Annotated in this window: 46 protein-coding genes and 2 pseudogenes; 31 read left to right on the top strand and 17 right to left on the bottom strand. The window is 69.4% G+C overall.

Features of this window, described 5'->3' with window-relative positions:
* The 4 genes and pseudogenes from ACTWQA_RS49165 to ACTWQA_RS49150 all read right to left on the bottom strand — a co-directional run.
* Positions 1–1,763 (bottom strand): annotated as a pseudogene (locus ACTWQA_RS49165) (hypothetical protein); the annotation flags it as partial.
* The gene (locus ACTWQA_RS49160; RefSeq protein WP_327581363.1) at positions 1,760–2,572 is read right to left on the bottom strand and encodes a carbohydrate ABC transporter permease; all 813 of its coding nucleotides are present in this window, start codon (positions 2,570–2,572) and stop codon (positions 1,760–1,762) included. The gene ACTWQA_RS49160 and the pseudogene ACTWQA_RS49165, both read right to left, overlap by 4 nt.
* Complete coding sequence (locus ACTWQA_RS49155) at positions 2,569–3,477, bottom strand: carbohydrate ABC transporter permease (protein WP_443165739.1); 909 nt, start codon at positions 3,475–3,477, stop codon at positions 2,569–2,571. Before ACTWQA_RS49155 ends, ACTWQA_RS49160 begins: the two co-directional genes overlap by 4 nt.
* 5 nt (positions 3,478–3,482) lie before the next feature.
* Positions 3,483–4,787: an extracellular solute-binding protein gene (locus ACTWQA_RS49150; protein WP_443165738.1), complete on the bottom strand. Its 1,305-nt coding sequence runs from the start codon at positions 4,785–4,787 to the stop codon at positions 3,483–3,485.
* 324 nt (positions 4,788–5,111) lie between these two features.
* Here ACTWQA_RS49150 and ACTWQA_RS49145 point away from each other — a divergent pair, with 324 nt between their 5' ends.
* The 6 genes from ACTWQA_RS49145 to ACTWQA_RS49120 all read left to right on the top strand — a co-directional run bounded on the left by ACTWQA_RS49145 (position 5,112) and on the right by ACTWQA_RS49120 (position 12,913).
* On the top strand, positions 5,112–5,849 hold the full coding sequence (locus tag ACTWQA_RS49145; protein WP_443165737.1) for a DeoR/GlpR family DNA-binding transcription regulator: 738 nt from the start codon (positions 5,112–5,114) through the stop codon (positions 5,847–5,849).
* A 102-nt stretch (positions 5,850–5,951) separates the two neighbouring features.
* Positions 5,952–7,520 carry an alkaline phosphatase D family protein gene (locus ACTWQA_RS49140; protein WP_443165736.1) on the top strand — a complete coding sequence of 523 codons (1,569 nt, stop codon included), beginning with the start codon at positions 5,952–5,954 and terminating at the stop codon, positions 7,518–7,520.
* A 15-nt stretch (positions 7,521–7,535) separates the two neighbouring features.
* Entirely contained in the window at positions 7,536–8,462 is a 927-nt protein-coding gene (locus ACTWQA_RS49135) for a discoidin domain-containing protein (protein ID WP_443165735.1), read from the top strand.
* Positions 8,463–8,478: 16 nt separating this feature from the next.
* Positions 8,479–9,903 carry an arabinose isomerase gene (locus ACTWQA_RS49130; protein ID WP_443165734.1) on the top strand — a complete coding sequence of 475 codons (1,425 nt, stop codon included), beginning with the start codon at positions 8,479–8,481 and terminating at the stop codon, positions 9,901–9,903.
* A 176-nt stretch (positions 9,904–10,079) separates the two neighbouring features.
* Positions 10,080–11,675, top strand: a complete 1,596-nt coding sequence (locus tag ACTWQA_RS49125; protein ID WP_443165733.1) for an FAD-dependent oxidoreductase — start codon at positions 10,080–10,082, stop codon at positions 11,673–11,675.
* Positions 11,676–11,701: 26 nt separating this feature from the next.
* On the top strand, positions 11,702–12,913 hold the full coding sequence (locus tag ACTWQA_RS49120; protein ID WP_443165732.1) for a cytochrome P450: 1,212 nt from the start codon (positions 11,702–11,704) through the stop codon (positions 12,911–12,913).
* A gap of 55 nt (positions 12,914–12,968) precedes the next feature.
* Here the strand turns inward: ACTWQA_RS49120 and ACTWQA_RS49115 are convergent, their stop codons facing one another.
* The gene (locus ACTWQA_RS49115) at positions 12,969–13,730 is read right to left on the bottom strand and encodes a FadR/GntR family transcriptional regulator (protein ID WP_443165731.1); all 762 of its coding nucleotides are present in this window, start codon (positions 13,728–13,730) and stop codon (positions 12,969–12,971) included.
* Positions 13,731–13,867: 137 nt separating this feature from the next.
* Between ACTWQA_RS49115 and ACTWQA_RS49110 the strand changes: the two genes are divergently transcribed.
* The 7 genes from ACTWQA_RS49110 to ACTWQA_RS49080 all read left to right on the top strand — a co-directional run bounded on the left by ACTWQA_RS49110 (position 13,868) and on the right by ACTWQA_RS49080 (position 20,573).
* Positions 13,868–15,154: an ABC transporter substrate-binding protein gene (locus ACTWQA_RS49110; protein ID WP_443165730.1), complete on the top strand. Its 1,287-nt coding sequence runs from the start codon at positions 13,868–13,870 to the stop codon at positions 15,152–15,154.
* Positions 15,155–15,161: 7 nt separating this feature from the next.
* The gene (locus tag ACTWQA_RS49105) at positions 15,162–16,106 is read left to right on the top strand and encodes a carbohydrate ABC transporter permease (protein ID WP_327581373.1); all 945 of its coding nucleotides are present in this window, start codon (positions 15,162–15,164) and stop codon (positions 16,104–16,106) included.
* A complete protein-coding gene (locus tag ACTWQA_RS49100; RefSeq protein WP_443165729.1) occupies positions 16,103–16,918 on the top strand; it encodes a carbohydrate ABC transporter permease in 816 nt (271 codons plus the stop codon). The genes ACTWQA_RS49105 and ACTWQA_RS49100 overlap by 4 nt, the downstream gene beginning before the upstream one ends.
* A gap of 5 nt (positions 16,919–16,923) precedes the next feature.
* Complete coding sequence (gene dgoD, locus ACTWQA_RS49095) at positions 16,924–18,072, top strand: galactonate dehydratase (protein ID WP_443165728.1); 1,149 nt, start codon at positions 16,924–16,926, stop codon at positions 18,070–18,072.
* Between the two features lie 54 nt (positions 18,073–18,126).
* Entirely contained in the window at positions 18,127–19,356 is a 1,230-nt protein-coding gene (manD, locus tag ACTWQA_RS49090; RefSeq protein ID WP_443165727.1) for a D-mannonate dehydratase ManD, read from the top strand.
* A complete protein-coding gene (locus ACTWQA_RS49085) occupies positions 19,346–19,888 on the top strand; it encodes a gluconokinase (protein WP_443165726.1) in 543 nt (180 codons plus the stop codon). The genes manD and ACTWQA_RS49085 overlap by 11 nt, the downstream gene beginning before the upstream one ends.
* Before the next feature lie 70 nt (positions 19,889–19,958).
* Positions 19,959–20,573: a hypothetical protein gene (locus ACTWQA_RS49080; RefSeq protein WP_443165725.1), complete on the top strand. Its 615-nt coding sequence runs from the start codon at positions 19,959–19,961 to the stop codon at positions 20,571–20,573.
* A 200-nt stretch (positions 20,574–20,773) separates the two neighbouring features.
* On the opposite strand, the gene ACTWQA_RS49075 is transcribed toward ACTWQA_RS49080, so the two are convergent.
* A complete protein-coding gene (locus tag ACTWQA_RS49075; RefSeq protein ID WP_443165724.1) occupies positions 20,774–21,040 on the bottom strand; it encodes a dsRBD fold-containing protein in 267 nt (88 codons plus the stop codon).
* A gap of 218 nt (positions 21,041–21,258) precedes the next feature.
* On the opposite strand from ACTWQA_RS49075, the gene ACTWQA_RS49070 reads away from it, so the two are divergent.
* Positions 21,259–21,903 (top strand): SDR family oxidoreductase, encoded by a 645-nt coding sequence (locus ACTWQA_RS49070; protein ID WP_443165723.1) that lies wholly within the window; start codon positions 21,259–21,261, stop codon positions 21,901–21,903.
* Between the two features lie 392 nt (positions 21,904–22,295).
* On the top strand, positions 22,296–23,222 hold the full coding sequence (locus tag ACTWQA_RS49065) for a D-ribose ABC transporter substrate-binding protein (RefSeq protein WP_443165722.1): 927 nt from the start codon (positions 22,296–22,298) through the stop codon (positions 23,220–23,222).
* Positions 23,223–23,436: 214 nt separating this feature from the next.
* Here ACTWQA_RS49065 and ACTWQA_RS49060 read toward each other — a convergent pair whose 3' ends face one another.
* A complete protein-coding gene (locus ACTWQA_RS49060) occupies positions 23,437–24,318 on the bottom strand; it encodes an AraC family transcriptional regulator (RefSeq protein WP_443165721.1) in 882 nt (293 codons plus the stop codon).
* Between the two features lie 65 nt (positions 24,319–24,383).
* Here ACTWQA_RS49060 and ACTWQA_RS49055 point away from each other — a divergent pair, with 65 nt between their 5' ends.
* From ACTWQA_RS49055 to ACTWQA_RS49005, 11 genes are all read left to right on the top strand, one after another.
* Positions 24,384–24,779 (top strand): SDR family NAD(P)-dependent oxidoreductase, encoded by a 396-nt coding sequence (locus tag ACTWQA_RS49055; protein WP_443165720.1) that lies wholly within the window; start codon positions 24,384–24,386, stop codon positions 24,777–24,779.
* A 509-nt stretch (positions 24,780–25,288) separates the two neighbouring features.
* Positions 25,289–25,714, top strand: a complete 426-nt coding sequence (locus tag ACTWQA_RS49050; protein ID WP_327581384.1) for a hypothetical protein — start codon at positions 25,289–25,291, stop codon at positions 25,712–25,714.
* Between the two features lie 205 nt (positions 25,715–25,919).
* A complete protein-coding gene (locus ACTWQA_RS49045) occupies positions 25,920–26,744 on the top strand; it encodes an ABC transporter ATP-binding protein (RefSeq protein ID WP_371825775.1) in 825 nt (274 codons plus the stop codon).
* Between the two features lie 16 nt (positions 26,745–26,760).
* Positions 26,761–27,639, top strand: coding sequence for an ABC transporter permease (locus ACTWQA_RS49040; RefSeq protein ID WP_443165719.1), 879 nt, complete (start codon positions 26,761–26,763; stop codon positions 27,637–27,639).
* A 128-nt stretch (positions 27,640–27,767) separates the two neighbouring features.
* On the top strand, positions 27,768–28,895 hold the full coding sequence (locus tag ACTWQA_RS49035) for an ABC transporter substrate-binding protein (RefSeq protein ID WP_443165718.1): 1,128 nt from the start codon (positions 27,768–27,770) through the stop codon (positions 28,893–28,895).
* Positions 28,896–28,924: 29 nt separating this feature from the next.
* Entirely contained in the window at positions 28,925–29,986 is a 1,062-nt protein-coding gene (locus ACTWQA_RS49030) for an LLM class flavin-dependent oxidoreductase (protein ID WP_443165717.1), read from the top strand.
* Positions 29,986–30,669 (top strand): cysteine hydrolase family protein, encoded by a 684-nt coding sequence (locus ACTWQA_RS49025; protein WP_443165716.1) that lies wholly within the window; start codon positions 29,986–29,988, stop codon positions 30,667–30,669. Before ACTWQA_RS49030 ends, ACTWQA_RS49025 begins: the two co-directional genes overlap by 1 nt.
* Positions 30,666–32,000 (top strand): NtaA/DmoA family FMN-dependent monooxygenase, encoded by a 1,335-nt coding sequence (locus ACTWQA_RS49020; protein WP_443165715.1) that lies wholly within the window; start codon positions 30,666–30,668, stop codon positions 31,998–32,000. The genes ACTWQA_RS49025 and ACTWQA_RS49020 overlap by 4 nt, the downstream gene beginning before the upstream one ends.
* Positions 31,997–33,895 (top strand): MDR family MFS transporter, encoded by a 1,899-nt coding sequence (locus ACTWQA_RS49015; protein WP_443165714.1) that lies wholly within the window; start codon positions 31,997–31,999, stop codon positions 33,893–33,895. The genes ACTWQA_RS49020 and ACTWQA_RS49015 overlap by 4 nt, the downstream gene beginning before the upstream one ends.
* The gene (locus tag ACTWQA_RS49010; protein ID WP_443165713.1) at positions 33,888–34,397 is read left to right on the top strand and encodes an NADPH-dependent FMN reductase; all 510 of its coding nucleotides are present in this window, start codon (positions 33,888–33,890) and stop codon (positions 34,395–34,397) included. The genes ACTWQA_RS49015 and ACTWQA_RS49010 overlap by 8 nt, the downstream gene beginning before the upstream one ends.
* Complete coding sequence (locus tag ACTWQA_RS49005; protein WP_327581391.1) at positions 34,394–34,894, top strand: flavin reductase family protein; 501 nt, start codon at positions 34,394–34,396, stop codon at positions 34,892–34,894. Before ACTWQA_RS49010 ends, ACTWQA_RS49005 begins: the two co-directional genes overlap by 4 nt.
* Before the next feature lie 274 nt (positions 34,895–35,168).
* Here the strand turns inward: ACTWQA_RS49005 and ACTWQA_RS49000 are convergent.
* From ACTWQA_RS49000 to ACTWQA_RS48970, 7 genes and pseudogenes are all read right to left on the bottom strand, one after another.
* Positions 35,169–35,318, bottom strand: a pseudogene (locus tag ACTWQA_RS49000) (hypothetical protein); the annotation flags it as partial.
* 775 nt (positions 35,319–36,093) lie between these two features.
* Positions 36,094–36,753 carry a cupin domain-containing protein gene (locus ACTWQA_RS48995; RefSeq protein WP_443165712.1) on the bottom strand — a complete coding sequence of 220 codons (660 nt, stop codon included), beginning with the start codon at positions 36,751–36,753 and terminating at the stop codon, positions 36,094–36,096.
* A 304-nt stretch (positions 36,754–37,057) separates the two neighbouring features.
* Positions 37,058–37,429 (bottom strand): DoxX family protein, encoded by a 372-nt coding sequence (locus ACTWQA_RS48990; protein ID WP_443165711.1) that lies wholly within the window; start codon positions 37,427–37,429, stop codon positions 37,058–37,060.
* 32 nt (positions 37,430–37,461) lie between these two features.
* Positions 37,462–38,259: an ABC transporter permease gene (locus ACTWQA_RS48985; protein ID WP_443165710.1), complete on the bottom strand. Its 798-nt coding sequence runs from the start codon at positions 38,257–38,259 to the stop codon at positions 37,462–37,464.
* The gene (locus tag ACTWQA_RS48980) at positions 38,256–39,020 is read right to left on the bottom strand and encodes an ABC transporter permease (protein WP_443165709.1); all 765 of its coding nucleotides are present in this window, start codon (positions 39,018–39,020) and stop codon (positions 38,256–38,258) included. Before ACTWQA_RS48980 ends, ACTWQA_RS48985 begins: the two co-directional genes overlap by 4 nt.
* Positions 39,013–39,927 carry an ATP-binding cassette domain-containing protein gene (locus ACTWQA_RS48975; RefSeq protein ID WP_443165708.1) on the bottom strand — a complete coding sequence of 305 codons (915 nt, stop codon included), beginning with the start codon at positions 39,925–39,927 and terminating at the stop codon, positions 39,013–39,015. Before ACTWQA_RS48975 ends, ACTWQA_RS48980 begins: the two co-directional genes overlap by 8 nt.
* A gap of 53 nt (positions 39,928–39,980) precedes the next feature.
* The gene (locus ACTWQA_RS48970) at positions 39,981–40,271 is read right to left on the bottom strand and encodes an antibiotic biosynthesis monooxygenase (protein WP_443165707.1); all 291 of its coding nucleotides are present in this window, start codon (positions 40,269–40,271) and stop codon (positions 39,981–39,983) included.
* A gap of 60 nt (positions 40,272–40,331) precedes the next feature.
* On the opposite strand from ACTWQA_RS48970, the gene ACTWQA_RS48965 reads away from it, so the two are divergent.
* Positions 40,332–40,964: a TetR/AcrR family transcriptional regulator gene (locus tag ACTWQA_RS48965; RefSeq protein ID WP_443165706.1), complete on the top strand. Its 633-nt coding sequence runs from the start codon at positions 40,332–40,334 to the stop codon at positions 40,962–40,964.
* Positions 40,965–41,482: 518 nt separating this feature from the next.
* On the opposite strand, the gene pdxR is transcribed toward ACTWQA_RS48965, so the two are convergent.
* Positions 41,483–42,907 carry a MocR-like pyridoxine biosynthesis transcription factor PdxR gene (gene pdxR / locus ACTWQA_RS48960; RefSeq protein WP_443165705.1) on the bottom strand — a complete coding sequence of 475 codons (1,425 nt, stop codon included), beginning with the start codon at positions 42,905–42,907 and terminating at the stop codon, positions 41,483–41,485.
* 75 nt (positions 42,908–42,982) lie between these two features.
* Between pdxR and ACTWQA_RS48955 the strand changes: the two genes are divergently transcribed.
* The 4 genes from ACTWQA_RS48955 to ACTWQA_RS48940 all read left to right on the top strand — a co-directional run bounded on the left by ACTWQA_RS48955 (position 42,983) and on the right by ACTWQA_RS48940 (position 46,250).
* Positions 42,983–44,155, top strand: coding sequence for an MFS transporter (locus ACTWQA_RS48955; protein WP_443165704.1), 1,173 nt, complete (start codon positions 42,983–42,985; stop codon positions 44,153–44,155).
* Positions 44,152–44,808, top strand: a complete 657-nt coding sequence (locus ACTWQA_RS48950) for an HAD family hydrolase (RefSeq protein WP_443165703.1) — start codon at positions 44,152–44,154, stop codon at positions 44,806–44,808. The genes ACTWQA_RS48955 and ACTWQA_RS48950 overlap by 4 nt, the downstream gene beginning before the upstream one ends.
* A gap of 415 nt (positions 44,809–45,223) precedes the next feature.
* The gene (locus ACTWQA_RS48945; protein WP_443165702.1) at positions 45,224–45,955 is read left to right on the top strand and encodes an HAD family hydrolase; all 732 of its coding nucleotides are present in this window, start codon (positions 45,224–45,226) and stop codon (positions 45,953–45,955) included.
* A 22-nt stretch (positions 45,956–45,977) separates the two neighbouring features.
* Positions 45,978–46,250 (top strand): DNA glycosylase AlkZ-like family protein, encoded by a 273-nt coding sequence (locus ACTWQA_RS48940; protein ID WP_443165701.1) that lies wholly within the window; start codon positions 45,978–45,980, stop codon positions 46,248–46,250.
* Positions 46,251–46,867: 617 nt separating this feature from the next.
* On the opposite strand, the gene ACTWQA_RS48935 is transcribed toward ACTWQA_RS48940, so the two are convergent.
* A complete protein-coding gene (locus tag ACTWQA_RS48935; protein WP_443165700.1) occupies positions 46,868–47,857 on the bottom strand; it encodes a tyrosine-type recombinase/integrase in 990 nt (329 codons plus the stop codon).
* Positions 47,854–48,170 (bottom strand): tyrosine-type recombinase/integrase (locus tag ACTWQA_RS48930; protein ID WP_443165699.1); only part of this gene is annotated, 317 nt, incomplete at its 5' end. The genes ACTWQA_RS48935 and ACTWQA_RS48930, both read right to left, overlap by 4 nt.

Below are 48,170 nucleotides of genomic sequence, written 5' to 3'. Positions count from 1 at the left end.
ACGCCCCGCACCGTGATCCGCATCTCGCGTGCGTACCTGCCGGGTTCGAAGTCGATGGCGGCATCCAGCCAGCCCAGGTCGACGCCGCGCGCCTCGGGCCGGCCGACGCCGATCCTGCTGGCCATGGGGAACGCGGCGGTCAGGAACACCACCGTGGTGCCGCCGATCTCGCGGACCAGCGGCGGGACCGGCGCCTCCACCCGCCGCTCGAGCCCCGCCAGCGCCTGCCCGAGCTGCTCGCTCGACGGCGCGAACACCGCGCCGCCGCTCGCGAAGCGGGCGCGCAGCCGCGGCGAGTCCGGCAGCGCGGCCACGGCGACCAGCAGCCCGCCGGCCGCGGCGAACGCGTCGAGCCGGGCGGCGACGTCCTCGTCGATGGCCGTGACGGCGGGCAGGACGATGGCCCGGTAGGCCTCGGTGGAGACGGCCAGCCGCCCGCCGGCCACGTCCGCGCGCCGCACCGAGTCCTCGTCGATCACGTCGGCGTCGAGACAGAGCCGGTCCAGGGCGCCGGGTGCGGCCGCGAACCAGGCCATGTCGCCCACGATCTCCCGGTAGACGCGCTGGGCGCGCGCCGCCTCGCCGTCCGGTTCGGCGGGCCGGTCCGCGGGCGTGCCCGCCCGCGCGGTCGTGGCGGGCAGCAGGACGGCGACGTCGCAGGCGTGCCGCCCCAGCGACAAGGCGGCACACAGGCGGGTGACCGCGTCGGCGAAGACCCGGTGGTGCCGCCAGTACGGCTGGCGCCAGTCGGTGGCCGGCGGCGCCCACTCCCACCAGCCGCGCCTGGTGGTGTAGTAGACGGCATGCGGGTTGTACAGGGTGGCGCCGGCCCGCAGCCAGGGCAGCAGCCAGTCGAAGGTCTCCTCCAGCGTGCCGCCCCACCCGCTGGAGTGGAACGCCTCGATCCAGGTGCGCGGCCTGCCGTAGAGGTGGGCGAGGGAAGAGTGCAGGCGCGCGTCGCCGTGGTGGTCGGAGCCCGGCGCGCTGAACCAGCGGTGGGTCCGCGCGTAGTCGGCGTAGAGCCGCACCCCGTCGACCGGATGGCCGGCCCGGGCCGGATCCTGCTGGTCGCAGCCGTGGAGCAGGCCGTGGCGCCGGTGCCAGTCGGCCAGCGGCCGGAAGAACGCCTCCTCGGCCAGCTCGGCGCGGGTGAGCTGGTACGCCTCCCAGTCGGGGTCGCCGATCGAGAACGGCCTGCCGCGCCTGGCCGCGTACTCCTCGGCGAACGTGGCCGACCAGGTGGGCAGGGTCGGCAGCTCGTCCTGGAACGACCCCGCGATCACCCGGCCGAACCAGTGCCCGAGGCGGCGCTCGAACTCCCCGTGCACCCGGTCGAGCAGCACGGCGCAGGCGGCGGGGGACAGGTAGTCGAAACCGCGGCTGGAGACCGACCCGTCGGCTGCCAGCCACTGCCCGGCGAACTCCGGACGCTCCTGGACGAGGCGGGCCTGCAGGTCGGCGCCGGAGAAGCCGAGCTGGTCGTAGAACCACAGGAAGGCGCCCAGCTCGAAGGCGTCGCCGCAGACCCCGTCCAGCAGCTCCCACCACGCCTCGGACAGGAATGGCGGGTCGTCGGCGTCCGAGCCGAACAGCGGCCCCGACGGCGCGAGGTTGAGGATGACGAGATTACGCACGCCCCCTTCGACCAGGCGCTCCATCTGCCAGCGCAGCCGGTCGCGGCGCAGCGGCTCACCGCTCCACCACCAGATGGCCGCCGGCGAGTGCGAGGCGGGCGGCTCGCGGAGCACATCCCGGAGCTTCATCCTTTCAGCCCGCTCGAGAACCCCTTGATCACGTAGCGCTGCAGCGCCAGGAACACCACCACGATGGGCAGCGCGCCCAGCACGAGCCCCGCGAAGACCAGGCCGTGGTCGGAGACGTACTGGCCGACGAAGGCGAAGACGCTGACCGGGACCGTCTCGAAACCGGAGCCGCCGAGGTACAGGAGCGGGGTGAAGAAGTCGTTCCAGATGAACACCGCGTTGAGGATCAGCACGGTGCCGGTGATCGGCCGCAGCAGCGGGAAGACCACCCGGGTGAACGCCGTCAGGTGCGAGGCGCCGTCGATCTGGGCGGCGCTGGCGTACTCGCCGGGCAGCGCGCGGATGAAGCCGGTGTAGAGGAAGACGGTGAAGGGGAGCTGGATGCCGGTGTAGAAGAGGATCATCCCCGCGTGCGTGCCGATCAGCCCGAGGTCGGTGACCAGCTGGTAGAGCGGGATCATGCCGAGCTGGAAGGGCAGCACGATGCCGAGCAGGAACAGGATGTACAGGCCGTAGCCGAGCCGGGTCTGCACCCGGGCCAGGAAGTAGGCGGCGAACGAGCCGAGCGCGATCAGCGCGATGAGGCTGACCACGGTGATCACCGTGCTGTTCACCAGGGACGGGCCGAGCGCCGCCGCCGTCCAGGCCTTGCCGAAATTGTCGAGCGTGGGCGGGCTGGGCAGGGCCAGCGGCGCCTGCGCGATCTGCGCGGGATCCTTCAGCGACAACGAGATCAGGCTGTAGACGGGGAAGAGGAACGCCACCGCCACCGCGATCATGACGATCTCCAGCAGGAACGTCCTTCTCACGCGGTCACCTCCCGGCGCCGCAGGTGGTAGACCTGCACCAGGGAGACGGCCGCCACGAACAGGCCCAGCACCAGCGCGATCGCGGTGCTGTAGCCGAACTTGCCGAACACGAACGCCTGCTTGTACAGCACCGTGGACAGCGTCTCGGTGGCGTAGCCGGGGCCGCCGTTCGTGGCCGCGAAGACCTGGTCGAACAGCTTGAGCCCGCCGATCGTGGAGAGCATCAGGTTGATCGTCACGGCGGGGGCGAGCAGTGGCCAGGTGACGTAGCGGAAGCGCTGGAAGGCGCCGGCGCCGTCGATCATCGCCGCCTCGTGCAGCTCCTTGGGCACGCCCTCCAGCCCGGCCAGGAAGATGACCATGGAATAACCGGCGTACTGCCACACCACCATGCCCGCGATCGACCACAGCGCCACCGACGGGTCGCCGAGCCAGTCGACCTCCAGGCCGAGCAGCCCGTTGAGGCCGGCCGACGGGTCGGGGTTGTAGACGTACTTCCACAGGAAGGCCACCATCACGGGGCTGACGACCACGGGGGCGAAGAAGATCACCCGCAGCAGCGCCCGGCTCTTCAGCTTCGCGTGCACGCCGAGCGCCAGCAGCAGCCCGACGCCGTTCTGCACGATCACGATGGCCACGGTCAGCAGCAGCGTGTTGCCGATCGAGCCCATGGCCTGCTCGTCGCCGAGGAGCGTGCCGAAGTTGGCGAGCCCGACGAAGGACATGTCCTGGCCGATCCCGCTCCAGTCGGTGAAGGCGTACACGATGCCGCCGGCCGAGGGGTAGAGCACCACCAGCGCGTACACGACGAGAGCGGGCGCGGCGAACAGCCACGACGGCGAGGTGAGGCGGGAGCGCCGCCCGGCCGCGGCCGGGCGGGTGCGGGCTGGTTTGGTCGCGGTCACCAGGGTCACTTCCGGTAGGCCTCGTCCATCTTCGTCAGCGCCTCGTCGATCGTGGACTTGCCCGCGAGCAGCTCCTGGACGACCGCGAAGTGCACCGGCTGCACCTCGGCGTTGGGCCAGCGCTGATCCATGAACGGCACCGCCCTGTCCTTGGTGAACGGCAGGAACGACTCCACAGCCGGATCGATCGTGGACGAGGCGTCCTGGGTGAGCGGGATCGCGGAGATCGCCTTGGCCCAGGCGTTGATGTTCTCCTGCTTGCCGAGGAAGTCGATGAACGCCTTCGCCTCCTCGACGTTCTTGCCCTTGGCGGCGGCGCCGAGCCCGACGACGACCCCGGCCGGGATCCACACCGAGGCGGCGTCGTCGGCACCCGGCACCGGGAACATCGACAGGTCATCGGGCGCGGAGGCGGCCTTGCGGAAGTCGGGCAGCACCGCCGAGACCTGCACGGCCATGCCCGCCTTGCCGGTGGCCACCATGGAGATCTGCTGTTCGAACGTGGTGCCGTTCGGCTTGTCGTTGAAGAAGCCGCGCTTCTGCAACTCCAGGTACATCTCCATGGCCTGGCGCCAGCCCGACTCGGCGAAGGTGGTCTGCCCCGCGAGCTGCTTGTCGTCGAACGTGGGGTCCTTGGCGTAGACCGTCGAGGGCACCAGCGCGTACGTGATGAGCTGGGTGACCCACGGCGTCTGCGCGCCGAGCGCGATCGGCGCGACGCCCGACTTCTTCAGCTTGTCGCAGACCGCCAGGAACTCGGTCCACGTCGTCGGCGGGGCGTCCACGCCCGCCTGCTCGAAGACCTTCTTGTTGTAGATCGCGCCGATCACCGACGACCCGGCGGAGAAGATGTAGGTCTTGCCGCCGAGCTGGAAGGCCGGTTTGAACCCGGCGGGGATCGTCTGGGTCCACGGCTGGGCCGACAGGTCCGCCAGCAGCCCGGCCTCGGCGATCTGGGTCATCGACATCGCGCTGCCGTTGCCGGGGTAGACCACGTGCAGATCGGGCGCGTTGCCGGCGCCGAGCTGGGTGCGCACGGAGGTCTGCACCTGGTCGGTGGGGGCGTAGGAGGCGGTGACCCGCACCGCGGGCTTGACCTTCTGGTAGGCGGCCAGCAGCTCGTCCATGGCGGACTTCTGATCGGCCACGCCGATGAACTTCAGCTCTGTCGCCGTGGCCCCGCCGCCGGTCGTGGCGGTGGTCTCCGGCTTGGTGGAGCACGCGGTGGCGGCCGCCGCGACCGCCAGGCCGCCCATCATGCGGAAGAACTGGCCGCGGCTCACGCGGGCGTCGCGCAGCAGGTCGGTCATGTGATGACTCCTCGGTCGTGCGGAAGAAGCGGTCCCCCGAGGCACCCGGCGGGTCTGCCCGCCGGGCAGGCGGATGGCGGCGGCCCTCCCGCCTGCCCAGGCCGATGCGAACGTTTTAATGACGGTCATGCGAAAGCGTTCCGAGCATGCCAGGCGACGGATTGTTAAATTAACAACAAGTTCTGTTAAATCGATGGATGGGGGGAGAGTATGAGTCGCCCAAGCGGAGTGTCAAGGGTAGGATTCGCGACCGTCCAGGCGAGGGTGGGAGCTCAGGTGAATTCGCGGCAGCACACCTCAAGCAGGTCCGCGCGGTGGCGGGACATGGCGGAGCTGATCGTGCGGCAGGGCTCGGCGACGGTGACGGAGCTCGCGGAGGGCTTCGCCGTGAGTGTGATGACCGTCCACCGCGACCTCGACGAGCTGGAGCGCCAGGGCATGGTGCGCAAGGTCCGCGGCGGTGCCACCGCTCAGGCGTCCAACATCTGGGAGAGCAACATCGCCTACCGCCTCCAGGCGCACACCGCGGCGAAGGACGCGATCGCGCAGGTGGTGGCGGGCATGATCGAGCCGGGCAGCTCCGTCATGCTCGACGACTCCACCACGGCGCTGGCCGTGGCCAGGCGGTTGAGCGAGATGGCGCCCCTGACCGTGGTGACGAACTTTCTGGAGGCGATCAGGCTGCTCGCCGGCACTCCTGACATCCGGCTCATCGCGCTCGGCGGCGAATATCACGCCACCCACGACTCCTTCCTCGGCCTCGGCTGCGTCGACGCGGCCGAGGCGGTGAGCACTGACGTGGTCGTGGTCTCCACCTCGGCGATCTCCGACCAGTACGCCTTCCATCAGGAGCAGGAGATCGTCCTGGTCAAGCGGGCGATGCTGCGCTCGGGCACGCGCCGCATCCTGGCCGTCGACGGCTCCAAGCTGGCACGTATGGCCCTGCACCGGGTCGCGCCCCTCGACGATTTCGACGTCATCGTGGTCGACTCCGACGCCCCCGCCGAGATGCTGCAGCGGCTGCGTGACCGGCACCGGCACGTCGAGGTGGCACAGATGTAACACCGTGGCTCGTTATTTGTAACTTGACTCTTGTTAAGACTTTGGCTGCTTGCTAGAAAGTGAGGGCTTTCGCCCCCTGCCCCCGCATTGTGAGGAAGCAGCATGCCCGACCTCGCCCGCCGTTCCTTCTTCGGGCTCGGCGGCTCCGCACTGGCCCTCGCCTTCACCACCAACCTGGCCGATCCCTGGACGGCGCCGGCCACCGTCAAAGGCGACTACCCCTTCCACCTGGGCGTCGCATCCGGGGACCCGCTGCCGGACCGGGTCATGTTATGGACCCGCCTGGCCGTCAAGCCGCTCGAACCCCTCGGCGGCATGCCGTACAACAAGATCGCGGTCGACTGGGAGATCGCGGAGGACGAGGCGTTCACCCGGCGCGCCCGGCACGGCACCGCCTGGGCCACCCCCGAGTACGGCCACTCGGTCCACGTGGACGCCAAGGGACTGCGTCCCGGCCGGGAGTACTTCTACCGCTTCCGCACCGGCGGCCAGATCAGCCCGGTCGGCAGGACCAGGACGGCGCCCGCGCCGGGCAGCAGCCCCGAGAGCCTGAAGCTGGCCTTCGCCTCCTGCGCCCTGTGGCAGGACGGCTACTACACCGCCTACCGGCATCTCGCCGAAGAAGAGCCTGACGTGGTCTTCCACCTGGGCGACTACATCTACGAATACGGCATCGTGCCCTCCGGCGGACTGCGGCAGACGCCGGTGCCCGAGCAGTTCAGGGTGCAGTGCGACACCCTCGACCGCTTCCGCGTCCAGTACGGCCTCTACAAGAGCGACCCCGACCTCCAGGCCGCGCACCAGCGGGCGCCGTGGATCGTCACCTGGGACGACCACGAGGTGCTCGACAACTGGGCGGGCCCGCACGGGCCGGGCGGCGAGGTGAGCGAGCAGGACTACCTGGTCATCCGCGCCAACGCCTTCCGGGCCTACTGGGAGAACCTGCCCATCCGGGTGCCTGCCGTGCAGGGCCCCGACGCGCGGATCTACCGCAGGTTCACCTACGGCGATCTCGCCGAGTTCAACATGCTCGACACCCGCCAGTACCGCGACGACCAGGTGTGCGGCGACGGGCAGCAGGTCGGCTGCGCCGAGCGCCTCGACCCCGCCCGGCAGATGCTCGGCGCCGAGCAGGAGCGATGGCTGCTCGACGGCCTCGGCGCCTCGCGCGCCACGTGGAACGTGCTGGCCCAGCAGATCGCCATGATCCAGCTCGACTTCGACGCCTCACCCGCCCAGCGGCTCAGCATGGACCTCTGGGACGGATACAAGGCCGCCAAGGACCGCGTGCTGACCGGCATGGCCGAGCGCCGGGTCGGCAACCCCGTCGTGCTCACCGGGGACATCCACTACAACCTGGCGGGCGAGCTCAAGACGAACTTCGACGATCCCGCCTCGCCCACGGTCGGCGTGGAGTTCGTCGGCACCTCCGTCAGCAGCGGCGGCAACGGCAACGCCGCCGCCGGCCTGCCACCCGGCGGCCGCGACGCCGTCAACCCGCATCTGCGTTTCTCCAGCTACCAGCGCGGCTACGTGTCCTGCCAGGTCACCAGGAGCCAGTGGCAGGCCGACTTCAAGGTCGTCCCCTACGTCGACCGGCCGGGCGCGCCGGTCTCCACCAGGGCCAGCCTCGTGACGCTCGACGGCGTTCCCGGCCTGAACGCGCTCTGACAGGAAGGAACGATCATGCGTCACCTCACCGCCGCGCTCGCCGTCGCCGGCGTCGCCGCCCTGCTGGCCGCGCCGGCCGCGGGAGCCACCCCCCGGCGGCAGGACCCCTCTCCCGCCGCCGAGCAGCCCGCGACGGTCCCTTCGGTACGGGTCAAGCCCGGCACCTCCAAGGGCACCGGCGAGCTGACCCCCATCGCGGGCGCCGACCGGCTGCTCGCCCCGCTCGGTGTGGACGCCGCCTGCCCGGCCAAGATCGAGATCGGCCTGCGCAGCGACGCGAAGAAACCCGTCTACGCCGACCTGTTCGTGGAGATCGACCAGCCGCTGTCGGCCTCCCGCTCCATGCTGTCCAGCTACCTGCCGCCCGGCTACGAGCTCGGCGCCAAGCTGCTGGTCGCCGTCCCGCCCACCACCCCCGAGGGCGAGTACGGCCTGCGCCTGCGCGCCGGTGAACGCACGCTGGCCGTGCCCGTCGAGGTCGTCACCCTGAACCGGCTCGACAACGGCGGCAACCTGGCGCTGCTGCGGCCGGTCACGGCCTCCTCCCAGCACACCAACGCCAACTACCCGCCGTGCAGCGTCGCCGACGGCGACACGAGCTCCAACGGCTGGGCCGGCGGCAACGGCTGGAACGACGCCACGGGCCGGACCTGGCCCGACACCGTGTCCGTCGCGCTCGGCGGCGCCAAGCAGGTCTCCCGCGTGGACCTGTACACCCTGAACACCGAACGCTACCCGGCCGCGACCTTCGGGCTGCGCGACTGGGACGTCCAGACCGGACTGAACGGCCAGTGGCAGACGGTCGCGCAGGTGCGCGGCAACGTCGCGTGCAGCGTGCGCTCCGACTTCGCGCCCGTCACGGCCGACGCCGTCCGCATCGTCGCACTGGCCTCGAACGGCGCCAACGACTACACCCGCATCATCGAGGTCGAAGTCCGCTGACCGAAGGGAGACTCTCATGAGCACACTCACCCGCGGCACACCGCCCCGCACCAAGGTGGGCCTGGTGGCAGGCGGGCTCGGAGCCTACTGGCCGCAGTTCCCCGACCTGCTGCCGCAGCTTGAGCGCTCCTCCGCCCGGGTCTCCGAGCGGATGACGGCACTGGACTGCGAGGTGGTGGACGTCGGCTTCATCTCCGACGCCCAGGAGGGCGCCGCGGCGGCCGAACGGCTGCGCGCGGCGGGCTGCGACCTCATCGTCGGGTTCCTCACCACCTACATGACCGCCACCATGCTCGTGCCGATCGCCCAGCGCAGCGGCGCGCCGGTGCTGCTGATCAACCTGCAGCCGACCGAGTCCATGGACCACGCCGCCTTCGACACCGGCCAGTGGCTGGCCTACTGCGGCGCCTGCCCGCTGCCGGAGATGGCCAACGCCTTCATGCGCTGCGGCGTCCCGTTCCGCTCGGTGTCCGGCTACCTCGAGGACGAGCGGGCCTGGGAGAAGATCGGCCGGTGGGTGCGCGCGGCAGGGGTCAGGGCGGCGCTGCGACGGGGCCGGCACGGCCTCATGGGCCACCTGTATCCGGGGATGCTGGACGTGGCCACCGACCTCACCCTGGTCAGCGCCAACTTCGGCGGGCACGTCGAGGTGCTCGAGTTCGACGACCTGCGGGTACGCGTGGAGAAGGTCACCGACGCCGAGACCGACGAGCGGACGAAGCTGGCCCGCGAGGTCTTCGAGCTGGCCGACACCGTCAACGAGGACGACCTGTCGTGGGCGGCCCGCGTCTCGGTCGGGCTCGACCGGCTCGTGGCCGACTTCGAGCTGGACAGCCTGGCCTACTACCACCGCGGGCTGGACGGGGAGATCCACGAGCGCCTCGGCGCCGGCATGATCCTCGGCGCGTCCCTGCTCACCGCCCGCGGGATCCCGGCGGCAGGCGAGTACGAGCTCCGCACCTCGCTCGCCATGCTGATCATGGACCGGCTCGGCGGCGGCGGCTCCTTCACCGAACTGCAGGCGCTCGACTTCGCCCGCGGCCACGTGGAGATGGGCCACGACGGGCCCGCCCATCTGGCGATCAGTTCGCGCCGGCCGCTCCTGCGCGGCCTCGGCGTCTACCACGGCAAGCGGGGCTGGGGCGTCTCGGTCGAGTTCGACGTGGCACGCGGGCCTGTCACCGCGTTCGGCCTGCGGCAGCGTCACGACGGGGCCTTCGGCTTCGTCGTCTCGCAGGGGGAGGTGGTGGGCGGCCCGCTGCTGCAGATCGGCAACACCACGTCGCGGGTGGACTTCGGATGCGACCCCGGCGAGTGGACCGACGCCTGGAGCGCCAGCGGCATCTCCCACCATTGGGCACTCGGCACCGGACACCGCGTCGCCGACCTGCGGGCGGTCGCTGACCTGCTCGGGGCCGAGCTCGTACACGTCCAGCCCTGACGCGCTGCGGTCAGCGCCGGACCACGCTCCCGCCGGGCCGGGCTCCCCGCTCGGCAAAGACCAGGAAATGATCATTGTCGCCGGGCTACACGGGGCAGCGGCCGGGGTAGGCCCACACGGGCAGGGCCCGTCACCGACGAGCGGGCGCGCATGCTTGCTCGACGGGGGAGTCGCCGGTGAAAGTCGTCGTCGATCTGACGCGCTGCCAGGGCTACGGGCAGTGCGCCTTCCTCGCGCCGGACGTCTTCACCATGCGAGAAGAGGCGCTGCTGTACGACCTGGACCCCGGCGACGAGCGGCGCGAGCACGTGCTGCGGGCGGCCGCCGCCTGCCCGGTCCAGGCCATCCATCTCGACTGGGCGGCGACCCGGCACGCCGCCGAGCAGGCCGGCCCGCCCGCCCCGGGGCAGGGCGACGGCCGCATCGTCATCGTCGGGGCCTCGCTGGCCGGGGCCCGGGCCGCCGGTGTGCTCAGGAGGGAGGGCTTCGCCGGATCGCTGACCGTGATCGGCGACGAACCCGACCAGCCCTATGACCGGCCTCCCCTGTCCAAACAGGTCCTCACCGGGCAGGTGCCGCCCGACCACACCATGCTGCCCCGCCTGCGCGAGGTCGAGGCCGAGTGGCTGTGGGGGACCCCGGCGACCGGGCTGGACGTGGCCGGCAAGCGGGTGCGGCTGGCCGACGGCCGCGAGATCGGTTTCGACCGGGTCCTGCTGGCCACCGGCACCCGCGCCCGGTCCTGGCCGAACGAGGCCGAGGCCGCGCTGGAGGGCGTGCACACGCTGCGCACCGTCGCCGACGCCGCCCGGCTGCGGCAGGCGCTGGCCGCCGGCCCGCGCCGTGTGCTCATCCTCGGCGCCGGGTTCACCGGCTCGGAGATCGCCTCCGTGTGCCGCGAACTGGACCTGCCGGTGACGGTCGTCGAACGCGGTCCCGCCCCGCTCGTCGGCGCGCTGGGCGGCGTGCTCGGCGACGTGGCGGCGCAGCTGCACCGCGAACACGGCGTGGACCTGCGGTGCCACACGACGGTCACGGCCCTGGAGGGCGACGCGGACGGGCGGCTACGCGGCGCACGCCTGTCGGACGGCAGCACGGTGGAGGCCGACGTGGCCGTCGTCGCACTCGGCTCCATCCGCAACGTCGAATGGCTGCGGGACTCGGGCCTGGCCGCCGGCGTGTGGGGCGTGGCCTGCGACGCGGGCTGCCGCGCCGTGGACAGCAACGGCCTGGTCACCGATGACGTCTTCGTCGCCGGCGACATCGCGCGCTTCCCGCACCCGCTCTACCAGTACCAGTTCATGACGCTGGAGCACTGGGGCAACGCGGTCGCCCAGGCCGAGATCGCCGCCCACAACATGATCAGCGACCAGGCGCACCGCTGGCCGCACCTGTCCGTGCCGGTGTTCTGGTCCAGCCAGTTCGGGGTCAACATCAAGTCGGTCGGCGTGCCCACCTTCGCCGACGAGGTCGTCATCACCCAGGGCTCGGTGGCCGAGCGCCGCTTCGTCGCCGTCTACGGATACCACGGCCGCGTCACGGCGGCGGTCACCTTCGATCAAGGGCTGTGGCTGGAGTTCTACCAGCGGCTGATCGAGCAGGCGGCGCCGTTTCCGCCCCGGTTCCGCCACGTCGACCAGCGCGAGGCGGCCGAGCCCGTGCCCGCGCGGGTCCCCGAGCGGCTGGTCGCCACGGCGGGGGCGACGGTCGTGGTGACCGGTCACGACCCGGCCGAACGCCGCGCCTCGCTGGTGCAGGCGCCACAGAGCTGAACGCCCGGCAGGAGAGAGCGCAGACCATGACCTCGCACAGTGTCTTCGAGCGGATCCTGGACCCGTCCGGCCGCGCGGACCCGTACCCGCTCTTCGGCGAGCTTCGCCACACCCCTGTGGCGCGGCAGGAGGACGGCACGTATGTCGTCAGCACGTACCGCGAGATCGTCGCGCTGCTGCACGACCCGCGTGTCAGCTCCGACCGCCGCAATCTCCGCTCCGCGGCCGAGGCGCCGGACCTGGCACTGTCGTTCATCGGGCTCGACCCGCCCGAACACGACCGGCTGCGCCGCCTGACCATGCGCCACTTCGGACCGCCGCACTCACCCGGCACCGTCGACGGGCTGCGCCCCGCCATGGTGTCCCTCACCACCGCGCTGATCGACGGTATCGCCGGCAAACGCCGGGCGGACCTCGTAGACGAGGTCGCCTACCCGCTGCCGGTCGCGGTGATCTGCCGGCTGCTCGGCGTACCGGTGGAGGACGAGCCACGGTTCCACGCCTGGGCGGACCAGATCATCGAGACGCTCGGCCCGGGCGAGGAGGACCGAGCCGAGCGAGAGCGGGAACGCCAGGCCGTGGCGCACGAGCTGAAAAGCTACCTCGCCGGACTCGCCGAGGACCGCCGGCGGCAGCCAGGGGAGGATCTGCTGTCGGGGTTCGTCACCTACCGCGGTCCCGAGGGCGGCATGACGCCGCAGGAGGTCGTCGCCACCGCGGTGCTGCTGCTGATCGCGGGCCACGAGACCACCATCAACCTCATAGCCAACGGCATGCTCACCTTGCTGCGCCACCCGGACCAGCTGGAACGCCTGCGCGCCGAGCCCGGCCTCATCGTCCCCGCCGTCGAGGAGCTGCTGCGCTACGAGCCGCCCGTGCAACTGGTGTCCTCGCGGGTGGCCCTCGACGACATCACGATCGACGGCACCACCATCCCGGCCGGATCGCCCATCGTCCTGGCGCTGGCCGCGGGCAGCCGCGACCCCGCCCACACGGCCGATCCCGACCGCTTCGACCTCTGCCGCGCCCGCAACGAGCATCTGGGCTTCGGCGGCGGCGTCCACTACTGCTTCGGCGCACCGCTGGCCCGGCTCGAGACCCAGATCGTGCTGGCCGAGCTCGTCCGCCGGCTGCGCAATCCCCGGCTCGCCGCCGACCCGCCTCCCTACCGGCCGAGCCCCGTCCTGCGCGGGCCACGCCACCTGCTGATCGACTACGACGGCGTCGAACTCGCGTGAGCCCGGGCGTTCCCGTCTGACGGCGTGAGCGGTGGCTTGCTCTCGCCCGCGGCGGTCAGGCGCCGCCCGGCTCGGCGGTCTGCTCCCACATCGACTTCATCTCGGCGAAACCCTGCTCCATGATCCCCACCATGGCCTGACGGGCCCGCTCGCCGTCGCGCCGCTGGATCGCCTGGGCCACATCGGTGTGCAGCTGCAACGCCTGCTCGTCCGGGTTGTGCGGCATCAGGTGGTAGTGGTGCCGGCCCGCGAGCACCTCGGCGACGATCTGGTGCAGTTTGGCGAACATCTCGTTGCCGGAGGCGAGCAGCACCCGCCGGTGGAAGTCGATGTCCAGGGTGAGGAAGCGCGCCTCGTCGCCGGCCTTGCCGGCGGCCCACATCTTGGCCGCGAGCCCGACCAGCTCGCTCGCCTCGTCGTCGTCGATCCGCTCGGCGGCCAGCCAGGCGGCGTACGGCTCGATCGCGGTCCGTAGCTCGGTGATCGAGCGCATCTGCGCCATCCGCCCCGCCGAGGCGAGCCGCCAGCGGATCACCTGCGGGTGGAAGACGCTCCACACCTCCGCGGGCTGGATCATGATCCCCACCCGTCGCCGGGTCTCGACGAGTCCCATGGATGCGAGCACCCGCAGCACCTCGCGGATCACCGAGCGGGAGACCTGATAGCGGTCGACCAGGTCGTCGATGCTCAGGACGGAACCTGCGGCCACGTCGCCGCTGCAGATGGCGGTGCCGAGGTGGTCGAGGACGCGTGCGTGCAGCCCAGCCTCGACGGGGGCCTGCTGCAAGGGTGCGACCCCCGGGGCGGACTGATTCACGCCACAGAGCATATCAGTGGAGACTCGACCCTTGAATAAGTCAGCTTTATTGTCCTAGCATCACCGCATTAAGCAGATGTTACGACAATGTGGCGCTCATCCGGGGGGCGGCGGCCATGACAGAAAGGAGACCTGACGTGCGACGTCGATCGATATTCGGTACGTCTCTGGCCGTGGTTGCCGCCATGAGCCTGTCCGCCTGTGGCGGTGGCGGCGACGGCGGCGCGTCCACGACGGTCCGGGTCACCCTGGCCAATCACGTGTGGACGGAGAACGTCAAGCAGGCTCTGCCCGCGTTCGAGAAGCAGACCGGGCTCAAGGTCGAGATCACCCAGCTCGGCGAGGACCAGCTCTCCGACCAGTACAACGTCAAGCTGAACGCCGGCTCGTCCGACATCGACGTGATGATGTACCGCCCCCTGCAGGAGGGCAGGCTCTTCGCCAAGAACAAGTACCTGGACGACCTGTCGGATCAGGTGAAGTCCAACGCCACCTGGGACTTCAGCGACTTCCAGGCCGGCCCGGTGGAGGCCACCACGCACGAGGGCAAGCCGGTCGGTGTCCCGATCATCACCGAGCAGGAGGTCCTCTACTACCGCAAGGACCTGCTCGCCAAGGCCGGCCTGAGCGCCCCGCCGAAGACGCTCGACGAGCTGAAGGCCGCCGCCGCCAAGATCAAGGCGGCCGAGCCGGACATCGCCGGCTTCGTCGCCCGCACCGGCAAGTCGCCGGCCGTCACCCAGTTCTCCAGCTTCCTCTACAGCTTCGGCGGCGACTTCGTCGACGGCAGCGGCAAGGCCGCGGTCAACAGCGACGCGGCCAAGCAGGCGTTCGCCTACTACGGCGGGCTGATCAAGGACTCCGGCCCGGCGAACGTCAGCACCGACATGGGCTGGCCCGAGGCGATGGCCATCTTCACCCAGGGCAAGGCCGCCTTCTACACCGAGGCGAACTCCCTCTACAAGAACGCCACCGATCCGGCCAAGTCCAAGGTCTCCGACCAGGTCGGCTTCGCGCCGTTCCCGGCCGGCCCGTCCGGTTCGAAGCCGTACAACATCCCGTCGTGGGCGCTGGGCATCAACTCCAGCTCGGAGAACCAGGCCAACGCCTGGAAGTTCATCGAGTGGGCCACCAGCAAGGAGCAGACGCTCGCCCAGCAGAAGTCCGGCGTGCCGGGCGCCCGCAGCTCGGTCTGGGCGAATCCGGAGAGCACCTCGACCTTCCCGAAGGACCTGGTGGAGGCGATCGCGGCCAGCACCAAGGCCGGGGTGGGTCATGACCGGCCGCTGGTCGTGAAGGTCGCCGAGGCCCGCGAGATCGTGGGCCAGCCGATCGTCGACGCGATCACCGGCAAGGACGCCGCCGCGGCGGCCGACACGGCCAACGCCGCCTTCCAGAAGTTCCTGGACGACGAGGCCAAGTAGGCACCTCATGGCAACGATCACCACCACCAAGGCGCCGCACAGCGCCCCCACCGCCCCCGGGACGCCCGGCTGGGTGCGCTGGGTCAACGACCACCGCAAATGGCTCTTCGCCGCGCCCGCGATGACCTTCGTCGCCGCGCTGCTGGTGTTCCCCCTGGCCTGGACCGGCTACCTCAGCCTGACCGACGCCGAGGGATCCGTCCGCGCGGAGAGCGAGTTCGTGGGCGTCGAGAACTACCTCGACGTCCTGTCCGACACCGAACGGTTCTGGCCCGCCGTCGGACGGACCGTCACCTTCACCGGTGTCGCGCTGCTGTTCGAGGTGGTCCTCGGGATGGCGATCGCCCTGCTGCTCTGGCGGCCGTTCAAAGGGCAGAAGTGGGTCCGGGTCGCCATCCTGATGCCGCTCGTCGCCACCCCGGTCGCGGTCGGCATGATGTGGCGGCTCATCTTCGACCCGAACATCGGCCTGGCCAACCAGGCCCTCGGCTGGGTCGGCATCGGGCCGCAGCCGTGGCTCGCCGGCCAGCACACGGCCCTGCCCACCACGATCTTCATCGACGTGTGGCAGTGGACGCCGATGGTGGCGCTGATCCTGCTCGCCGGGCTCACCTCGCTGTCGGACGAGCCGCAGGAGGCGGCGCGCATCGACGGCGCCAGCACCTGGCAGCGTTTCCGGCACGTCACCCTGCCGCTGCTGATGCCCACGCTGACCGTGGCGATCCTGCTGCGCGGCATCGACGCGCTGAAGACCTTCGACATCCTCTACGCCACCAAGGGCCGCGGTGGCGGTTCGTTCCACGAGGTCGAGACGCTGAACGTGTACGCCTACGGCCTCAGCTTCGACTACAACGACTACGGCGTCTCCTCCACCGTCCTCATCCTCTTCTTCCTGATCATCATCGGGGCGATGTGGGCCCTGACCGCCCGGCGCAAGGAGGCACAGCGATGAAGCCCCGACCCGCGTACCGGGTGTTCCGGGTGGTGGCGCTCACCGTCGTGGTGCTCACCCTGCTCGCGCCGCTGCTCTGGATGATCGCCGCGTCGTTCAAGACCAACGTCGACATCTACGACCCGGGCAAAGCGCTGGCCTTCTCGCCCACCGTGGACAACTACGTCAAGGTGCTCCAGCAGGCCAACTACGTCCAGTTCATCGGCAACAGCCTCTGGGTGGCGTTCGCCGCCACCGTGGCGTCGCTGGTCCTCGGCCTGCCGGCCGCGTACTCGATGAGCCGGTTCACCATGAAGAAGTCCGCGCTGGTGGTCCTGATGGCCCGGGTCATCCCCGGCGTCTCGCTCCTGGTGCCCTGGTATTACGTCTTCTCCAACCTGAAGATGGTCGGGGGCTTCGGGGTGCTGATCATCAGCCACATGTTCGTCTCGCTGCCGCTGGTGGTCTACATCATGATGGGCTACTTCGACAGCCTGCCCGAGGAGTTGGAGGAGGCGGGGCTGGTCGACGGGCTGACCCACATCGGCGCGTTCCGCCGCATCATGCTGCCGCTGTCCGTGCCGGGCATCGCCACCGCCGGGATCCTGTCCTTCATCTTCTCCTGGAACAACTTCATGTTCGCGCTCGTGCTCTCCGACGCCGACACCAAGACCCTGCCCGTGGCGATCTTCGACTTCGTCGGTTACGCCAGCATCGACTGGGGCGGCCTGATGGCCGCGGCCACCGTGGTCACCGTACCGATCATGGTGATCGCCCTGTTCGTGCAGAAGTACGTGGTCTCCGGCCTCACCGCCGGCGCGACGAAGGGCTGAGCGGCATGACGACCATCGCGCGCATCGAGACCTTCCTGGTCGCTCCCCGCTGGCTCTTCGTCCGGGTGGAGACCGATTCCGGGATCGCCGGCTGGGGCGAGGCCACCTGCGAGGGGCGCTCCGAGACCGTCCGCGCCGCCATCGACCAGCTCGCGGAGCTGCTGATCGGCCGGGACGCGCTGCGGATCGAGGACCACTGGCAGGTGCTGACCAAGGGCTCGTTCTACCGGGGCGGCCCGATCCTGGCCAGTGCCGTGGCGGGGCTCGACCAGGCCCTGTGGGACATCGCCGGCAAGCACTTCGGCGCCCCGGTGCACCAGTTGCTCGGCGGTCCGGTCCGGGACCGGATCCGGGTGTACGGCTGGGTCGGCGGCGACGAGCCCGGCGAGGTCCGCGACCACGTCGCCGCCCAGGTCGAGGCCGGGCTCACCGCGGTGAAGATGAACGCCTCCGGCAGGGTGAGCCCGCTCGCCTCGGTCGCCGAGCTGAACGGCGTGGTCGCCCGGGTGGCCGCCGCCCGCGAGGTGCTCGGCGAGGACCGCGACGTCGCCGTCGACTTCCACGGACGGTTCACCCTGGCCAACGCCCGCCGGGTGGCGCCGCTGCTGGAGCCGTACCGGCCGCTGTTCCTGGAGGAGCCGGTCGTCCCGGAGAACTCGCACCTCATCGGCGAGTTCGTCCGCTCGACCACCATCCCGGTGTCGACGGGGGAGCGGCTCTACAGCCGGCAGGAGTTCCTGCCCGTCCTCCAAGCCGGCATCGCGGTCGCCCAGCCGGACCTCTCGCACGCCGGCGGCATCACCGAGGTACGCAAGATCGCCACGCTCGCCGAGGTGTACGACGTGCAGCTCGCCCCGCACTGCCCGCTCGGTCCGATCGCCCTCGCGGCCTGCCTGCAGGTCGGCTTCGCCACGCCGAACTACCTGATCCAGGAGCAGAGCATCGGCATCCACTACAACCGCGGCGCCGAGGTGCTCGACTACTGCCTCGACAAGACCCCGTTGACGTTCGTGGACGGACACGTCGAGCGGCTCACCGCCCCCGGCCTGGGTATCGAGGTCGACGAGCAGGCGGTCCGCTCCGCCGGCCAACGAGGACACGCCTGGCGCAGCCCCATCTGGCGGCACCGGGACGGCTCCTACGCTGAATGGTGACCATGGCCCTCGAGCTGACCCTTCGCCCGCCCCACCTGTGAGAAAGGCACCTGCGTGAAGATCATCGCAGCGGACGTCGTCGTCACCAGTCCCGATCGCAACTTCGTCACCCTCAAGATCACGACGGACGAGGGGATCACCGGGCTCGGGGACGGCACCCTCAACGGGAGGGAGCTGGCGGTCGCTTCGTACCTGGCCGACCACGTTGTTCCCCTGCTGATCGGGCGGGACCCGCATCGCATCGAGGACACCTGGCAGTTCCTCTACCGCTCGGCGTACTGGCGGCGAGGGCCCGTCACCATGGCGGCCATCGCGGCCGTGGACGTGGCGCTGTGGGACATCAAGGCGAAAGCCGCCGGGATGCCGCTCTACCAGCTGCTCGGCGGAGCCTCCAGGAACGGGATCATGGCGTACGGGCACGCCTCGGGCCGGGACCTGCCCGAGCTGTTCGACTCGATCCGGCGGCACCTGGAGATGGGCTACCGCTCGATCCGGGTGCAGACCTCCGTGCCAGGCATCGACGCCGTCTACGGCGTGGCCGCCCAGCCCAGCGTCGACGGCAAACGGTACGACTACGAGCCGGCCCAGCGCACCGCGCTGCCCGCGGAAGAGGACTGGGACACCCGCGCCTACCTGCGCCACCTGCCCGGCGTCTTCGAGGCGGTGCGCAGCGAGTTCGGCCCCGAGCTGCCGCTGCTGCACGACGGGCACCATCGGATGACCCCCATCCAGGCCGCCAAGCTGGGCAAGGCCCTGGAGCCGTACGACCTGTTCTGGCTGGAGGACTGCACGCCGGCCGAGAACCAGGAGGCGCTGCGCCTGGTCCGGCAGCACACCATCACCCCGCTGGCCATCGGCGAGGTCTTCAACACCGTGTGGGACTACCAGACGCTGATCCGTGAGCAGCTCATCGACTATGTCCGGTCCGCCGTGACCCACACCGGCGGGATCACGGCCATGCGGAGGCTGCTCGACTTCGCCGCCCAGTACCAGATCAAGTCCGGCATCCACGGTCCGACCGACATCTCACCGGTCGGCATGGCCGCTGCCCTGCACCTGGACCTGGCGATCCACAACTTCGGCATCCAGGAGTACATGCAGCACGGCCCGGCGACCAACGAGGTGTTCCGGCAGTCGTTCAGCTTCGCCGACGGCTACCTGCACCCCGGTGAGCTGCCGGGGCTCGGCGTGGAGCTCGACGAGGAGGCCGCGGCGCGTTTCCCGTACCAGCCGGCGTATCTGCCGTTCAACCGGCTCAAGGACGGCACCGTCCATGACTGGTGAGCACCGGCCCACCCGGCACATCGTGGTCATGGGCGTGTCGGGCGCGGGCAAGACCACCGTGGCGCGGGGGATCAGCGAACTGACCGGGTTGCGGTTCGCCGAGGCGGACGAGTTCCACCCAGAGGAGAACGTGGCGCGGATGCGCGCCGGCATCCCGCTGGACGACGCCGACCGCTGGCCGTGGCTGCGTGACCTGGCCGCCTGGATGGCCGCCCGGCACGCCGAGGGCATATCCACGGTGCTGGCCTGCTCGGCGCTCAAGCGCTCCTACCGCGACGTGCTACGGCAGGGCCCGCCGGAGGTGGAGTTCGTCCACCTGGACGGGTCCGCGGAGCTGATCCGGGACCGGATGACCCGCCGCACCGGCCACTACATGTCGGCCGGCCTGCTCGACTCCCAGCGGGCGATCCTCGAGCACCTCGGCCCGGAGGAGTCCGGGATCGTGGTGGAGGTGGCGGTGTCGCCGGCCGAGCTGGTGGCGGCGGTCGTCGCCCGGCTCGGCCTGCCGGCCGCACCGGTCAGCTCTGGGTGAGCCGGCCTCGCGCCCACTGCCGCAGACGATGACAAGTCACCTCCAAGCCGGTGCCGTCATCGTGGGGGCCATGAGGAACCGCCGTCGTGCGGGCACGAGCAGACTCCGTCGCTACGGCCCGAGCCACACCCGCCCGCGCGGCGAGGATGCCGCCCACCGTCCAGCCCTTGCCCCCGCCTCCCGTGGCCGGGGTCCCGGGCGGATCGGCAAGGCGCTGATCGTGCTGATGTGGGCGGGCGCCTTCGTGGTGCCCATCCCGCTGTCCGTGCCGTCCATCCGGCTGGCGGCGGGTGCCGTCGGCACGCCCGGCACGCTCACCGGGGACGCGTGCGTCAGCCTCGGCCGGGGACGTTACGACTGCCAGGGCACGTTCGTGCCCGGCGACGGCGGCCCCGCGATCCCGGTCTCCGCCCCGCCCGACCTGGAGGCGGGCGACACGGTGGCGGCCCAGCTCACCCCTGAAGGCGACCGGGCGGCCGTGGCGGGGCCGCGCGGCGTGCTGACCGCGCTGATCCTGCCCTTCCTGTGCGTCGGCGCGATCGGCTTCCTGCCGTACGTCGTCCTGTACTGGAGCTCCCGCGCCACTCGCGGCCGCCTGCGTGCGGCCGCGATCGGCGGCGGCGTGCTGACCGCCGCCGGCCTCGCCGGCGTCACCACCGGGCTGATCGCGATCTACTCGGTGTGATCCGTGCCCGTCCGGCCGACGGCCGCCGCCGTCCTGCCGACGCGGATCGGGCGTTCGCTCCAGCCCTGAGCCCGTCAGTGTGCGGTGTAAGGGCTTCCACACTCAGCCGCTGGAAATGGACCTGCTGCAGGAGCTCTCCGGGCACGGGACGGCCGCTGACCGGGACCGGTGCTAGGGGCCCCCGCAGGATCAGGCGGCCTTCACCAAGACCAGGTGGGCACGTGCGTGTCGACGAATCGTTCGATGTCGTGCCGGCTGATGACGGCGAGCTTCTGAGCCAGGTCGTCCAGTGCGCGGGAGACGGCGAGTTCGTCGCCGATCTCCGCCATGGGCGGGTCGGCTGGGTGGCGCCGGGCCTGGCCGATTCCGGCCAGGTGGGCGCCGCCACCGGTGAGGGTCGCCCGGGCCGTGGTTTCCGCGCCTTCCTCGGTGATGTCGATCTCGACGGACCATCGCTTGGATTCCATGAGGTCCTCCTGCGGCTGAGCGGAGTGCAGGCTTGCGGCGATCATCCAGGCAGGCGAGGCCGAGCATGGCCTGGACGAAGACTCCGGCTCTGGGGCCGGGGCTGAGGCCGCCCCAGCAGGAGCAACTTCCCGAGCAGGGTGAAAGTGAACCTGGCCTGGGCGAGGGGTGTGTCGGCCCTGAATAGCATGCTTGATTACCGATCAAGGAGGAGACCATCGTGCGTATCGCAGTCGCCGGCGCCACCGGGAACATCGGCTCGCTCACCGTCGCCGCGCTCGAAGAGGGCGGGCACGACGTCGTGCGCATCAGCCGTTCCCACGGCGTGGACCTGTCGACCGGTGACGGTCTCGACGACGCCCTCACCGGCGTCGAGGCGGTCGTCGACGCCACGAACATGGCGGCGACCGAGCGGGCCGAGGCGGTGGCGTCCTTCGGCGCCGTGACCCGCAATCTGCTCACCGCTGAGGAACGGCTTGGCGTCCGCCACCACGTGCTGCTGTCGATCGTGGGGCTTCATCGTGTCGAGGGCAACCCTCGCTACGCGGGCAAGCGGGAGCAGGAGCGCCTGGTGGCCGCAGGGCCTGTGCCGTGGACGATCGCACCCGCGGACGTGGCCGGGGTCCTCGCCGAGATCGCGACCGGCGAGCCGAAGGGGCGCTACGTGGACGTCGCCGGTCCCGAGCCGCAGGACCTCGTGGACATGGCCCGGCGCACGAACGAGGCCCGCGGTCGGGAGGTGAAGCTCGTGCCCACATGGTCGGGGCCGCTCGGCGCGGGGATGGCCGGCGACGTGCTGCTGCCCGGCGAGAACGCCCGCATCGCGCCGACCACGTTCGACGAGTGGCTCGCGGGCCAGCGATAGCGCCAGGACACATCGCGCCGGTCCCGCCGCCCCGCACGCCCGGATGCCGGACAGTCCGAGACGTGAATTTCATCACATACACTCTGTCCAGCAGTTTCGCGGTGGCGACTGGATCGGGCCCGCCAGCGGCCTGGGCTCGGGGGACTAGGAGTCGGCCGGCCACGAGCCGGCGTAATCGCGGTCCTCGTGATCGTCGCCGCGACCTGCCCGGTGTGAAGGACCCGGCGCTCGGCACGTTCGTCAGCGCGCCATCCTGACCGTCCTGCTCAACAGGCCTGAACCTGCTGTCGATCTCAGTGTTTCGGCAACGGGCCGTGCACGGGGGTGACCGCTCGCGGTCTTCCTCGACACCCGACGGCGCAGGCCACGAATCGGTAAGAAGAAGAAAGATCATGCGGGTTTTCGCGATTCTCATATTCGGCGGCGCGTTCACTCTGGCCGCCTGTGGCTCGCCGGTTGCAGACAACGCCTCCGGGGATCTCGCGATCGGAATGTCGGTGTCAACGCTGAGTAATCCCTATTTCGTCCAGTTCCGTGACGGAGCGGAGGCCGCGGCGCAGCTTTCGGGGGTCAAGTTGACGGTCACCGACGCCCACAACGACAGCTCCCGGCAGGCTGACCAGGTCCGAAACTTCACTAAACAACGCGTCAAGGCGATCATCCTTAACCCGGTGGATTCCGACGCGGTCGCCCCGGCGGTCAAGGCCGCCGGTCAGGCCGGCATCCCGGTGATCGCGGCCGACCGCAGCGTCAAGGGCTCCGAGGTGGCGCAAACCGTGACCTCCGACAATGTGGCCGGAGGCAAGCTGGGTGCGCAGGAGCTGGCCAAGCAGCTCGGTGGAAAGGGCAACGTGGTGGTCCTCCAAGGTACGGTCGGTACCTCGGCCTCCCGTGACCGCGACCGGGGTTTCACCGACGGCATCGCGGCGTACCCGAAAATCAAGGTCATCGCCAGGCAGCCGGCCGACTTCAACAGGGCCAAGGGCCGGGACGTCATGACGAACCTGATTCAGCGTCGCCCCGACATTGCAGGGGTGTTCGCGAGCAACGACGAAATGGCGCTGGGCGCGATCCAGGCGCTGGGGAACAGAGCAGGGCGACAGGTCAAGGTAGTGGGCTTCGACGGCACGCCGGACGGGATCAAGGCGGTGCAGGCCGGCACGATGGCCGCCACGGTCGCCCAGCAGCCGAGGCTGATCGGCTCGCGAGCGGTTAACGACGCCATCAAGGTTGCAAGGGGGCAGGCCATCGCGACGTCGGTGGCGGTTCCCATCAAGCTGGCGACCAAGGACAACGCGCATGATTTCTGGACTTTCTAAGGTGCACTGCCGTCAATAGAGCGGCACATCTACGGGCGGGCGCCTGACATCCTCAAGGGACTCGCTCTGTCGTGGTGGTCGGACCGCGGCCACGATGAGGCGCGGCCGTGTTGTGCATTCAACCCTCGGCGAGCAGCTGGCATCGTTCCGCCCGGGCTAGGCCTGGTTGAGCTTAGATGGCGGCGGGAGCGGAGGGAGTCGGCTCGGTGGGTGGTCAAGCCGTCACCGTGTGCCGTACCCCCTGCTGGCAGGAGCCTCGCCAAGCCGACGGTGTGTGGCCGCTGGCGCGTTTGAAGGCGACGCTGAACGCGAACGGGTCCCTGTAACCGACCTGGTGGGCCACGGTGGCCACGGTCTGCTGGGTGTCGCGGAGCAGGTCGGCGGCGATGGTCATGCGCCAGTCGGTGAGGTAGCCCAGCGGCGGCTGCCCGACCAGGGCGGTGAAGCGCCGGGCGAAGGCGGCGCGGGACAGGCCGACCTTGGTGGCCAGGGAGGCGACCGTCCACCGGTGGGCGGGGTTGTCATACAGCAGGCGTAGCGCCTCGCCGATCGACGGGTCGGTCAGCGCCTGGTACCAGGCAGGCGGCGACGCCTCCGGCCCGGTGCACCAGGCCCGCAACGCGATCACGAGGAGCAGGTCCAGGAGCCGGGCGAGGACGGCGTCTTGGCCCGGCTCGTCGCGGGCGGTTTCGGTGGCGAGGAGGTCGAGGGCTGCCTGGGTACGGGGGCCTGAGGGGACGACCGCCAGGGGCGGGATGAGGGCCAGCAGCCTGGAGGCCGAAGAGCCATGCAGGTCGTAGACGCCGCGGAGCATGACGGTGGCGCCAGCAAGGCCGTCGCCGTAGGTGCGGGGAGAAAGCGTGGGGTGGAGGTCGGCGGGGGCGCCGGTGGGGAGGCACTTGCGGCCGTCGCGGATCAAGAACTGAGGCGAGGTGCCGGGCTCGTCGGTGATCGTGTAGCCACCGGGAGCCGTGATGAGGGTGATGTCACCTGCGGCGAGGCGGAGGGGGTGGTGTCGCCGAGCCGGATCCAGGCGTGGCCGCCGAGGGTGGCGGCCACGGTGAGTGGCGGGGAGTCGGCAAAGGTCATGCCCCACGGTGGCCGCTGGACCAAGCTAATCACCCATGGATCGTCCAGACGATGTGCGGTTGGCTCGGTGCCATGACGAAATCCATCGCAGTGTTCGGAACCGGCCCGGGTGTCGGTCAGGCCATCGCCCGGCGATACGGGAAGGAGGGGTACGAGATTGTCCTGGTGGCTCGGCGCCAGCGGCCGTTGGACGCATTGGCCCGGGAACTGGCCGCCGGGGGAATCACCGCCCACGCGGTCACCGGCGATCTGGACCAGGCCGACGCCGTCGCGGCGCTGGCTGAGCGGATCCGCGAGCGGGTCGGTGACCCCGCGGCCTTGTACTACGGCCCGGCGCCTGCCGACCTGGCGTTCGTGCCCGCCGCCGCGCTCACCCCGGAGTTGGTGCAAGACCGCTTGCCGATCACGCTGTACACGCTCATGGCGCTGGTCAGGGAGTTCCTGCCCGCCATGGTCGAGCGGGGGTGATGGCGCCATCCTCACCGCTCAGGGGGCCGCTGCCGGGGCGTCTACGTCGGGAGGCTCTACATCGGCGCCCGCGTCCTGGGCACCCCGTTCGAGGCCGACTACCAGCGGCGCCTGGCCGAGGGCGAGCCCGTGTCCGACCTGCCCGCGGCCGACCCGGCCGAGCTGGCCGACATTCTCTGGGACATGCACTCCGCGCGAGAGCGGCAGGAAACCCTCATCGGGTAGCCAGGCGCACGCGATGTAGGCCCGATCCCGGCGAACTCCGCATGATGCGTTCTCACCCGGCTCGGCCGCCGATCCGGCATGGGCACTGTCGAGTTGACGGCGACCCGCGCGCCGGCCGACCGTCAAAAGTTGCCGCCCGGGCGACCGGCCCGTGCACGGCATCATTGGGCCACATCAGAGGCATAGTCGTGGGTCCCGAACCGCCGGGGAGATGGGGAGCGGTCTTCGTCACACGGCTCTGCGAGGCCTGGTTACGCATTGCGAGGCCTGGTTACACTTCCGGGGTGACCCTGGCCGAAGAAGAAGATCCCCAGGTCTGGCACCGGATTCGTCGCGATTCGACGGAACGGCGGATGCTGGAGGGCCTCAGCACGAGGTTTGACGTCCGGCTTCGTCCGCGGACGCTCGTGCTGCCGGACGGGAGCCGGGTGGAGGTCGAGGGGGTCGACGCGGATAACCGGTTCCTGGTACAGCTCGTCGCCAACCAGGGGACGTACAAGTCGCATCATCGCAACAAGGTCATGGCGGACATGTTCAAGCTCGTGTGGCTCAGCCGCTCGATCCTTCCTGGAGGCCGAGCCATCCTGTGCGTGAGCGAAGCAGTGTCCCAGGCATTTTCGGGCTGGGTCGCCACCGCCGCCCGGGACGTGGGCATCGAGGTGCTTCTGTTCCGGGATGACGGGGACATTGTGCCGCTGGTCGAGCGATGACCCCCACGGGAAGCCGTAACACCCTGGCAACAGAAGTGTCGAAACCACGCAATGTGGCCTCCCTAGCGTCTTAGCTACTCGGATTTCCGCGGTGCAGATACGAACTCGCGCCGCACGCTCTCCGGCGTTCGAAGTGGTGTGAGTGTGGGGAGAGCGTCATGGTTCCTGGTATGCCCTTTTGTCGTCCCGAGCGCCTGGTCGTCGCATGAGCGCGGCAGCGATCGAGGTGCGCGGCGCCCGCCGGGTCTACGGTTTCGGAGCTTCGGCGATGGTGGCGCTCGACGACGTGGGCCTGTCCATCGAGCCCGGCCGGTTCGTCAGTGTCATCGGCCCCAGTGGCTGTGGGAAATCCACGCTCCTCCGCTTGGTCGCCGGGCTGGAGCCGGCCGACCGGGGTGAGGTCAGCATCTACGGGGTCAGCCCGGAAGCAGCCTGCGCGGCGAAGATGGTGGGGCTCGTGCCGCAGACGCCGGCCCTTCTGCCATGGCTGTCGGTGTTGAAGAACGTCACGCTGCCCCAGAAGGTCAACCGGGCCGCGGGCCGGCGGCGGTCGGCCATCGGCCAGGCCGCGCATCGCGACACTCCAACATGTCCCGACATGACAGAGCTTCTTCGCAAGGCGGGCCTCGCCGAAGCCGCGCACAAGCTGCCGGGCCAGCTCTCGGGTGGGATGCAGCAGCGGACCGCGATTGTCCGGGCTTTCGGTCTGCAGCCCGACGTTCTCCTGATGGACGAGCCCTTCTCGGCGCTCGACGAGTTCACCCGCGAGAGCCTGCAGGAGCAGCTGCTCGATCTTTGGGATGAGCTGAAGACGACCGTCGTCTTCGTGACCCACTCGGTCAGCGAAGCGGTCCGGCTCTCCGACATGATCGTCGTCATGGCGCCGAAACCCGGCCGCATCACCGACGTCGTCACCGTCGATCTGCCCAGGCCACGAGGGCGTGACCTGCTCAAGACGCCAGAGTTCCACCGATTCGAGGATCTGATTCGAGAAAAGTTGCGTGGCGCCTGGCACACGCACGTCGCGTGACGGGAGGAGTACCGACATGACTTCCCTTGACGATGTCGTCGCCACCTTGCCGGAAGCCGAGCGGCCTGTCGCAGAGCCCGCCGCCGAACCGTCTCGCTACAGCCTGCGCCATCCGAGATCGCGGATCGGTTTCGTGCGTCCGAAGATCTGGCTCCCGCTCACTGTCATGGTGTGCGTGCTCGGCGTCTTGTGGGAGTGGGGCGCCCGCTCGATGCCGTATCTCCTGCCGGAACTTTCCTCGGTCGGAGAAGCGCTGGCCGAGGAGCCGGACTACTACCTCCGCAACGCCTGGGTCACCCTTCAGGAGTCGCTTCTGGGGCTTACCCTGGGATTCGTCACGGCGTTCGTCCTGGCGATCGTGATCAGCGAGCTTGCGTGGGCGCGGCGGGCGATCATGCCGGTCGCGGTCGTCCTCAACGTGACACCTCTGGTCGCCATCGCGCCGGTTCTCGTGGTGGCCTTCGGATTCGGGCCCGAGCCCAAACTGATCGTCACCGGCCTGATCTGCTTCTTTCCGATCCTCATCAACACCTCCGTCGGGCTGCGGGCCGTGCCGCTCTCGGTCGTGCAGGTCTACCGCACGCTCAACGCGTCGCGGCTGGAAATGTTGTGGCGTGTCCGGGTGCCGAGCTCGCTGCCGTACCTGTTCGCCGCGCTGCGCATCGTCTTCCCCCTGTCCATCGTGGGTGCCGTGGTCGCCGAGTTTTCCGCCCCCGGCGCGGCGGAAGGGCTCGGCACTGCGATCAGTGTGGCCTCGACCATGAATCGGCTTCCCGTCGTGTACGCGTCGATCGCGGTCCTGGCCCTGATGGGTTCGGCGCTGCTCCTCGTCGTCACGATCGCCGAACGCAGGGCCCTGCACTGGCACGAGAGCACTCAGGGCGCGGCCGGCTGACGTCCCCGGCCGCGACCGAGCGGCCTCGTGGACGTCTGCTCCACCTCTTCCCGGCGCCACGGAGCCGGGCGAAACCTCACCCCTTACCCGTCATGCGCTGCGCGCTTGGCACATGCGAGGAGTCATTCATGGAGAAACGCTTGCTGCGTGCCCTTGTGGCCGCCGCCTCTGTCGTTGTCGCCGCTTCCGGGCTCACCGGGTGCTCCGGTGACACAAGCAGCGCCGACGGCGCGCCGGTCGGAGCCACCAGCAGCGCCCAGGGCACGTCGGGCGGAACCGCCATCTCCGCCGCACGCTGCGCCCAGAACAAGGCGGCCGGCAAGATCACCTACTTGACTGGCTACTTCTACCAGGCTTCGGCGTCCATTCTGGAGTACCTCGCCGCGGACAAGCTGGGCTATTTCGACGCCCTGTGCCTCGACGTCGACATCAAGCCCGGGACCGGCAACACCAGTCAGAACGCCAAGCTCCTGGCCAGCGGGCAGGTCACCATCAGCCCGGTCAGCCAGCAGGACGTGATCCAGGCCCGCGACAATGGGATCAGCATCCTCGGCATCTCCGCTTATTCGAATGCCGGCCTCGAGGTGCTGATGACGATGCCGACCATCACCGATCTCAAGCAGCTCAACGGCACCACCCTGGGACAGAAGGGCAGCCTGTCGGTCGGGATCAGTGCCATGCTGACCCAGGCGGGCGCGGACGTGCCCTCCATCAAGCAGGTCGTCGTCGGCTACGACCCGTCCGTTCTGCCTCGTGGCCAGGTCCAGTCCCTGACGGGGTTCATCTCCAACGAGCCGAACCTGCTCGCGGCTGCCGGCAAGCAGGTGAAGGTGTGGCGGCCCTACGACTACCACGTTCCCGGCTCGCTCGGCGGTATGGCGGCCAACCCGGCCTTCGCCGCCGGGCACCGGACGGCCGTCGAGGATTTCCTGCGGGCCGGCCTGCACGCCTACGACTACTGCTCCACCAGGGGTGAGGAATGCGTCGGGTACGCAGCCGACCTGTCCGACGGAGGATACGACAAGGCGCAGAACCTGAAGATCTGGCAGACCGAGGTCGCGCTGGTGCAGCAGACCAAATCGCCGGATGCCCCACTCGGCCTCATCGACATGGACAACATCACCGCACTGGCCGAGTTGCTGGCCAAGCATTCCATGCTGAAGAAGACGAGCCCCGCCGACGCCAAGTCCTTCTTCGACTCCTCGTACCTTACTGCCCTCTACCAGTCGGGTCAGCTGGCGTGGCCGGCTCCCTGACGTCAACGCGCATATCGGAAGGCGGCATCGTGTCCCCGAAAGAATACGGAATCTTCCTCCCCATCGGCAGCGGAGGCTGGATGCTCTCCACCACCGCGCCGCACCCCGAAGCTACTTACGCGTACAACAAACGTGCGGCGCTGCATGCCGAAGCCATCGGTCTGGATTTCATCATGTCCATGGCGAAGTGGCGCGGCTTCGGCGGCACCACCGACCATTGGGGCGAAAGCCTGGAGTCGATGACGATGATGTCGGCCCTGGCCGAGGCGACTGAGCGCGTGAAGATCTGGGCGACCATGCACGCGAACATCCACCACCCCGCGATCGCGGCCAAGATGTTCACCACGCTGCAGCAAATTTCCCAGGGCCGCGCCGGGATGAACATCGTCAACGGGGCGTACGCGGCGGAGTTCGAGCAGTTCGGTCTCTGGGACGCCGACTTGTCCCACGCCGAGCGTTACCGGATGACCACTGAGTGGACGCAGGCGGTGACGCGGTTGTGGTCGGAGCACGCGGTCACCATGAAGAGCGACTTCTTCACGTTGAACGACTGCGAATCCCGCCCTCATCCCGAAACCCGGCCGACTCTTATCAGCGCCGGTCGTTCGGCGGGCGCGAGGGAGTTTCAGGCCGCCTACGTGGACGGGGCCTTCCTTGGAGCCGACAGCCTCGAGGAAATGCGGGACCTTTCCCGGGACGTCCATGAAAAGGCCGCGAAGCTGGGCCGTACGGTCAAGACGTACTCGATGCTCACCGTGGTCCAGGACGAGACGGACGCCGCCGCCGAGGAAAAGGTTCGCCGGTGGGGCGAGGGCGTGGACCGCGAAGCGCTGGCCGCCATGCGTGCCTCCTGGGGCATAGCGGAGCACCAGGCGCGTGCCTGGGCGAAAGGAGCCACCGGTGAGGCGGCCTTCCAGACCCCGTACGTGAGCGGATCCACCGAAACCATCATCGAGCACATCGCGACGGTCGTGCGGGAAGGTGAGTTGGACGGGCTGATGCTGATCTTCCCGGAGTACGACGAGGACATGCTGCTCTTCGGCGAGACCGTGCTTCCCGCCCTGCGGGCGATGGACGAGGCATCCGCCTGATGGAAAGCCTCCGCCCCCAGCACCTGTCCTTTCTGTCCTCGCCCGGCCACCGACCGGCGCTGCTCGTCGTCGACGTGCAGCGTTCCTTCGGCGATCCTGCGTTCCTGACCCCCTACGGCCTGGACGAGCACGCTTCCGCACTCGTCGAGGCCGCCATCACCGAAACGTCGCGACTGGTCGAAGCCGCCCGCGAGGCTGGGGTGCCTGTGGTGTGGATCGAACTGGCGAGCGACCCGGAGAACCCGTGGCGGTCCAGCGCATGGTTCCGCGGCGGTGACCTCGATGCGCCACCCGGTCCCGGCGAACCCTGCGTCATCGGCACGCGCGGCGCCGAGTGGTACCGGGTCGCGCCGGCCGAAGGGGAGCCGCGCGTGGCCAAGCGCCACTACAGCGGTTTCATCGGCACCGACCTCGAGACCCGTCTGCGGGCCGAGGGAATCGACTGGGTCGCGGTCGCCGGCCTGACGACCGAATGCTGTGTCACCGCCACCGCCACGGACGCCTTCCAGCTCGGCTGGCCGGTCGTCGTTCCCGTCGACGCGGTGGCGGCCTATGACACGCGCCTCCACAACAACGCCCTCGAGCAACTCGCGCTCAACGTTGCCGTGCTGTCCACAGCGGCCGACCTCGCCGCCCTGTGGAAGGACCGGGAGGCGGCGAACGACCTGGAGATCCTCCGATGAGCGGCATTCACCTCGCCTTCGACCTGTCCTTCACCCACACCGAGGGCCGCTGGGCGTCCGCAGGTTCATGGGTGGGGCGCGACTTCCCTGACGTACGCATGTTCATGGAACTGGCGCAAACCGCCGAGCGTGCCGGCGTCGACATGCTGTTCTTCGGGGACGGCAGTGGCATCCCGGACACCTGGCGCGGCTCGATCGAGCCGGCCGTGGAATGGGGAATCCAGTGGCCGAGACACGACATGGCCCCGGTCATCGCGGCCATGTCCACGGTCACCTCGTCGATCGGCTTCGGCCTCACCTACTCCTCGACGTTCATGCACCCCTTCTACGTGGCGCGCCTGCTGAACTCGCTCGACCACGTGACGGGTGGCCGCATGGCGTTCAATGTGGTCACCTCCACGCGCAGCGCCGATGCCGCCAACTATGGCTACGACGAGCTTCTCGAGCATGACGTGCGCTACGCACGCATGGAGGAGTTCGTCGACGTCTGCCAGGCGTTGTGGGATTCGGTCGCGCCGGGCGCCATCGTCCGCGACCGGGACTCCGGCCGGTATGCCGATCCCGCGAAGGTCTCACCGATCCATCACCGTGGCCGCTTCTTCACCGTCAAGGGACCGCTGCCCGCCGTACCAAGCCCGCAGATCCGCCCGGTGCTGGTGCAGGCAGGAAACTCGCCCCGCGGTATCGCGGCATCGGCCCGGTTCGCCGACGTGGTCTTCGGTTTCGGCGCGAACCTCACCGGCCAGCTGCGGCACCGGCGGATGCTCGACGAGGCGCTGGTCGCCGAAGGGCGCAAGCCGGAAAGCGTCGGCATTCTCTGGGCGACACAGGTGATCGTCGGGCGAACGGAGGACGAGGCCCGCACCCGGCGCGCGGAAGTGCTGGACTTCTGGGACGAGGAGGCGGTCGGCGCGTACCTCTCCCACAACATGGGATATGACCTGTCCACGCTTCCGGCGAAATTCCTGCTCGGTGACCTTCGCGACCAGCTCCACGCCGCGCAGGCCAGCCAGGCGGGGCTCGTGTCCCGGCTGGTGGGGGAGTACGGGGACGGCTACCGCATGGGCCGGGCAGAGTTCTTCGAGCACGGCTGGAAGAGCGCCACCGGTATCGACCACACGATCACCGGAAGCCCGGGCGCCGTCGCCGACGCGCTGCAGGAGAACTTCGCCGCGACCGGCTCCCGCGGCGGTTACATGCTGTCCAGCCCGCTGGGCATGCCTTCGGGGCTCAACGACGTCGCCGAGCTGCTCGTCCCGGAGCTCCGTCGCCGTGGCGCACTAGCCCCCCGGTACGCCGGCCGCACGCTCCGCGAGAACCTCGCCCCATGACCCGGTCCGCCCGCTCGGAACCCATCGAGCCCACCATCCGGCAGGCGGTGCCGGCCCAGGCTCCGATGCGCCGCCACTGGCCGGCCCTCGCCGCCCTCTGCGCCGGATTCTTCCTGCTGCTCGTGGACAGCACGATCATCTCGGTGGCGCTGCCGGCGCTCATGAAGGATCTCGGGGCCGGTGAGCAGGCCGGGATCTGGGTCAACAGCGCCTACCTCTTCGCCTATGCCATCCCGCTCCTGGTCGCAGGCCGGCTCGGCGACCGGTTCGGGGCCCGCGGCATCTACCTTCTCGGGCTGGGGCTCTTCACAGCCGCCTCGCTGTTGTGCGCGCTTTCCCCGACCACCGGGATCCTCATCCTGTGGCGCGTCCTGCAAGGGCTGGGAGCAGCGCTCATGACGCCGCAAAGCATGACGATCATACGCAGGATCTTCACCTTTCCGGCACTCGCGACGGCGCTGGGAATCTGGGCGTCGGTCGGGGGAACCGCCGCGGTCAGCGGGCCGCTCCTGGGCGGCGTCCTGGTGGGGACGTGGGGCTGGCAGTCGATATTCCTGGTCAACGTGCCCATCGGGATCGCGGCCTGGATTGCGGCCTGGCGCTGGGTTCCGCGTTCCACCCGCCTGCCCGTCTCGATACCGCTCGCGTCCGTGCTGATCAGCGGCGCCGGGGCCTTCGCCATCGTCGCGGGAATCCACGAGGGTGCGGCCTCGCCGGGCGGCGTCGTGCTGGGGCTCATGCCGGCGTGGCTCCTTCTGTGCGTCGGCGCGGTGCTCGTCGGTGGCGTGGTGTACGCCCAGCGTGGCAGGCCGGACATCGCGTTGCTGCCGGTCGTGCTCTTCCGCGACCGCCGATTCGTGATGGCCGCGGCCGGCAGCGCCGCGGCGTCCTTCACCGTCGGCGCGGCCATGATCCCCGTCATGATCTACCTCCAGGAAGACCGGGGACTCGATCCCATCGAGGCGGCCCTCACACTCGTCCCGATGGGCGTCGTCGCGGCGATCGCCGCACCGTTCGCCGGCCGCTCGGTGAACGCGCGGGGAAGCCGTTTCACCGCGATCGTCGGCTCGGTCTCCCTGACCGTTTCGATGGCGGCCTCCGCCGTGCTCGTGCTGGCGGAATCGAACCAATGGACTGTCTCCGGTGCTTTCGTGCTCTACGGTTTCGCCAACTCCTTCATCTGGGCACCGCTCTCGGTCGCCGCGCTGACGGGGATACCGGACAGGCTCATGGGTGCTGCCGCGGGTGCCTACAACGCGGTGAAACAGGCAGGTGGGGTCCTCGGAAGTGCCGCGACCGCCGCGCTGCTCGCCGCCGCCTCCGAAGGTACGGCCCTTGCGGTGCTCGCCGTATCCGCGGCGCTGTGCGTCATGGCGGCCGCGATGCTCGGACCTGCGGTGGGCTCATCAGAGCCCGGCCATCCGGGGAGAAAGGGCCATGATGTGCTGGAATCGAACTCAGGCAGCTTCCTTGGCTACGCCACCGGCCCCGTCGTCCACGGCGAGGGGAGGGGGAAGAAGCTGGGCTTCCCCACGGCGAACATCGACGTCGGCCCGGCCACCAGACTTCCAGGGGACGGGGTATACGCGGGACGGTTGACGATCCTCCAGCGTGCCGACCCGGCTGACGCCAGGCCTTCGCCCGAGTCGCTTGCGGCGCTCGTCTCGATCGGGCCGAACGGCACGTTCAACGCCACATCGCGGACGATCGAGGCGTACATCCTCGACTTCGATGAGGACATCTACGGGTGCCGGGCCGAAATCTCAGTCGAATGGTTCATCCGTCCCCAGATCACATTCGAGACCGTCGACGACCTCATCGCCCAGATGAACCAGGACGAGGTGCGTGGGCGGGAGTACTTCCAGTGCAAGAGAGACGAGGTGACCGATGAGTGACGACCGGATCGTGGCCCTGATCGGCAATCCGAAGCCGGCTTCCCGTACGAGGGACGCGGCGGAGAGGCTGGCACGGGGGCTGGGCGAGGAGATAAGTGTCATCGAACTCTCGCAGTTCGGTGCGGCCCTGCTGGACTGGACGGACGCCGAGGTGCAGGCGGCGGTCGACACGGTGGCCAAGGCCGACCTGCTCATCGTGGCCTCCCCCACGTTCAAGGCGACGTACACGGGCCTGCTCAAGCTCTTCCTCGAGCGGTTCCCCGGCCAGAACGGGCTGGCCGGCGTCGTCGGGGTTCCTGTGATGCTCGGTGCGGCGCCCATGCATGCGATGGCACCGGAGACGCACCTCAAACCGCTCCTCGTCGAGCTGGGTGCGAGCTGCCCGGCTCCGTCCCTCTATCTGATCGACAGCACCTACGGGACCGACGGTTCCCTGGAATCCTGGTTGAAGTCGTGGCGAGCGGTCGTCCTTCGTGGCGTCGGCGGGAGGGAGCGGTCATGATCAGACCCTACGTCGGCGATGTCCAGGCTCTCCGCAAGGTGTTCTCGGGATTCCCCTCCGGCGTCGCGGCGCTCGCAGCAATCGTCGACGGCGACCCGGCCGTTCTCGTGGTCTCGTCTTTCAGCGTGGGAGTGTCCCAGGATCCCCCACTTGTGCTCTGTGCGGTCCAGCGATCGTCGACGACCTGGCCTCTGCTCGCGAAGGCCACGGCCATTGGCGTGTCCGTGCTCGGCGAGGGCCATACGGAGAAGGCCCGCCAGCTCGCGTCCCGGGAGAAGGACACCCGGCTCGATGGAATCGACACCCTGGTCTCCTGTTCCGGGTCGGTCTTCCTGCACGGCGCGGCGATCTGGCTGGAATGCTCGATCGACGCCGCGCACGACGCCGGCGATCACGAGATCATCGTCCTGCGCGTGCTGGGATTCCGGGACGATTTCCCACACCGGCCCCTGGTCTGGCATCGCTCGGCGTTCATGACGCTGACGTCCAGCGCCTGAACGGTCAGGCCTCAGTGGTCATGAGCGACGACAAGCCCGAGTTCGGTGCCGCCGTGCTGATCAACGACAGCGTCGGTACCTTCGGGCCGCGCGCTTGCGGCGGGCGGGGCCGGCAGCATGGCATGCACATGCTGCCGGTACTTGCTACGTGCTGGCACCAGCGCCTTTCACCGGCACCTGGCCGAGCAGTTCGCGCGCCACCACGACGATCCGCTGCAGGCCTCCCTGCACGCCGCGCCGATCTTCTCATAGAACTTGATCCCAGCCCGGTGAAGGTCTTGGACGCCGAAGCGAGGGCGTAGATGGTGTCGGTCGTGTTGGGGATTCGCTTCTCCTTGTCGGCCATGCCGTAGGAGCGGGCGAGGCGGCCAGCACGCCGCTCGCGGTCAGAGGGGCGGCTCCGAGCAGGCCGAGGGCGGCACACGCCGTGAGAGCTGCGGCTCGTGTCGAGTCATGTGCGACTCTTTCTCCCGTCAATGTGGACCCGGCCGGGCACGGTCGATGCAATCGGCCACCGCGTTTCCGCGGCGTTTCCGTGTGGCTGGCCTGCTAACGGTCTGTTGCGCGCGCCGGCGGGTGTGGCGGTGCCGAGGGTCGTGGCTCCTTGCCGGGCGGCGTCGGCCAAGATGGCGTTCATCTGAGCACTTGCCAGCCAGGCGTGGTATCAGACATCGTCGTCGATCACGAGCGGTCGCGCCGTCGTCGCGGGCCGCCCCGCGGGCCAGTTTCAGCTCTGGATGCGCGCTGATGTCGGCGTCGGTGAGCCTGGTGCTCTGCTCTTCGCCCTTCCGCTGTCTGCGCCCAGCCGCGCAGGACGGCGGTGAGACGCCTGGAATCGATGGGTGTCACTACCGGCTACCACGCCGACGTTAATCTGGAGAAGGTCGTGTTCGCCGTGCTCGCCGTCGTACGCCTCAAGTACCCGGGCAATCGGCACGAGTCGCTGCACCAGCTGCTCTCCGAGCGGATGGAGATCCTGGAGTGTCTGCGGACCACCGGCGACGACTGCTCCACGCTGAAGGTGCCGCGGCGTCCATGCGCCGCTTGGAACGGCTGGTCGGCGAACTTGCCGAGTTCGGAAGCGCGACGACCAACATCGTGTACAGCCAGATGCTGCCCTACCGCGGTCCGCAGCGAGCCCCAAACGTCTGATGGCCACGGAGCACGGCTGGCTGTGACTTGCCAGAGCCACGCGTGGTTCACGGTACGGCGTACTGGTCGTGCTTGGCATACAGCTCAGTCCATTCCTCGTCGGTGAGCCGGCGGCCGGAAGCGACGATTTCGGCGAGCTCCCGGAAGTACGCCTCACGGGGCGCCCCCGGCGTGAACAGCACCAGCATGGAAGCAGGTGCATCGGAATTGTTGCTGAAGGCGTGGACCCCGCCTGGCGGCACGTACAGGAAGTCGCCCGGTGTCGCGTCCAGCCATCGCTCGCCGTTGTACAGCGAGACGGTGCCCTCCAGGACGAAGAACGACTCGGAAATGGTCCTGTGGAAGTGGGCGCCGGGGCCGTTCGGGATCGCGGCCATGTCCCAGCGGTAGAGACCGAATTGGCCATCGGTGCTCGCACCTGTCGCCAGATAGCCGACCCGGGACTTCACTCCGATCGTGAGGTCCGGCGGTGCGTCGGCCGACCGGTAGGTTGAGCTGGCGATCCCGTGATCTTTGAAGTATCGCGGCGGCGGATAGGACATCGTTACTCGCTCCAAGCGGTGGATCGTTCTAAGCGGCATGACCCTACGTGATGCGTTGGCCTCGTCGGGAGATCCAATTCCGGCCTGTTTGATTGCGCCAATATCCGGCGCGCTCCAGTGCAGCCGAAGTCCAAGATCGAGCTTGGACGCGGCGTCCCGCCGCATCCAAGCCGCTGAACGTGGATGTGGCATCAGCGATCGGCACGGCAGGGTCGACCAGTGGTCCACCATGCCGCTGGTGACACCCGGGGGCCTATAGGCGGACCGCTTCCCGGAGGTGGTCTCTACTCCGGCGCATCCACGAGGTGCTTGTGCTGGCCACCGATCCACACCGCGGGCCGCCCACGACGTGGCCGATGGGGCGCAGGATCACGCTCTGCGTTGTCATTGTGATCTCCCGGTTCTGGGCTGTCCCTGGCGGGGGTCGATGCACCTCCCGCCTGCGGTGATCACCCTGGAAGTATTCGGGTCAGAATGCATTGGGGCCGAAGCGGCCCCAGGCGATGACCGCGGCCAGCGCCAGCAGCACCACGTTGACAGCGATGGCCGCCGGCTCTTTGCGGCGGGCGTGGGCCGCAGCGGCGCCGATCATGGTGATGGCCAGGCCGGTGGCGGCGAGCGGGGTGAGGATCGAGGCGATGCCGGTGATGGCGGGCAGGATCAGACCGACGGCGCCGAGCAGTTCGACCGCGCCGATCAGGCGGATCTGGGTGAGGGTGAAGTCCTCCACCCAGGGCGCCATGGGGCGCAGTTTCTCCTTGGGCTGAGTGGCATGCATGGCCCCGGCCAGGCCGAATACGGCGGCCAGGACGGCCTGGACTACCCACAGGAACACGTTCACGTCAGTTGCTCTCTTCCTTCAGGTTCTTTGGCCTAGTAGCGGGAGAGGGTGCCACGGTGCCGGGCGAGGTTTTCGAGCCGGTTGAACAGGATGACCCCGGCGGCCGTGATGAGCAGCGGCTGGGCCAGCAGCCAGCCGAGACCCCAGCCAGTGGGGAGAGTCGCCAGAGAGTGCCCGCCGAGCAGGATGTCGCGCATCGCCTCGATGCCGGGCGCGATGGGGACCAGGAGCCGGCTGAGGAAGGCGATCGGGTCGGGCAGGGCGGCCAGGGGGACCAGGGTGCCGCCGGCGATGGCGTAGAGCGCCACGGACAGCTGGGTGATGATCTCGATGCGTTTGAACACCAGGGTCAGCCCGCACAGGATGAGCGCGAGTCCGCAGGTGCCCAGCACGATGGCGGCCAACGGTACGATCACCTGCGCGTCGAAGGGCAGTTGCCCGCCCTGGACGGTGATGGCGACGGCGCCGGTGGCCAGGACGGCCAGCGCGGTGGGTACGGCGGAGATCACGGCGGCGACCTGGCGGCCGAGGATGCTCGCGGCCGAGGGCAGCGGGGTCAGGTAGGTCTGTTCCAGCACGCCGGACTGGATGTCGCCCAGGTAGCTCCAGAACACCCGGTTGACCTGCTCGTGGATGAAGGTCAGCGCCACCATGCCGAGGAGCACCGGCAGCAGCAGGTGCGCGCGCAGCTGCCCGCGTCCCATGAACAGCACGATGAGCAGGTAGAACAGAGGAAATGTGATCATCTCCATCAGGGCTTCGCGCCATCCGGCGAGCAGGTTGAGCATGCCCTTGCGGACTTCGGCGGCGAATCCGCGGGCGAAGGTCATGACGACTCCAGGGCTCGGCGGTGGTTGCGGGCGAACAGCAGGCCGGCGACGGCGGTGAGGGCGAGGGTGTGGGCGAACAGCCACGGCAGGGTGCCGCCGGTCCAGAGCTGGGTCAGCGTCCGGCCCTCGAACAGCGTCTGGGCAAGCGCCTCGATGCCCAGCGTGGTGGGCAGGACCCTGGCCGCTGCGGCCAGCCAGTCCGGATACAGGGCCAGCGGCAGGAACGAGCCGTTGAGCAGCAGCACCAGCGAGGTGAACAGCGATTGCAGGGCGCCGATCATCGGGGAGACCAGAGCGAGGGCGGCCAGCAGGAAAGTAAAGGCCAGCGCATTCATCCCCAGGAGTGCGGCGGGCAGGAGCGCCGCCCAGCGGAAGGGGATGGTGATCCCGGCCGCCAGCATCGGGACGAGGGCGGCGACGGCGGCCACGGCCAGGCCGAACATCGAGGCGGTGATCAGCCGTCCGAGCATCGGCAGCCACGGCGGCGCCGTGCTCATCTGGGACTGGGCGAAAGTCCCCGTCCGTTTCTCTTCGATGAGGTCGGCCACCATCACCAGGCCGGCGTACTGCAGGAACCAGTAGCCGCCGATCGCGACCAGGGTTTGCGGTAGCAGGTCCTGGCGCAGTTCGCCCTGGCCCTGGACGAACTGCAGCCCGAGGTACATCATGGTGCTGATCAGCAGCGTGATCACGTGTCCCATCGGGTGGGCGAGCTGAACCCGCAGCCCTTTGCCGATCTCCGCGCGCAGGACCTCATGCATGGGACGGCTCGCTCACCAAGGCGAGGAACACGTCCTCCAGGTCGGGCTGCACCTGGGTCAGCGACTCCAGGACGGCTCCCTGCGCGCGCAGCCGCTCGACCGCGTCGTACACCTCGCTCGGATCGTTCACCCGCACGCTGATGGTGGTGACGCCGTCGCGGGTGACGGCGTCGAAGCCGGGCGGCGGCGCGCCCTCGACACGGATCTCGTACCGGTCGCGCTCTCGGAAGCGCGCCAGGAGTTCACGCGTGGGCAGATCGGCCACGAGCCGACCCTGGCGCATGACGGCCACCCGGTCGCACAGTTCCTCGGCCACATCCAGCTGGTGGGTGGTGAGCAGGATGGTGGTGCCGAGCTCGCGGGCCTGCTCGGCGATCCAGGTCTTGACGGTGCGGGTGGCCTCGACGTCCAGGCCGAGGGTCGGCTCGTCGAGCAGCACGATCGGTGGGCCGGCGATCAGGGCGGCGGCGATCGCGACCTTCTGCTGCATGCCGCGTGAAAAGCCGCCGACCTTGTCGTGGCGGCGCTCCCACAGGCCCAGATCGGTCAGCAGATCCTGGGCGCGCTCGGCGACCCGGGCCTTGCGCATGCCTTTGAGCCGGCCGAAGTACATCAGATTTTGCCAGGCCGACAGGCTCCAGTAGACGTTGCGCGAGCCTTCCAGCACGGCGCCGAACTGGGCCATGGCGGCTGAGCGCTGCCGGGCCACGTCGAAGCCGCCCAGCCGGACCTGTCCCGAGGTGGGGGTCAGCAGGCCGGCCAGCATCTTGATGGTGGTGGTCTTGCCGGCGCCGTTGGGGCCCAGGAAGCCGAACACCGTGCCGGCGCCGACATGCAGGGACACCTCGTCGACCGCCCGGACCTCCGCTGCGCCGTACACCTTGGTCAACGCGTCAATCTCGATCACGCCATCTCCTCGATCGGGGGAAGTCCCGGCCCCGCGAAGGGGCCGGGAGGCCATCAGTGCTCGTCCAGGACGTCGATGTCCTCCACGGTGGCCTCGCGCGTCAGCGCGAAGGCCGCGGCGGCCACGGCGTCGCCGGGCACGGCCTGGCGGGCCGCCTGCAGGCTGGCGGCCGAATCCCAGCGCCAGACGCCGACCCACGCGGAGTCGTCGATCCGGCCGAGGCGCGCCTCGGTGAGCCCGGGGAAGGCCGCCCTGGTCGCCGAAACCAGGAGGGCGTGCCGGGCCCGAAGCTCCTCGGCGTCGGCGGGGTCGGCTTGGAAACGGGTGACGGTAATGACCGGCATGGCTAAACCATCTCTCTAGAGTTGACTTCTAGCTATCGAATCTAGAGATAGACTCTAGCTATGAGCGATGTCAAGCGGATCAGCAAACGGGCACAGAAGGCGCAAGAGACGCGCCGGCGCATCCTCGCGGCGGCACTGGAGCTATTCGTGCAGGACGGCTACGGTGCGACGAATCTGCAGGACGTCGCCGCCAAGGCCGGGGTCGCGGTGCAGACGATCTACTTCGTCTTCGGCAACAAGCGCGCCCTGCTGAAGGAACTGGTCGACGTGACGATCGCAGGCGATGACGAGCCGGTGGCCACCATGGATCGGCCCTGGTACGCCGACGCGCTGGCCGCCGGCACCGCCCCCGACATGCTGCGTGCCTACGTCGCGGGCACGACCTCGATTTTGGAGCGGGTCGCGCCGATCGGCAAGATGCTGGACGGGGCGGTCGCGAGCGACCCCGAGGTCGCCGCGCTGTGGCCCCACGACGTCAACCCACGGTATGTCGTCCAGCAGAGGGCGGCCAAGGCACTGGCCGGCAAGCCCGGCGCCCGGGCGGAGGTGCCGGTGGAGGAGGCTGCCGACCTGCTCTACGGCCTGCTCAGCCCGGAGCTGTACCTGCTGTTCGTCCGTGAACGCGGCTGGCCGCGTGAGCGCTGGGAACGGTGGGCCTTGCAGACTCTGCACGCTCAGCTCTGCTCAGATTAGGGCCGCCAGCGGCAGGCCGGGGGCTGCGCTTCGGCGCAAGCCGTGGAGGGCGAGCCGAAAGCTATGCACGCCATCGAACGGAATGTCACGGTAGGCGCCGACCCCGCCGCGAGATGCGACTTTTCATTCGAATGCTGGTATGAGTTTTCTTCTCCAGGGGGTCATCGGGCTCACGGGTTGAGCAGGAAAGGCAGGCCCGCATCGTGGACCCTGGTCGGGCGCAGAGGCCGCCACCCCTCGATCAGCTTGGCGAGCTCGGCTTCGATGTCGACGGTGATGAAGCCGAAGAAGTTGACGTTCTCGCGATGGCCGGGGGCGATGAACGACAGCAGTTCGTCGGGGACGTCGCGGCCCTGGGCGCGGAGCTCGCCGATCGCCTTGCCGTAGTACTCGGTGGTCCTGGAACACCGTCCACATGGACCGCGGCCTGGCCGAGCTGCGCGCCCAGGGCGCCGTGTCCGCGGACGGCTTCATCGCCGACCGGAACGACGGCGTGGGGCCGCTGTTCGACCGGTACTTCAACGGCCCCCAGGAGCCGATCGCAGGAATACCGGCGAGTCCCCCTGTAGCTGGGAGTTCGGCCCTGGCTGAGCGAAGCAGGCGGCGAAGGTCGCGGTCAGAGCGTCCAAGGCCGAGGTGTAGGCGTGGTCGGGGGGACGGCCGTAGCCGATGATGACGCCCTGGCGGGTGGAGGGCAGTTCGCTGCGCTCCGACAGGTAGCCGAGGGCGAGTCCGTGGGCCTGCGCGGCGGTTCGGATGTCGGTCTCGGTGGGGCCGTCCGGCGGGAGGAGGGCCAGGGCGTGCAGGCCGGCGGCGATGCCGGTCAGCGCAATCGGAAGGCCTGCGAGGTGATGGCGGAGCTGGTCCCGGCGGCGGAGGTATCGCTGGCGGGACGTGCGGATGTGGCGGTCGTAGCCGTGGCGGGTGATCAGGTCGGTCAGGGTCAGTTGACCAAGGTGCTCGGTGTGGTGGTCGGTGTGCAGTCTGGCGTCGGCGACCAGGGTGATCAGGCGGGGCGGCAGGACCATCCAGCCGATCCGCAGCGCCGGGCCGAGTGTCTTGGACGTTGTGCCCAGATAGGCCACGTGGTTGGGGGCGGCGCCCTGCAGCGCGCCGACAGGCTTGCGGTCGTAGCGGAATTCGGCGTCGTAGTCGTTCTCGACGATCAGGCCACCGGACGAGCGCGCCCAGTCCAGCAAGGCGCGCCGCCGGTCGGGGTGGAGGGTCCGCCCGGTCGGGTACTGGTGGGCCGGGGTGACCTCCACCGCGTCCGCGCCGAGGCCGCCGAGGAGGTCGGTACGGGCGCCGAGATCGTCGACCGGTAGCGGGAACACCCGTGCGCCGGTGCGGCGAACCGCCTCGCGGTGCATCGGGACACCTGGGTCCTCCATCGCGAACGTCCCGCCGATGACCGCGGCGAGCAGCGTCAGTCCCTGCAGGTACCCGTTGGTGATCAAGATCGAGTCTGGGTGGGCCGACACGCCGCGGGCCCGTCCCAGGTATCCGGCCAGCGCGGCCCGCAGCTCCGGGCGGCCCCGCGGATCGCCGTAGCCGAAGGCGTCAGCCGGAGCCGATCCCAGGGCGCGCCGCGATGACTCGAGCCACGTCGCCACCGGGAACGCCGATGCGTCCGCGCTCCCTGGACGCAGATCGTGCCGCGGCTGCTCCGCCGCCTGCGTGGCGGAGGGCACCGGCGCGACCTGCGGTTGCAGCGCCACCACGGTGCCCGAACCCTGCCGCGCGGCCAGGTACCCTTCGGCGATCAGCTGGTCGTAGGCCGCCCGCACCGTGCCCCGCGCCAGCCCCAGATCCTCCGCGAGCCGGCGGGTCGCCGGCAGCCGTGTTCCGGTCGCCAGGCGCCCCGACCGCACCGCCTCCCGCAGCGCCCGCTCCAGCCCTGTCCGCCGCCCTTCGGCGACGTCCAGTTCCAGATGCAGATCCATCCCCGGATTGGGCCACTCATCCGCCATAAAAGTGGATCTTACCAGCGGCCCAATCGTGTCCTTAGGGTCGTCCGGGTGACCACGGTTCGACCTCCGCGGGCCGTCTCCCGCAAGACCGTCCGGCTACTCGCGACGGCCTATGGGCTGACGATCGCGAACCTCTACTACTGCCAGCCCTTACTGCCGGAGATAACCCGATCCCTCGGCCCGCACGCCGTGGACCACCTGGTCGCCATCGGCCAGCTCGGCTACGCCCTCGCCCTGATCATCATCGTCCCACTCGGTGACATCGTCCCCCGCCGTCCCTTCTTGGCGGTCCTGCTCTGCTTCGACGCCGCGGCCCTGGCCCTGACCGCCACCGCCCCCACCGCCGGCCTCCTCCTGGCAGCCGGGGCACTCATTGGGCTCACCGCTGCCGCCGTCGTCAACACCCTCATCCCCTACGCCGCCGCCCTGGCCGCACCCGACGAACGCGGACGCGCCATAGGGACGATGCTCACCGGTGGCCTCACCGGCGTTCTGCTGTCCCGTACGGTCGCGGGTCTGGTCTCGCAGGTCGCCGGCTGGAGGGCCCTGTTCGCGGGGGCGGCGGTCGTCACCCTGCTCCTGGCCGTCGTCCTCACCCGCGTCATGCCGCCCGCCCCGCCCGACCTGGCTCTCCCTTACCGGACCCAGCTACGCGCCACCGTCCGGCTGGCGGCCACCCACCGCCTGCTGCGACGGCGCTCCTTCATCGGGGCCTGTTCCTTCGCCGCCTTCGGCGTGTTCTGGTCGACCGTCGCCCTCCGCCTCTCCGAACCTCCCTACGAGTACGGCCCTGCCCAGATCGGATTACTCGCCCTGGCCGGCGCCGCCGGAGCAGTCGTAGCCCGCCCTCTCGGCCGCACCGCCGACCGAGCGGACCGAGTTCGGCTCACCAGGGCGACACTGGCCCTCGGCGCCGTGTCCTTCGCCACCCTGTGGGCTGGCGGACACCACGTCGCTTGGCTCCTCATCGGGCTCCTGGCCATGGACACCGCCGTCAACGCCGTCCACCTGCTCAACATGAGCGTCGTCTACGGCATCGACGACGCCCGCGCCCGCCTCGCCTCGGTCTACATGACCGTCTACACCCTCGGAGGCGTCGCCGGCGCGGCCGTCGGCCCCTCCGCCTACGCGGTCGGCGGCTGGAGCGCGACCTGCCTCCTCGGCACCGCATTCCTCGCGATCGCCCTCGTCCTGACGTTCACCCGAACGGAGAACCCATGAAACCCCAGCTGGTCATCTTCGACAACGACGGCGTCCTCGTCGACAGCGAACCCACCGCACACCGCGTGCTATCCGAATACCTGACGGAACTGGGCTTCCCCTTCACCCTGGAAGAGTCCTACCGGTACTTCCTCGGCAACGCCGCCCGCAACATCCACACGGTCGTCGCCGACCGATACGGCGGCACGCTCCCCGCCGACTTCACCGCACGCTGCCACGAGCGGGTCTTCACCGCCTTCAAGCAAGGACTGGACGCCGTCCAGGGCGCTTCCACCGTCCTGACCGACCTGCGGCGCCGTGGCATCCCTTACTGCCTGGCATCCTCCTCCGACCACGCCTGGATCGACCTCACCCTTGACCGGACGGGCCTGCGCCCCCTGCTGCCGCCCGGTGTGGTCTTCAGCGCCCAGGACGTCGGCGGCGTCGGCAAACCCGCCCCCGACCTTTTCCTCCATGCCGCCGCCGCGTTCGGCACCGACCCGCGCGACTGCCTGGTCGTCGAGGACAGCCCCAACGGCGTCCGCGCCGCGAAAGCCGCTGGCATGCCCGTCGTCGGCTACACCGCCCTGACCCCTGCAAGCAGGCTCACCGGAGCCACATCCCTTATCACGCACCTGACTGGGATCCTCGACCACCTCGACCACGACCGTTGAACCGAGGCCACAGACATCCACACCGGTCAGCAACTGAACACCCCGCTGAGCCTCGAGGGAGCTATCTGGCGGCTTTCCACGTCTACCGCGGCGATCCCGAGATCGAGACGCGACTCCATATCGTCCTTGACCATGTCTGGATCTCAAACCTGAACCGACCACACACCGAAGCCGGATGTCACACTCCGCGCAAGATCATTCTCGCTGAGCCGGGTCGTGTTAATTGTGACCAGGGCGTCCCTGTGACGTGGTGCCTCGGATTCATTGCCACGATCCTTGGCGCCGTTGGGTCACGCTATCTGGCAGGACGTGGGGTATGGCCGGGCATTCTGCTACCTGGACAACCATCCCGAACGGAAGATCGCGATACCTGCCTTCTGGCGTCAGGGACGGGCACCACGAGATGATCCCCCCTATGGCGGATGTGATTTTCTTCGATCTGGACGGCACCCTAGTCGATCATCGAAGCGCGGTCTGGGAAACGATCGGCCAGATCGTCCAGGCCGCGCCGAACGCGACGGCTCCGCCGCAGGAGCTGGCGACGTTGTGGTGGACGCTTGAGGCGCGCCACATGCGGGAATACCTGGCCGGTCAGTGCTCCTTCGCTGAGCACCACCGGCGCAGGCTTCGTTCCTTCCTGCCGATGCTCGGCGAGCCGGTTCCTGAAAGTCCCGGCCTTTTGGACGCCTGGATCGCCGAGCGCTACCTCACCGTGTTCGAGGAGTCCTGGCGGTGCTATCCCGATGTCCAGCCATGCCTGGAGACCCTGAAACGGCTTCCCCGAGGACCGCGTCTGGCCGTTCTCACCAACGGGGACCCCGAGCAGCAGCGCGCCAAGCTCGCCCGCTTCGGCCTCCTCGAATACTTCGAAGCCGTCCTGACCCCGACCGAGCTCGGTGCGGCCAAGCCCGTCGCCTACGCCACCGCCTGCCGGTGGATGCGGACGAACCCCGCGCAGGCGGTCAACGTGGGCGACATGCTGGAAAGCGACGTGAACGCAGCCGCCCTCGCCGGGCTCACCGGCATCTGGCTGGACCGCGGCATCGACTTCGTCACCGGTGGACCATCGCCGACGGCAGACGAGACGGTGCTCCGCATCGAACGCCTCACCGACCTCCCCGACCACCTATCACGCACGATCGCCTGACCGGCTCTCACGGCCGTCGTAAGTGAACGACCCGGGTCAACGCCATCCGCAGGTCAGTGCGCCCGCCCGGTTCTTGTACGACTTCGACAACCTGCTGCTGTCACACCATGACCGCTCCAGGGTGATCACCGACGGCCTTCGCCGGCAGAACGTCAAACCGCACGGACCCGTCCCTCGCCTGGTGCTCCTCGACGGCTTCACGGCAGCGACCTGGACGTTCGCCACCGCACACGACCCGGCGACACTGACCGTGCACCCGTTCGCACCGCTGTCCGCGCTCGACCGCGACGCGTAGACCGTCGAGGGCGGCGGCCTGCTGGACTTCCTCGCTGCCAAAGCGTCACACGAGATCCGCTTCACCGCCCCAGGCCACCGAGACCCATAGTGATCCCAGCAGCCGGTAGCCGGAGGAGTCCTCGCCGCCTCGGAACTCGCCCTCCTTGCCATGGCTTGCTCCGCCGCGTCCAGGGCACATCGCAAGGGGGTTCGGTGGCTGCCCTTAAACCCAGAAGCTGTTTCATAGGTGGTCGTTACCTGTAGCGCCTGAGCCACTGTCCACGACGTCCATGACGAACGACTCCTTCCCGGTGATGCGCCTGCTGGATGTGGTTATCTGCCGCCGTCCATCACGCAGATCATCGGAGGAAACATGCAGCGGGTCCTGTCCGCCCGTCACAGGGCTGGAGTCATGGACTGTGCTGGGCGACGACGGCCTGATCCAGCCGATCGAGGCCTATCTGGCGTACCTGACCGACATCGAACGGTCCCCAACACGATCAAGGCGTATGCCCACTTATGCCGCTCTCGGCATAAGTGGGCTTATGCCGACGCCTCGGTTATGCCGCGTGCGCCCGGGAACCTCGGTGTCCGTCGTTGAGGCGGGGGCGGCGCGAACGGCATAATCCGGCGGGGTCAGAGTCCGTCGAGGAAGGCGAGCAGGCTGTCGGGGGCTGTGTAGCGGCCGGGTTTGGTGTGGGGTGGTGCGGTGCGGGCGAGGGCGCGTTCCTTGATCTCCATGTCGGCGTGCAGGTAGACGCGGCTTGAGGTCGGCGATTCGTGTCCGAGCCAGAGGGCAATGACGGTGACGTCGACGCCTGCGTGGAGTAAGGACATGGCTGCCGAATGCCGCAGGGTGTGGGGGGAGATGGCCTTGGCCTGCAGGGATGGACAGGTGTTGACTGCGGTCGCGACGTACTTGGCGAGCAGGCGCTCGACTGCGTCGCGGCTGAGCCGGGCGCCGCGGCGGGTGCAGAACAGTGGGTCAGGACCGTCTCCGCTGCGTTCGGCCAGCCAGGGCTTGAGGGTCTTGATGGTCTGGGTGGTGAGTGGGGTGCAGCGTTCCTTGCGGCCCTTGCCGCGGCAGTAGACGTGTGCGCCGGGGCCAAGGTGGACGTCGGCGATGGTGAGGCCGGTGAGTTCGGAGACCCGAAGTCCGGTCTGGGTGGCTAGGAGGAGGAGCGCGTGGTCGCGGCGGCCGTGCCAGGTCGCGAGGTCGGGCGCGGCCAGGAGCGCGTCGATCTCGGGCCGGGTCAGGAAGCTGACGGTGGTGTGGTCGTGTCGTTTGGTGGGGATGGCGAGCACCCGGGCGATCAGCGCGGCGTGCTCGGGGACCTTGAGTGCGGCGTAGCCGAACAGTGAGTGGATGGCGGCCAGGCGGGCGTTGCGGGTGGTGACGCTGTTGCCCCGCTTGGTTTCCAGGTGTTGGAGGAATCCGCTGATCAGTGGGGCGTCAAGGTCGGCGAAGTCCAGCCTGCTGGGGAGCTTGCCGGTGCGCTGGCAGGCGTAGCCGAGCAGCAGTTTGAACGTGTCGCGGTAGGCGGTGATGGTGTTCGGGCTGGCGCGCCGCTGGGTCATCAGCCGCTCGGTGAAGAACGCCTCCAAGACGGGCGCTAGGGCGCTCATGTTGGCGGCTCCTGGGTGTTGTCCAGAAGGTTGGCGGCCAGGGCGAGCAGTTCGGGAGAGGCGTGCAGATACCAGAAGGTCGAGGCCGGATCGACGTGGCCGAGCCAGGTGGACAGCAGCGGCAGATGGGCGGGGACGTCGACGCCGGAGCGATACCACTCCAGCAGCGTGGTCACCGCCATGGTGTGGCGAAGATCGTGGATGCGGGGCCGGGCCCGTCCGGGCGGCGTACGGATTCCGGCCAGGCCGAGCAGCTGGGCAAAGATGCCATCGACGCTGCTGTGCAGGAGCGGTCTGCCGGTGGTGGAGATGA

The sequence above is a fragment of the Nonomuraea sp. 10N515B genome (assembly GCF_052245915.1).
Taxonomy (GTDB): domain Bacteria; phylum Actinomycetota; class Actinomycetes; order Streptosporangiales; family Streptosporangiaceae; genus Nonomuraea.
Note: the sequence above shows the minus strand (reverse complement) of the source record. Positions and strands in the feature narration are given on the sequence as shown.

What these genes read in the sequence shown, in the direction of transcription:
- ACTWQA_RS49150 (WP_443165738.1), bottom strand. Translation starts at nt 4,787, where the DNA reads ATGACCGACCTGCTGCGCGACGCCCGCGTGAGCCGCGGCCAGTTCTTC.
- ACTWQA_RS49145 (WP_443165737.1), top strand. Translation starts at nt 5,112, where the DNA reads ATGGCGGAGCTGATCGTGCGGCAGGGCTCGGCGACGGTGACGGAGCTC.
- ACTWQA_RS49140 (WP_443165736.1), top strand. Translation starts at nt 5,952, where the DNA reads ATGCCCGACCTCGCCCGCCGTTCCTTCTTCGGGCTCGGCGGCTCCGCA.
- ACTWQA_RS49135 (WP_443165735.1), top strand. Translation starts at nt 7,536, where the DNA reads ATGCGTCACCTCACCGCCGCGCTCGCCGTCGCCGGCGTCGCCGCCCTG.
- ACTWQA_RS49130 (WP_443165734.1), top strand. Translation starts at nt 8,479, where the DNA reads ATGAGCACACTCACCCGCGGCACACCGCCCCGCACCAAGGTGGGCCTG.
- ACTWQA_RS49120 (WP_443165732.1), top strand. Translation starts at nt 11,702, where the DNA reads ATGACCTCGCACAGTGTCTTCGAGCGGATCCTGGACCCGTCCGGCCGC.
- ACTWQA_RS49105 (WP_327581373.1), top strand. Translation starts at nt 15,162, where the DNA reads ATGGCAACGATCACCACCACCAAGGCGCCGCACAGCGCCCCCACCGCC.
- ACTWQA_RS49100 (WP_443165729.1), top strand. Translation starts at nt 16,103, where the DNA reads ATGAAGCCCCGACCCGCGTACCGGGTGTTCCGGGTGGTGGCGCTCACC.
- dgoD (WP_443165728.1), top strand. Translation starts at nt 16,924, where the DNA reads ATGACGACCATCGCGCGCATCGAGACCTTCCTGGTCGCTCCCCGCTGG.
- ACTWQA_RS49085 (WP_443165726.1), top strand. Translation starts at nt 19,346, where the DNA reads ATGACTGGTGAGCACCGGCCCACCCGGCACATCGTGGTCATGGGCGTG.
- ACTWQA_RS49080 (WP_443165725.1), top strand. Translation starts at nt 19,959, where the DNA reads ATGAGGAACCGCCGTCGTGCGGGCACGAGCAGACTCCGTCGCTACGGC.
- ACTWQA_RS49075 (WP_443165724.1), bottom strand. Translation starts at nt 21,040, where the DNA reads ATGGAATCCAAGCGATGGTCCGTCGAGATCGACATCACCGAGGAAGGC.
- ACTWQA_RS49065 (WP_443165722.1), top strand. Translation starts at nt 22,296, where the DNA reads ATGCGGGTTTTCGCGATTCTCATATTCGGCGGCGCGTTCACTCTGGCC.
- ACTWQA_RS49055 (WP_443165720.1), top strand. Translation starts at nt 24,384, where the DNA reads ATGACGAAATCCATCGCAGTGTTCGGAACCGGCCCGGGTGTCGGTCAG.
- ACTWQA_RS49045 (WP_371825775.1), top strand. Translation starts at nt 25,920, where the DNA reads ATGAGCGCGGCAGCGATCGAGGTGCGCGGCGCCCGCCGGGTCTACGGT.
- ACTWQA_RS49040 (WP_443165719.1), top strand. Translation starts at nt 26,761, where the DNA reads ATGACTTCCCTTGACGATGTCGTCGCCACCTTGCCGGAAGCCGAGCGG.
- ACTWQA_RS49035 (WP_443165718.1), top strand. Translation starts at nt 27,768, where the DNA reads ATGGAGAAACGCTTGCTGCGTGCCCTTGTGGCCGCCGCCTCTGTCGTT.
- ACTWQA_RS49025 (WP_443165716.1), top strand. Translation starts at nt 29,986, where the DNA reads ATGGAAAGCCTCCGCCCCCAGCACCTGTCCTTTCTGTCCTCGCCCGGC.
- ACTWQA_RS49020 (WP_443165715.1), top strand. Translation starts at nt 30,666, where the DNA reads ATGAGCGGCATTCACCTCGCCTTCGACCTGTCCTTCACCCACACCGAG.
- ACTWQA_RS49015 (WP_443165714.1), top strand. Translation starts at nt 31,997, where the DNA reads ATGACCCGGTCCGCCCGCTCGGAACCCATCGAGCCCACCATCCGGCAG.
- ACTWQA_RS49010 (WP_443165713.1), top strand. Translation starts at nt 33,888, where the DNA reads ATGAGTGACGACCGGATCGTGGCCCTGATCGGCAATCCGAAGCCGGCT.
- ACTWQA_RS49005 (WP_327581391.1), top strand. Translation starts at nt 34,394, where the DNA reads ATGATCAGACCCTACGTCGGCGATGTCCAGGCTCTCCGCAAGGTGTTC.
- ACTWQA_RS48995 (WP_443165712.1), bottom strand. Translation starts at nt 36,753, where the DNA reads ATGCGGCGGGACGCCGCGTCCAAGCTCGATCTTGGACTTCGGCTGCAC.
- ACTWQA_RS48985 (WP_443165710.1), bottom strand. Translation starts at nt 38,259, where the DNA reads ATGACCTTCGCCCGCGGATTCGCCGCCGAAGTCCGCAAGGGCATGCTC.
- ACTWQA_RS48980 (WP_443165709.1), bottom strand. Translation starts at nt 39,020, where the DNA reads ATGCATGAGGTCCTGCGCGCGGAGATCGGCAAAGGGCTGCGGGTTCAG.
- ACTWQA_RS48970 (WP_443165707.1), bottom strand. Translation starts at nt 40,271, where the DNA reads ATGCCGGTCATTACCGTCACCCGTTTCCAAGCCGACCCCGCCGACGCC.
- ACTWQA_RS48965 (WP_443165706.1), top strand. Translation starts at nt 40,332, where the DNA reads ATGAGCGATGTCAAGCGGATCAGCAAACGGGCACAGAAGGCGCAAGAG.
- pdxR (WP_443165705.1), bottom strand. Translation starts at nt 42,907, where the DNA reads ATGGATCTGCATCTGGAACTGGACGTCGCCGAAGGGCGGCGGACAGGG.
- ACTWQA_RS48950 (WP_443165703.1), top strand. Translation starts at nt 44,152, where the DNA reads ATGAAACCCCAGCTGGTCATCTTCGACAACGACGGCGTCCTCGTCGAC.
- ACTWQA_RS48945 (WP_443165702.1), top strand. Translation starts at nt 45,224, where the DNA reads ATGGCGGATGTGATTTTCTTCGATCTGGACGGCACCCTAGTCGATCAT.
- ACTWQA_RS48935 (WP_443165700.1), bottom strand. Translation starts at nt 47,857, where the DNA reads ATGAGCGCCCTAGCGCCCGTCTTGGAGGCGTTCTTCACCGAGCGGCTG.